The sequence below is a fragment of the Enterococcus sp. E4-150 genome, assembly GCF_035726465.1.
Classification (GTDB): Bacteria; Bacillota; Bacilli; order Lactobacillales; family Enterococcaceae; genus Enterococcus_B; species Enterococcus_B faecium.
Map to the genome: position 1 here is coordinate 115,343 of NZ_JAPRGK010000007.1, position 49,878 is coordinate 165,220.

Here is a 49,878-nt window from a genome sequence, read left to right on the forward strand (position 1 = left end):
GATCTGATTGATCCCGCCTTGTCCCCTTGCTTCTGGATAAGAAGCAACATAGCCAATGCCGGCCATTAGGTACTCTTGTCCGTAAAAATTCACTGGAAAAGGGGTCGCCATGACTTGACTTGTTAGCCGATCCTCCTCATCAAAAAATCCGTAATTCCAAGAATTCTCCGCAAGTGTACGAAAACGTTCTCGCCTTTCAGGTGTATCTGCCCCATTAAATGCATAAGTGGCTAAATCAAACATTTCCTCAATCGAAGATACACCTAGCTCTCTTACTTTGTTTGTCATTTTGCTGCCCCTTCCTACAAAAAAGCTAGTGAGGATTCACAGGAAAGATCTATCTTCCTATGAAAAATTCCTTCTAGCTTACTTCATTTTTCAATAACTAAATAGTACCATGTTTCATTGATTTAATACGTTGCTTCGATCATATCTAGCATTTTTTTGAAACGTCTCCGTTTAAAATACATCAAGATTGTTCCTAAAAGCATATCATTCAACTTTTGAAGCATGCCATAAGACTCCATTTTTTCTGTGTAATGAACCTCACAGGTCGAATCGTCCAATGGTTTGATTTGATAATGAACGACGAATTCATTCTTCGTTGTCGATGTACGAAACTTATAAGACTGGTTTTCAATGACTTCTTCGATTTTTATGCGAGCCCGGTTATTTTGCGAGAATTGTTTGACGTACTCCAAATTTTTCAGCTGTTTTCTAGTTACTGATTTGCCGGTCGCTTTACGTACATCGAAAAGGACAGAGTCCATAACTTTATCGTAAAAAAACGATGCTGGAATATTTAATTTTTTCGTGATTTCCATTAGTTATTTTTCTCCTTTGCTTCTTCTCTTTTTTTTCCCTTCACGAAGAAATAGATTCCTAATCCTGTTAGAAAAAGACCTGTGACCATACTATACAAATCATACCTTTGCGAATGTGGATTCAAACTATACAACACGATCAAAGAACCAATACTACATAAAAATAAACCGTTTTTTATCATCTCAACCATCCTATCTTTTTAAACCATTTTCTAAACAGCTGTTGATTGAAAATAAAGGACTGTTCCCCAAGGCTGTGCTTTGATCAGTTCCTTTGCTTTTTTAGCCGCAACTTCCGGATCTTCTGCACTTGTTTCAAAGAACAGCTTGATTCCTTGTTTTTCTTTAAATGTAAAAGTCATTCCTTCTTCATTGTATCCTTCTAACAATTCTTTGATTTCATCTTGTTGCATTGCACTGGCAATTGTAATCATTTCAGTTCCTCCTCGAAAATTCATTATGAGGAACGAAACTTAAAGCGTTCCGCTCCTCACGTTCATCTTATTGTTGTTCTCCTGCGGCAGGGTCCATTTTGTTTGCAGAGATGACAAATGGTGCCCAAATCAAGAAAGTCACGACCATACATACTAATGTTACGATCGGTGCCCGCCAATCCGCACCTGTTGCTAAGAATGACAATAAGAACGGCGGTACTACCCATGTGACTTGCTGCGATACCGGAGCGACTAGGCCAAGATAAGTAGCTGTCCATCCAATTGCTGTTGCTACTACTGGAGCAATCAAGAATGGGATAAACATGATTGCATTCAATACGATTGGCAGACCAAACATCACTGGTTCGTTGATATTGAAGATACCAGGCCCAATGGATAATTTAGCTACTGTTAGATAATCTGCACGTTTAGAGAAAATCAAGATAGCTATCAGTAAGACGATCGTTCCGCCTGATCCGCCAAACCATGCAAAAGCATCGAACGATCCGCGGACCCACATATAAGCTTTTCCATCTTCGATTGCATCTAACACGGCTGGTGTACCAGTTTTTCCGTTATAACCTTTTTGGAAAATATCAATATTGATTAGTTGTGCTTGTCCCCAGATTCCCTCTAGCACTGGTGCCAATACATTTGGTCCATGAATACCAAAGAACCAGAATACTTGAACAAATACTGTGACGATCAATACTGCTCCCAACCCTTGAGATAATCCTAGGAATGGTTCTGCAATATATTTTTGCACCAAATCAATGATCAGTTGCCCATCAGCTACACGACCTACGATATAATTGATAATAGCAATGACGTATAAAGCGATCGTCGCTGGTAAAATGGCTGCAAATGCTTTAGATACTGCTGGTGGTACTGAATCAGGCATTTTGATCGTAATGTTGGCAAGCATCAATTTACAAAAAATAATGACTGAAATAGCTCCCATGATCATAACTGTAAAATAAGCGTTTCCATTCAAATGATCTAGTTTTAGCCAACCCCATAATCCAACTGACAGTGTGCCATCTGCAATCGTTGCACCAATCTCAGAACTATTAATTGCATCTGCGACATTTGAAGGAACATTCACATCTAATGCTGCTGATAATGCTGGACCAAAGGAAATACCTTGAATCAAGGTAGCTAAACCAACGATCCCCCCAGCTAGATCATTTACTCCATAAGCTCGGGCAAGATTATACCCCCAAGAAAAGGCAAAGATCAATCCGGCGATTGCTAGTGTACCGTTCCAGACAAAACCATTGATTCCGATGATGACATTCAATACGGCAAAGATTCCTTTGTCTGCTGCTAAACTGTCAGCATAGGTACTGTTAAACTGTTGCGGTAAATCACGAATAATTGCATTGATCATTACAGCGACTGATCCCGCCATTGTTGCGGGCAGTGTGCCGATAAAAGCATCACGCAAAGCAACTAAATGTTTTTGCGCTCCGATTTTTGCGGCAACCGGTAGGATGTATTTCTCCATCCAACTTGATAGTCCGTTCATTTTTTACTTCCTCCTATAAGTTTTTTATATAAAGAGAGTTCTCCTTATAACAAAATAAAAAATCCGTTCAAAAATTTTTCTTCTTCCGTTCAAAAAAGAAGTTGTATTTATTCGCTGTATACGCGACGATAAAGTTCGATGATTTCTTTTGCTAAATCAGTAAATGCAATAGATGTCATTAAGTGATCTTGACTGTGAACAGTCAATAATGTCACTTGCATATGATTTCCTTGTGCTTCTTGTGTCAACATGTCTGTTTGTGCATGATGCGCTTGTATAAGTGATTCTTCTGCATCAGCGATTTTCCTATCCGCTAACTCAAAATCACCGATTTTAGCAGCCGCAATCGCTTCCATTGCATCGCTCTTTGCATTACCGCCAAACATGATTAACCCCATGATGGCTTCTAGATTTTGTTGATCTTCCACGTTGTTATACCCCCAACTGCATACTTGATTTATTTCATTAGATTTTCTGCTTGTGCAAGAACTTTTTCTCCGTTCATCATGCCATAGTCTTGCATATTGATGACATCTAATGGAATACCTTTAGGCGCAAGTTTTTGTTCAAATTGAGCTTTCATGAAACGTACTTGAGGACCTAATAATAATACATCGACATTCTTAGATTCTAAATTATTATCTGCATCTGAGGCAGAGACCGCAAAAATATCGGCTTCCATCCCTTTTTCTTCTGCTGCTTTTTGCATTTTTGTGACCAATAAACTCGTACTCATCCCTGCTGAACAAACTAACATGATTGTTTTTTTTGCCATTTTTAACACTCCTTTTATTTTTTTACACTTTTATATAACGCAAGAAGCATGCCAATAAAAAAAAGAGCTGAAATAGCGTTTTCATGCTTTTTAGCTCTTTTTTATAGTGCGCACACATATGTTTAGTGTGTAAACAGTATGATTAGTGTGTTCATTTTTTTATTTTATTTTCAAGAAACATTTGTGTAAGAAATGCGATATCATCTTCTGGAATTTTTACCTGATATTTTCGTTCTAGTGCCATCAAGTTTGCCCGAACGATATCCATTTCCAAACGATAAATTTTTGAGAAAATAGACAGTTTCTCAAATTGCCGATGGCTTTCTTGTTTGATCAATCCGTCTAACATGAAGGCTAAATGGATAACGATTCCAGTATCTACTCCAGGTTCCACGATAATCGACAAATCGGTCTGGATCTGCTGAACTGTCTTTTGCAATGAACGGATCAGTTCATCAATAGAAAAGACATCGCTTAATGATCCAGAAAGTGAATCGACAATTTTAGCTGTCGGGATCTCATCATCAGCTATACGCTTTAAAATATTTAGTTTTTCATCATCAAAAACGTCATAGGCTGAAAAAAATGGGATATTTTGATAATCAACATCAACTGTTCCCGCAATTGCTTTGATCTCATATTCTTCCAATAAGGCATCGATGTGTTTTTTGAATGATTCACGTTCTAAAAACTGCATCTGGATCAGTTCTACCTTATTTTGATTAATCACTGGCATAATACGCTGATATAATTTGGCAGCTACTCCCTCACCAGTAAAGCATGTCACGATTACGGCTTTTTTACGCTGTAAAGTTTCAAATTTTTCCGCTTTGAACTGATCACGTACGATCGATTCAAAGGAAAGCTGGATATTTTGATAAATGTCTTCTAAGCTTCTTCCAACACTTGCCATCCGTATCGCTTCTATTACAATCATGGTACTTGTCATCGTGATAGCTTTCGTCCGAATGCCAGTCTCTTCATAAATCAAATCACTGAAGGTGTTTAATGATCCCATATCTGTTAACAAGAGTAGACCATTCGTCAAATGCTCTTGATAGTTTTTGACATATTGTAACACTTCTTCATACATTGTTTGAACTTCCATAACCAGTGGCATATTAAAAGCTTTCCCTACTTTTGTTCCTAATAGTTCTTGTGCCATCTCCAACATGCTTGAAGCAGTCTGTCTGCCGTGCATCAATACGAGAACATCTACTTTGTTTTCTTTAACAGGCTCACTTTCTCCTAGATTGATAGAAAGAAACATACTAATAAAGCCGATTTCATCAAAAGGAATCTCAACTTGTTCTTCTTCTTCAATGATTGTCGAAAGATCAATTGCTACCTGGAATTCCCTCTTAAAATTTTTCCGTACGTTATTCAAATCTGGGTGGACGATCATATGACCTTCTCTCACACGATCCAATGTACTTTGCAGATGCAAAGCAAAAGCAAAACGAGCTTTTTCATTATAAATACGGTCTAACCGTTTTTCAGCCACATCATACAATTGATTGGTTAACCGCCAGATTTCATCTGGCAAAAGATCTTTGGGAATCGAACTTTTAGTCAATTCTTTGACATATGTCTGGAAATAAGCATCCACATCTTTTGAAATGAGGGTCTCTAGATCAATGTTCTCCACACCGGTTTCGGAAAGAGAAGTGACTTTTTCCTCAATATCGTTATAGACCTGCATGTTTCGTTCTGGATCTTGTGACCAGACAACATCAGCAAATCCTGGTTCAAATGTCAAATACTGACTTTTGCTGTCCATGAATCGGTCGAGACGTTCCGGTATTTCCTTGATTTTCAGTAATCCTTTTTGTACTTGAAGGGAAAGTTCTTCTTTTCGAATGATTAGCTTTTTCTCATGATGAGTACGGTAATGTAAAAAAGATTTTGCACAGACTAGTTTCAAGTCTCGTTTCACTTGACCGATATTTCCTTCCGCATCATAAAGCATGAAGGCAAGAATCGCTTCTTTTTCGATATCGATACGTTGATTCAAACGATTCGCTTCTTGTTTGATAAAAAGAGAGATGATTTCATAACGCTCATCCAGTGAACGTGAAGAAAGATTCGGCAAGGTGATTGCCATAGGAATCCGTCGATTGAACGTAGATAAGAAACTTTCTGAAGATTCAGTCGTCGCCCCAATGATCTGAACAGATGCTTCATGTACTTGTGCACTTTCTCCAAGCGGACGGTAAATACCTTTATCAATGAAAGTAAACAGCATTTCCTGCCCTTCCGGCGGTAAACGGTGGATCTCATCTAAAAACAATATACCGCCGTCTGCTTTGGCTATTAGACCGGGACTATCTTGAGCTGCTCCTGTGTAAGCCCCTTTTTTGATCCCAAAGATGTGTCCAAAGAGCAGTTGCGGATTTTGAGCATAATCCGCACAATTGAAAGAAACAAATGGCGCATCTGCAGAAAGCATCTCTGAATCGATTGCAAAATGATACATACATTCAGCAAACATCGACTTCCCTGTACCAGTTTCTCCAAAAATAATCGTATGCAACCCCCGCGGTGGATAAAGAATCGCAGCTTTTGCCTGCTGTATGCTGACTTTTAAAGAATCATTTTCTCCAACGAGTGTTTCAAAAGTCACTTGCGTAGAAGAGTCGACATGCACTTCATCAGATTTTGACTTTTCCGTTGGCAAAGAGTAAACGACTGGTCGGCCAGCGGTTTTTACAATATGATGGGCCTTGTATAGTTCACTTAAATATCGGCTTGCATTGCTTCGATCGATAGTTAAGCGCTCAGCTACATCACTTGCTGTCAATCCTTGTTGGTTTTCTGTCAATAGCTGCAAGATCTCTTCTTGACGTTCTTTCACATAACCCCTCCTCTGGCAACCAATTTTGTTCCCGTTTTCATAATCATAGCATAAAAAGGCGCTTATTTGCGCCTTGCTCCTTTATTTCTCTCTTTTTTTGATTTATTTTTAACTTTTTTTCTTATTTTTTCTTTGTTATATTCTGGGTTCTGCTCCTTTCCATAAAAAGTTTTCGCATACTTTTTATTTACTGCAGGAGCTGCATCTTCTTTGGTTGGCTGCTCAGTTTGCAGCTTACCTCCGTATAAAAAAATCTCTTCAAGTGTTATATTTGATGGACGTAAAAGCCGTTTTAAATCTCTTAGATTATTATCTTGTACGAGTGTAATTACTATTCCTTCATTACCCATTCGACCAGTTCTTCCCGAACGATGCAAATAAGCTTCTTCACTTAACGGAACTTCTGCATTCACTACATAAGGAAGACCTGTAATATCTAAACCTCTAGCCGCCACATCTGTGGTCAAAAGTGCTCTGACCATTTTCTTTTTGAATTGTTCTAGCGCTGCTTTTCGGAGTAGCTTGTTCTGATCAGAGGCCAGACTTCCTACCGGTACACCTCTATACAGCAATTTTTCTTCCATTACGCCTAATTCAGTCAGTTGATTAAAGAAAATCAGACCATGAAAATCTTCTATATGCGTGAGACGTCTCAAGTAGTCATCTTTCTTTCGTATCGGTACACGTAAAAAGTAATGTCTCAGTCCTTTTCGAGAATCGTCCTCTGCTGTCACGTCAATTGTCTCAAACGTTTTCCCAGTGATTTTTTCAATGCTTTCAAGGGAACGATCTGCTGTCGCTGAAAAAAAAGCTAGCTGATACTCTGTTGGAGCTTGATGAAGAATTTGATCAATGATTTGGCTGTTCCCAGCGTCAAATAGCTGGTCTGCTTCATCAAATACCATTGTTTTCACTTGATGTGCTTTTATTTTTTTTGCTTTCATCAATTCCAATATTCTTCCTGGTGTACCAATCAAGATTTCTGGTTTTTTCTTCAACCCCTCAATCTGACGTTTGACGTTGGCTCCGCCCACCAAAGATTGGACTTTCAACTCTTTGTCTTTTCCCCATTCACGTGCAACATCTGCTACTTGAATAGCTAGTTCTTGAGAAGAAGCAAAAATGACCAACGCACTTGCTTCACCTGGTTCCACGTTTAGTAGTAGAGGCCAAAGATAAGCCAGTGTTTTACCTGAACCTGTAGGAGAAACCGCTACTATACTTTGTTTATTACTTAGTGGCTGAAAAACTGCTCGTTGAATAAGAGAAGGTGAGATAAACCCTTTATCCTCATATTTTTTCTGCCAATTTTCGGGAAATACTTGTACAAATTCGTTCATTAAAAATCTTCCTCATTATCTGCATCGAATTTGATGCCGCCATTTTTTCTTAAATCATAAATCACTTGGTTCACATTTCTAGCTAGCTCGATCCACTCTTCATACAACAATCCCCAAGCTGGATCTTTCGGATGAGCCATGACATTGGCAAAATCCTCTGCTTCATCTGCCATTGGATTTTCTGCAGCTGTTACCGCCAAATCAATGATTTCTTTATGCGCGCGATCATGAAATTGTGCTTGTTCAATTGCATTGACTCCATTCATCACTAGCGTTCCTGAGTCAAAATAAATCTCTGACGGTAAATAAGAATCACCGATTTTACCTGGCTGGATCGATACATCAAAATTCTCATAACGTAAGATCCCCCATCCAAGACCATCTACACCAGTAGAAATCTTTCTTGGGAAATAATGGACTTCTTTTGGCATTCCAAACCAAGCAACAGCTGCATATACAAGGTAAACACCTAAATCCATCAATGCACCACCTGAGAAATGAGTCGAGAAGATATTCGGTTCTTCTCCATCTAATACTTGGTCATAGCGCGAAGAATATTTCATATAGCTGAAATTTGCACCGATTATCTCGTCTTTTAATGGTAAGTAATCGGCAATCTTTTTAAAACCTGATTCATGGATATTTCTTGCTGCTTCAAAAAAATACACATTGTGTTCATTTGCCAAATGGATGATTTCATCCATTTCTTTTGGCGTCGAAAAAGCTGGCTTTTCAACTATCACATTTTTTCCTGCCAAAATTGCTTGCTTAGCTTGACTAAAGTGAAGACTATTCGGAGAAGCAATATAAATGGTGTCCATATGAGTAATATTGAAAAAAGTCTTCAAATCTGTTGCGAATTCGATATCCCCTTCATAATGAGAACCAAATTCCTGTGCTTTTTCCAAATGTCTAGAATATACCGCTGTCAATTCATATTTTTTTGTGCTTAAAGCTGCTTGGACAAATTGATGAGTAATCCAATTTGTTCCGATAATACCTAAGTTGATCATTATTTTACCTTCTTTCTATTGTATAGGATCTTCAAAAGGGATATCTACATCAAATGGAATGGCCTGCTTGACAGTTACCTCATCTGCCGATACTTGACAATTATAGGCGAGGATTTGAACTCCGCTTTGCTGCGCATGTCGAACCATATCAGCTAGTGCTGGTTGCATTTCTTCATGGATCGTTGCCAGATGAAGATGTTCGAATTGAGCAATAAACAAGACATAAGCGGCATAACCATCTTGTGCGGCATACGTTAATTCTCCTATATGTTTCAATCCTCTGAGTGTGGGCGCATCAGGAAAAGCACCAATCGCTTTATTTTCAAGTGTCATACCTTTGACTTCAACAAATGCTTTTTGTCCGACCACCGTCTCTAAATAAATATCAAATTTGGAGTGAAGATAAGTTACTTCACGCTTGTATACCGTAAATGGACCAGTTAATCCTGGTAAAAGGATCGTGCCGTCTAAAATACCATCAATTGCCAGCCGATTAGGCAATTGACTATCGATATTAAACCAGTCACCCTTCTTTTTTACAGCAATCAGATCATAGGCGGTTTTCCGTTTAGGTCCAGGAGCAAATACAATAGCCACTTCAGCGCCTGGTATCAGGACCTCTTTTCCTCTACCTGTATTTTTGACATGCGCAATAATTATTTCTCCGTCTTTTTTCATACAATGTGCTATAAACCGATTCGGGCGGTCAATAAAAAAAGCTATTTCCACTTGCTGATACTTCAAATTATGTCACCTTTCTTCCTACTATGTATCCTATCATAATTTGTAGAAAAACAGTAAAAAAACCAGTCGAAAGTCTTAGAGAAATTTTAGCTTTTATTCGGTACAATGAAATAAAGAAGAAAGAATATGTCTATGCGATTATTTTCTCATAAAGGAGTGATTTGGTGATAAAAAAAATGATCTATTTTCTTGGTTCACTCATTACCGTTCTCTCAAGTTTTATTTACTTGAAAAAGAAAAAACAAGCGGAAAAGTCAGAAGGACTCTCAAAGTATCAAGGTACATGGTTCTTTAGTGATAGCCAGCAAAAACAACAATTACAGATTACATCTGATTACACGTTTTTGATCAACGGTCAGTCTCTTGGCACATCTGTGGTAGAAATAGATGAATATCGTTTAGTCGTACGTGATCAGTATGGTTTTTATCTTATCTTTTCTTATCCCGAACAAACTCTTTATGACGAATCTGCAGACACTTCATATAAGTTGTTATCTGAAAAATAGATCCCTCCCAATGTATATATATATCCTTTATAAACGAAAGAATGAGTCTTCTCTATCATCTTTCGTTTTTTGTTGTAAAAACGTCTAAAAATCCTTTGTTTTTTATTTAGAAAAATAGTCAATTAACGTTTTTTTTGTTACACTTACTAATGATGGTTTTTTACCATGAAAGGATGATCGAATATGACACCAAATCGAGAAGATTATTTGAAAATCATTTTAGAACTAGGTGGAGATACAACGAAAGTCAACAATAAACAAATCGTATCTAGTCTAGATGTCTCAGCTGCATCTGTCAGTGAAATGATTTCTAAACTTGTGAAAGAAGAGCTTGTAGAACATTCCCCTTATCAAGGTGTACAATTGACTGCAAGCGGACTGCAAAAAGCTAGCAGTCTGATTCGCAAACATCGCTTATGGGAAGTTTTTTTAGTTGAACATTTAGACTATAGCTGGAATGAAGTCCATGATGATGCCGAAGTATTGGAACATGTGACTTCGGAACATCTTGCAGATCATTTAGAAAACTATTTGAATCATCCTGAACATTGTCCTCATGGAGGATCGATTCCTAAAAAAGAGGAAGTTGTCCATGAAGAACGCCGACAAACCTTGGAGTCCTATCCTGTCGGTACAAAAGTGCGTATCGCACGAGTGCTTGATGAAAAAGAATTGTTGGATTACTTAGTCACTATTGACCTGAATATCAACGAAGAATATGAGATCGTTGACATCGCAGCTTATGAAGGACCGATCACTATCCAAAATGATAGAAAGAAAATCCCCGTCAGCTTCAAGGCGGCCAGCACGATTTTTGTCGATAAAATATAAAGGAGTGTATCCACATGTCTAATGAAAAAAATGTATTGTTTACGATATTCGGCGGTACAGGTGACCTAGCCCAGCGTAAATTGTACCCGTCTTTGTTCCGCCTTTACAGAAAAGGAAATTTAGGCGAGCATTTTGCTGTAATCGGAACCGCTCGCCGTCCCTGGAGCGATGAGCACTACCGTGAAGTTGTCAAAGAAACAATCCGTGCATTGAATCCTTCAGATGAAGAAGCAACTACCTTTGCAAGCCATTTTTACTATCAATCCCATGATGTAAATGATTCAACGCATTATCAGACATTAAAAGAATTGTCTGACCGATTAGATGGACACTATCAATTAAACGGTAATCGTGTCTATTATTTGGCTATGGCACCTCAATTTTTTGGAACGATCGTTTCTCATTTGAAATCACAAAATATTATGACAAAAAATGGCTTCAATCGTTTGATCATAGAAAAACCGTTCGGTTCTGATTACCAGTCTGCTTTTGAATTGAACCAGCAAATCAGAGAAGTATTCCCAGAACAAGATATTTTTAGGATTGATCATTATTTAGGAAAAGAAATGATCCAAAACATCTCAGCTATCCGTTTTGCCAATAATATTTTTGAGGCTCAATGGAACAATCGCTATATCGACAATATCCAAATTACTTTTGGCGAAAACCTCGGTGTAGAAGATCGCGGGGGCTACTACGATCATAGTGGCGCACTTAAAGACATGGTGCAAAATCATATTTTACAGGTTGTAGCATTACTTGCAATGGAACCGCCAGTAGCATTTTCCGAAAAAGAAATCCGTACAGAAAAGATCAAAGCATTGAAAGCTATCCGCATTTATAACGAAGAAGAAGTGTTAGAAAACTTCGTTCGCGGGCAATATGCTCAAGGTGAATTGGATGGTGTACAATTCAAGGGCTATCGCGAAGAAGACAAAGTGGATGCTCAATCAGAGACTGAAACATTCGTCGCAGGCAAATTCACTATCGATAACTTCCGTTGGTCAGGTGTTCCTTTCTATGTACGTACAGGCAAACGTTTGACTGAAAAAGGGACTCGGATCAACATCGTATTCAAACAAGTTCCTGTTAATGTATTCAAAACATCTGTCGATGAACCATGTGACGATACGACACTTCCACCTAATGTTCTAACGATCTATATTCAGCCAACTGAAGGATTTTCTTTATCCTTGAATGGGAAAGAAGTAGGGCAAGGATTTGAAACGGAACCAATTAAATTGGAATTTAGAAATAGTGCAGAAATGGTTGAAAATAGCCCAGAAGCTTACGAAAAATTACTATTAGATGCGTTGAATGGTGATGGAACGAACTTCTCTCATTGGGAAGAAGTCGCTCAATCTTGGCATATCGTGGATGTCATTCGAAAAGCTTGGGACCAAACACAACCGGATTTTCCCAACTACAAAGCTGGATCAATGGGACCTAAAGCAGCTTTCGAACTACTTGAAAAAGACGGATTCGAATGGATCTGGCAACCAGATAACTGGTATCGTGAACGTGGAAAATTAAACGATTGACAACAAAGGGGGTGTGACAAAGAACATGTCACACCCCCTTTTCCCTTTTACTTTTCTTCGAATCCTTCAGCTACAGCTTCAGGATAGAAGTCTTCAACGATTTTTGCACAACGACCGCATAGATGAGGAAGTTTTTCATCTACTCCTACATCTTTACGAACTTGGCGACAGCGATCGCAAGTTTCCCCGTCTGCTTTTTCCACTGTAATAGCAACATCATCAAATACCATAGCGTTATCTGGCACTTGTTCATCTGCTGCCATAACTTCAAAGTAGTCTGGTGAAACGATCAATAATTGTGCAATATCTGCATCCAAAGCTTTTAACATTTCACGAACTTGTTGTTTTGGATAAACAGTTAGTTTTGCTTCCAAAGATTTACCAATCAATTTGCTGTTTCTTGCTTCTTCCAATGCTTTTAAGACATTATCACGGAAGTCCATGAAAGCAGTCCAGGTATCCATCAATTCTTCTTGGTTTGCAAACTCTTCATAACCAGGAAACTCGCTTAACTGAACGTACTCCTCTTCTTCTTTCAGGAATGACCAGATTTCTTCTGCTGTATGCGGAATGATAGGAGTCAATAATTTTGTCAAAGCTACAGCTGTTTGATAGAAAACAGTTTGCATGCAACGACGTTGATAATCATCTTCTGCTTCAATATAAACTACATCTTTAGCAAAATCCAGGTAGAATGACGATAGATCAACCGTCAAGAAGTTCATAACTGTACGGTAAATATGCATGAAGTTATATTTGTCGTACCCTTCTTCTCGGATTTCTTTGATTACTTGGTTCAATCGAACGGTCATATATTTGTCTACAGAACGTAAATCATTGTACGAAACAGTATCTTTTTTAGGATCGAAATCTTCTGTATTCGCTAATAAGAAACGCATCGTATTTCTGATTTTACGATATACTTCTGCCACTTGACTTAAGATATCCATAGAAACACGAACATCTGCTTCATAATCTACACTAGATACCCATAAGCGAAGGATATCTGCACCAAATTGTTTGATCACTTTTTCTGGTGCAATGATGTTTCCTAAAGATTTACTCATCTTACGGCCTTCACCATCTAAAGCAAATCCTTGAGAAATAACTGATTTGTATGGTGCTACACCATTGATAGCCACACTAGTCGTGATACTTGAGTTGAACCAGCCACGATATTGGTCTGATCCTTCTAAATACATATCTGCTGGGAATGATAATTCTGGTCGCTGACGTAAAACAGCTTCATGAGAAGAACCAGAATCAAACCAGACATCCATGATATCTTTTTCTTTTGTAAATTCGCCATTAGGAGAACCTGGGTGGGTAAATCCTTCAGGAAGAAGTTCTTTCGCTTCTTTTTCAAACCAGATAATTGATCCATGTTCAGCAAATAATTTTGCCACATGTTCGATTGTTTCTGGTGTGATGATTGCTTCTCCATTTTCAGCATAGAAAATCGGAAGTGGTACTCCCCATGCACGCTGACGGGAAATTACCCAATCGCCGCGGTCACGGATCATATTATACAAACGTGTTTTACCCCAAGGGATAACCCACTCTACTTTTTCTACTTCATCCAAAATATTCTGACGGAATTTATCGATAGATGCAAACCATTGTGGAGTTGCCCGATAGATCACAGGCTTTTTCGTCCGCCAATCGTGAGGATAACTATGAGTAAAGAAATCTAGCTTCAGCAAAGCTCCTTTTTCTTTTAATAGATCAGTGATCATAGGATTTGCTTTGTCATAAAAGATTCCTTCAAATCCAGGTGCTTCTTCTGTAAACAATCCTTTTGAGTCTACAGGTGACACTACAGATAGTTTATATTTGCTACCAGCGATATAGTCATCTTCCCCATGTCCTGGAGCAGTATGGACTAATCCAGTACCAGCGTCTAAAGTAACATGATCGCCTAAAATCACAAGTGATTCACGTTCATAGAATGGATGACTTGCAGTCATATATTCCATTTCTTGTCCAGCAAATTCTTTTAGAACTGTTACATTTTCCCAACCGATTTCTGATTGGACTGTTTCTAGCAAATCTTTCGCTACGACAAACTTACGGCCATCGGCTTCCACCAATACATACGTAAATTTTGGATTTACAGCAATACCTTGGTTTGCTGGCAATGTCCATGGTGTTGTCGTCCAAATGACAAAAGCTGTATCTTCATCAAGAATATCTTTGCCGTCTTTGACATTGAAAGCTACAAAAATAGATGGAGATTTTACATCTTTATATTCAATTTCAGCTTCCGCTAAAGAAGACTCACTTGACGGAGACCAGTAAATTGGTTTCAATCCTTTGTAAATATAGCCTTTTTCAGCCATTTTACCAAATACGCGTACTTGTGCAGCTTCATAAGAAGGATCTAATGTAACATAAGGATGTTCCCAATCTCCTGCAACTCCTAGGCGTTTGAAATCTGCTCGTTGCTTATCTACTTGGGAAAGTGCATATTCACGACATTTTTCCAAGTATTCTGCCATGGACATTTCTTTACGTTTCACGCCTTTATTAGCCAATACTTGTTCAATCGGCAATCCATGTGTATCCCATCCTGGAACATATGGTGCACGATAGCCAGACATTGATTTTGAACGAATGATAATGTCTTTACTGATTTTATTCAATGAATGTCCTAAATGGATATTACCATTGGCATATGGAGGTCCATCATGAAGAACAAAGCTAGGTTTTCCTTCGTTCAACTCTTGTCTTTTTTGGTAGATTCGATTTTCTTCCCATTCTTTTTGCCACTCGCCTTCTCGGTTTGGCAAATTACCACGCATAGGGAATTTTGTTTTTCCTAATTGCAAGGTTTCTTTCATTTTCATTCAACCATACACTCCTTTGTTTGTTTTCCGGACACAAAAAAGCATGTTCAGCCGCAAGGGACGAACATGCCGTGGTACCACCCAAATTTAGTTGCATCTATCTAGTGCAAACTCTCTGTGACCAATAACGAGGTCAGCCGCTGCTTCTTACTCTAATTTCGGAAAAGCAGGTCTCAAGTAGAGGATCTTTCACCATGCAGTGTCTTACCGAACTTCCACTCTCATCGGCTCGCTTTAAGAATAACAAAGTGCTTTTCTGTTCTACTCGTTTTCATTTTCACCAGGCACGATCGAGATATCAATAGCCTGTGTATCAAATGCCGTCATAGGTGCTTCTATGACTCCTGTGTCTGAGTTTACATCAGTATCATTTTCATTGTCAAGCTGTTTTGCTAAAACTTCTTTGATCACTTCATGGCTGTCAGTCACGTAGCTGGAGAATGGTTGTAAAATTTCATCCCATTCCGGACTTTTCACTTGTTCTAATTGAGACTCAAGCATCAAGCTGATACGTTGATGGAATACTCGTGTTTTTTTCTTAAGATCTTCAGTTTCTGTCGCAAGCTGTCTTGCTTTTTCTGTTGCATCTGTCAAGATTTTTCTTGCTTTTTCTTCTGCATCAGTTGTTAATTGATGTGCACGTTTTTCAGCGTTCGCAACTAACTCATCTGCTTTGTTTTGTGCAGAAGTAACGATCACTTCGGATTCCTTGCTTGCACTTGTTTTTACTTTATCAGCCGTATCTTGAGCTACGATGATTGATTGGTTCAAAGCATCTTTTAATTCATTGAAGTACTCAAGTTTTTCTTCAGAATGTTTGACTGCTTTTTCTAATTCTCGATTTCTTTGAGTCAATTCCTCATAGTCACGAACAACTAAATCTAAGAAATCATCTACTTCGTCTTGATTATATCCCCGCATTTTTGTCGGGAATGTCTTATTTTGGATATCTAATGGAGTTAAAGCCATGAGTAAACCACCTTTTTATTTTATTTACGTAATACACCGAACAGTACCCTGTACTTTTCTTTTTTCGTCTTCCCCTCAAGTTCTTGGATCTGGACTCTGCCATAACCTCTGACTGAAATAATATCTAATAGTTCAAGTACAAAATCAGGTCTTGTATTTTCTGTCCAGTTCACTTTTACTTTACCAGCTTCGATCAGCTGCTTGGACCGCTGTCTGGAAATATTATAAATCTCAGAGATCACACTGTCTAGTCGCATGGAACTAACTGTTCCTCTTTCTTGTGTCCAGCTATCTTTCGGCATAATCATTTCTGTGTATTTGATTGGTTCCAAGCGTACAGCAACCTTTCCAATCTTTGTTACTTGTGCAGCAACAAAATGATCCACCTCATTTGCAATAAATACTTGCCAGCGATCACCGTCCGAGATGATATCGCCAAAGTAAGAGCGTTTGATCCCCGTTCCCACTAAAGTTCCAAGGATTTTCCCATGACTTAGGCTGGCAAATTTGCTAGGATAATGGATTTCATACAATGCTGTTTCAAAATCTTCCTCTACAGGTTCGTAATAATCGGGGAAAATCAAACATCTTTTTCTTTCTGCCTGTTCATATCCGCCATAAAACATGAAACGCAAATCACTGCTTTGTCGAATCAGTGTTTCTAAAATATAGGATTGTCTTGGGTCAAGAAATTCGGTCAGATAGGGTGCATATTGTCCTTGAACTTGTTCAATCCAATCGCCTACCGAATCGATAAATGTACGTTCATCTGCCCGAAAGTGCTGGTATACATTTGCATCCAAAATTTTCCCCTCCTATCTATTCTGAGAATAAAGATTTTGTTGCTTCAATCAATAAACTAAATGGACAGTTATCCATATAACGATCTGTGCTAAACCTTGTACGGCTAAGTTCAAAATCAGGATTGCCCCTAAAATTGTGAAATCCAAGGGTCCAATCCTCAAAGGCAGACGATCGAACAAACTGATATACGGTTCGCAGATCTTAGCTAATAATCGTCCTAACCCTGATTGATACCCGCCTGGAAACCAAGAGAGCAATGCATATACCATCAAGATAATGCTATAGAAATAGGCTGCCCGTTGAAGTAAATGAAGTAATAGTGCAATAGTATAAATCGTAGTTCCTCCTCTTACAGATCAAACAAATTCGCATCTGCAAAAGATTGAGCGGTTGAACTGTCAATCTCCATCCCAGTCGGTGTACAAAGAAAAATCTCATCTCCAACACGTTTGATATCTCCATCTAGTGCATAAACTGTTCCTGTTAGAAAATCAACGATTCTTCTCGCTTGTTTTTCTTCTACTAAATGAAAATTCACTAAGGTTGCTTCTCCAGCAATGATTCGTTTAGCAATCGCCATAGCTTCAGAATAAGCTCTTGGTTCCATTACAGTGATTTTTCCAGCAAGATTTGCTTTAGGTTGTGTAGAGGTTCTTGAAGCTGTTCTTTCTTTCGCTACAGTTTTTGTAGGTGATTGATGTAGTTCAATTACTTTTTTCTTTTCAGCCGGCTGAATACTTTCATGCGTTACAGGACGTGAAGTCGCCGTTTTTTGTTTTTCATGAGTATTCGCAGCAGATACAGAATGAGTTGATTGATTCTGTGTTGTATTTTTTTTAGTTGGCTGTACAGCCTTTTTTGTTGTTTCAGGATAATCTTGGTATTCGTACTCTTCCTCATCAGCTAATCCGAAAAAATTAGCAATTGCTCCTCTGTTTAAAAGCGGCATTTTTGTTCCTCCTTTATTCGTCTTTGAATAGCGCTGTTCCTACACGGATAAATGTTGCACCTTCTTCAATCGCAATTTGAAAGTCTTGACTCATCCCCATACTTAATTCACTACATGGTGCATGGGCATAACCTTTTGCTTGAACAAGATCACGCAATTCTTTCAGCGTACCAAACACTTTATGGATTTGCTCATCAGAAGCTTCTTTAGGCGCCATAGTCATTAACCCAACAACCTTGATTTTTGTGCAGGCAGCTAAAGATTCCACAAACGGTAAAAGCTCATCTGGTGAAATTCCATGTTTTGATTCCTCACCAGAAACATTTACTTCAATAAAACAGGATAATTCTTTCTCTAACCGCTTCTGGATTTCTTCTGCTAATCTTAAACTGTCCAACGCATGAAAGTAATCAATTTCATTTACAATCAATTTTACCTTTCTGCGCTGTAAATTACCAATTAAATGCCACTTTATTTCAGGAAAATCAAATAAATCTTGTTTCTTTTGTAATAGTTTATCTACTCGGTTTTCTGCACAATTCATAACGCCAGCTCTAACCAATTCTTCAGCTTGAGCGGATTCAACAGATTTTGTTACAGCTACTAATGTAACTTCTTTCGGATCACGATGAACAAGAGCACACGAATCCTGAATTTCTTGCTTGATTTTCTGCAAGTTGTCAGCAATCATGTGCTCTTCCTCTCCTTTATTTTTTACGACGGAAAAACGGTGGCGTATTTAATTCATCATCGCCATGAGATTTTGTTTCTTCGCGGTTGAATGTATCAAATTCTTTTTTTTCGATATTGTCAAAATTGGAATCATCAACTCTAGGACGAACATTTTGTTCACGTCTGATATCCCAATCGCCAAAACTGTTTTCTTCTTCTGAAGAAGTTGGTTTAGCTTGATCCATATCTAATACAGTCTTTTGAGCAGGTGATTGCATTTGTGCTTGTCTAGCTGGTCGGCTAGACTTGCGTTCCTTTTTTGATTCATCGATACCTGTTGCGATGACCGTCACACGGATTTCATCGCCCATTTCTTCATTGATAGATGTACCTAGAATGATATTTACATCGCCAGTTGCTGCATTTGCTACGATATCTGAAGCATCTTGTGCTTCGAACAATGTCATATCCAAACCGCCTGTGATGTTAAGAAGTACTTGTTCAGCTCCATCAATAGATGTTTCAAGCAATGGAGAGGAGATTGCTTTTTTCGTTGCTTCTACTACGCGATCTTCTCCACTAGCCACACCGATCCCCATCAATGCTGTACCTTGGTTTTCCATCACTGTTTTCACGTCAGCAAAGTCAAGGTTAACGTAACCTGGCGCTGTGATCAAATCAGAGATACCTTGTACACCTTGTCGTAAAACATTATCTGCTTCACGGAAAGCTTCAAGCATCGGTGTCTTTTTATCTACAACTTCTAATAAACGGTTATTTGAGATAATTAATAATGTATCCACATTTTCTTTCAAACGAGCGATACCTTCTGCAGCAAAACGGCCACGTTTCGGTCCTTCAAAAGTGAATGGACGTGTCACGACACCAACAGTCAATGCGCCCAATTCTTTCGCGATACCTGCAACGATTGGTGCAGCACCTGTACCGGTTCCTCCACCCATTCCTGCAGTGATGAAAATCATATCTGCACCGTCTAAAGCTTCGCGTAAGGATTGTTCACTTTCTTCTGCCGCTTTTTGTCCAACTTCTGGCTGAGAACCAGCACCTAAACCACGAGTATATTTGGGGCCTAATTGGATAACTGTTTCAGCTTTTGAATTTTTTAATGCTTGCACGTCTGTGTTGGCTGTAATGAATTCAACACCTTTAACGTTTTCTTCAATCATTCGGTTTACAGCATTTCCACCGCCACCACCGACTCCGATGACTTTGATTACTGCGCCGTCATTGATATTATTATCAATTGAGAATTCCATATCTTATTCCTCCCAGGATGAATTAATCAAAAATATTTGTAAAGAAACCCTTGATTTTATTTTTTACATTTTCTCCGGACTCTTTTGGTTCCGGCTCATCGTAGATTGTTTCTTCAGGTGCTTCATAGCTCTCATATGTGTTTGTTGTTTCTTGTTCAACTACCATTTGACGAGCTGCTGAGGTTTCACCCGTAACAGCAATTTTTGCCAATTGATACACTTCACTCAAGTTTGCTGAATAATCCACGATACTTATTACATTTGTAAATACCGGGTTTCTCAGCCCCATGTGATTTGGAACATACAATTTTACATTTACGCCGAAGATTTCTTGTGCCAAGTCCACAACACCAGGAAGACTAGCAGCTCCGCCTGTCAATACGACGCCACCTGGCAACTCTAATGCTTCGATTTGGTCCAATGCATCTTTTGCTTTGTTGAAAATCTGTTCCATTCGAGCTGAAATAATTTCTGACAAGTAGCGTTCATCGACTTTCACTGGTTCTGACTGACCAATCACATCTACTGGAAATTCTTCATCTGGTGATGTCCGTTCTGGGTATGCATCACCGTAGTTTATTTTCAACGCTTCTGCATTGTTAAATGACGTATTTAATACAATAGAGATATCTTTAGTGACAAATTCGCCACCTTCTTGGTCAAGATTGGTAAACTTCAATTGCTTATCATGCATAACAGCCGTTGTTGTTTGGCCGCCACCCATATCAATGACGATCGTACCAAAATCTTTTTCTCCGTCAGAAAGAATTGATTCAGTCAGCGCTAAAGGAGTAATCACCATTTCGTTGACGATTAATCCGGCATTTTCCACGCATTTACGTATGTTATGGATGATCGTTTTAGGTCCTGTAAACAACAGACCGTACATTTCTAATCTTACGCCGATCATTCCACGAGGATCTTTGATTCCCTCGAACCCATCGACAGTAAAATCTTGTGGCAATATTGACACGATTTGACGTTCAGGAGGTATTGAACGAACAAGGGCAGCTGAAGCCACATTTCTGACATCTTCATCGGTGATTTCCTTTGAATCTCCGTTAACTGCAATCATTCCCTGGCAATTTTCTACTTCAAGCATGTTTGCTGGCAAACCGACACTTACGCCTTTGATCTGGATACCTGCTTTTTCTTCTGCTTGTCGTACTGCTCGTTGTATCGCTTGAACCGTTTTATCGATATCAACGATAATGCCTCGGTTAATCCCTTCTGATTTTGCGTTTCCTACTCCAATAATATTCATTTGGCTGTCGATATATTCAGCCACGACAACTTTAACAGATGTCGTTCCAATATCAAGGCCTACATACATTCCTGTTTTTGCCATGAATGGGATTCCCTCCTACTTACTATTCCATATACAAGCGAACAACTAGCGTCCGTTTTAAAATATACTTATTAATAGATATATTCACTGCTTCCAATTCTACCATAAATTACTGGTTTTTAGAAAGTACATTCTTACTTTTTAAAGTTGTTTTATCAATTTTCATTTAAACTTGACGGAGTTGTACTTGGATTATCTTCTATTTGACTTGTTTCACTTGAATCATTTGAATCAGATGATCCGTTTGTGCTAGACGATCCAGGTGTTTGTGCTGCTTGCGTTTCTGCCTCTTCACTTGATTCGTTTGTTTGATCCGCATTTTCTTCACTTTCAGTTGTTTCTTCCGATTGGCCCGATTCTTCCGTTTCTTGAGTGCTACCGTAAGGATGCGAGAAGATACCAACTTCCATGTCGATCACACCTTTTTCATCCATATCTTTGGCTACTTGCGAATAATATTTCATTTGGTTCGCAAGATTATTGATATTTACAATAACTTGATTGCCGTCATTCATATTCAATTGGATCAGATTTTTATTGCTTGCTCTTGGCGTGTACTTGATTTCAGAAATTGCTTTTTGTAATTCTGATGATAACTGATTGTATTGCTTTGTTAATTCTTTGATTTTTGCAGAGTCTTTGAACTCTTCCAAGATAGGGAGATTTTTTGTAGGATTTGCTACTTTTTCATCTAATACTGTTCCATTTTCAATCACTGGGTAGTATTGATTGTTTTTTGCGATCAAAGCAATCTCTTTATATTCTGTTACATCCAAATCGAATTCATTCATCCCTTTGAAATGTATATTTGCTGTTTCGATTCTTGGCTGTGCTTTTTTAAGGCGATCGATATAAGTAGATCGATGAAAATACTGTCCCCAAACATTTTCTCCTAATGACAATTTTGTATCAGAGATGATTTCTTGGCTGTTGACTGTCTTATTGCCTGATACTGCAACTGCTTGTAATTTGCTATAAGGAGAAACATAATAGATCAAAAAAATCAGCGGTATACCCAATACAGTGATGATCAAAGCTAACCGACGAAATAGTACTTTGTGCCGTTGACTTTTTAAATTGGGCAGCCGGTTCAAAAAAGAACCGTTATATGGCCCACCGTTTTTCTTTTGCTTGATCTCTTCAAAAAATTCGATTTTTTTCTCGGACTGGCTTTCTTCTTGCTGTTCCTCTTGAACCGTTTTTTCTTCTTCAGAATCTGAAAGGGGTGTATCTAATGTTATGTCTTCTTTTTTTGGCTCTTGGTTTTTCATCTCTTGTTCTGCCAGATATTTTCGGTTAGCCTTTTGCCAAGGAGTCAAATTGTTTTCATCAGAAGACGGATGAGACAATTTTTTTGGTTCTTTTTTCTTACTCACTAAGACCACCGCCTTTATTTTTTGATTATTTGTTTTACTAAGTCATAAAGACGTTTTGAAGCATCAGGGATTCCTTGTTCTTTAGAAGCTCGGCACATTTGCTTTTGCAATTCTTCATCACCCATGATTTCGTTGATTGTCTGACTTAGTGATTCACCTGTTAGTTCATTATCTGCAATCATTTTTGCTGCTCCTGCGTGAACAAGACTCATTGCATTTTTAGTTTGATGATCATTCGTAACATATGGGCTGGGAACCAACACTGCCGGTAACCCCAGAGCTGTGAATTCTGCGATCGAAGTTGCACCAGCACGCCCCACCAGCAGATCACTGGAAGCCATGACCTCTGCCATATTTTTGATATAAGGCTGGACACTAATATTTTGTATTTCAGGATTTATTTTATTTAGGATCTCTTCATAATATCTATCTCCTGAAGCATACAAAACTTGGTAAGAAGAAGGAATATATTCACTTAAAAAAACTGATACTGCTTGATTGATTTTAAGTGCTCCTTGACTACCGCCAAAAATCAAGACTGTTTTCTTTTCTGGATCCAAACCAAATGTTTTCAAAATATCTGATTTTTTAGTATCTGCTACTTCTTGTGCTCGAGGATTACCTACAAGAACTGCTTTGTTTTCAGGAAAAAAGGAAGCCGCATCTTTAAATGAAAGAGCGATCCGATCCACATATCGGCTTAAAAATTTATTGGTAACACCTGGTACACTGTTTTGTTCATGGATAATTGTTGGAATACCCATTTTGGCTGCAGCGTACACTACCGCTCCGGAAACATATCCTCCAGTACCGATAACGATATCTGGTTGAAAATCACTGAGGATTTTTTTTGCTTGACGGATACTCTTAAGAAACAATCGGACCGTCTTGATGTTATGCATGGAAATTTTTCGTTTAAATCCTTGAATCTCCAAGGTATGGAAAGGCATTCCTGTATCAGGGACGATTTTGTTTTCTAGACCTCGTTTTGCTCCCACATACATGAATTCACCATTCGGTTCTTGAGTCTTTACATAATTGACAAAGGCAAGAGCTGGATAAATATGTCCCCCTGTTCCTCCGCCTGTAACCAAAATTTTCATTTTTTATCGCTCGCTTCTACTTTTTCTATTTTAATCGGTTCACAGCTTCCATGAATCTGTTTCCTCTAGTTTCAAAATTTGGGTATTGATCCCAGCTGGCATTCGCTGGTGATAATAAAACTACATCACCATCTGTACTGTTTTCTAATGCTAAAGGAACTGCTTGTTCTACAGAATCGGCTGTTACTATTGTCTCGATCCCTGCTTTTTTTCCAGCATCCATCAACTTTTCTTTTGTTTGGCCAAATACGACCATTGCTTTGATTCCTTTTAATGAAGGAATTAATTCATCAAATGTATTTCCTCTGTCTAATCCGCCAGCCAATAACACGACCTTAGACGTTTCAAATCCACTTAGAGCCATTTTAGTCGCTAAAATATTGGTTGCTTTTGAATCATTATAAAATTTTCTGCCTTGGATTTCTCCTACATATTGCGTACGATGTGGTACGCCATGGAATAAATTCAACGTTTCTCGTATAGCTTCATTTGATATACCATACAATTTTGCTACAGAAATAGCAGCTAGTGCATTTTCTACATTATGCTTACCTGGTACGCCAAGTTCAGATATTTCCATTATTTTTTCTTTTTTATAGTATATTGAGTAATCGTCAGCATACACACCGCCTTCCAACACTTCTTTTGTCGAGAAAGGCAGTACACGTGCTTTTGTTCTTTGCGCTAATTCTTGTAGTTCTGACTGATTCCAGTTAAGGATCAGATAATCTTTTTCTGTCATGTTTTTTTGAAGGTTCCATTTAGCTTTGACATATTCTTTTCTTGTACCATGATAATCAATATGTGCTTCATAGATATTGGTAATCACCGCTATATGAGGGCGGAAATCTGTGATTCCCATGAGTTGGAAGCTAGACAATTCCATCACAATTTTATCTTCTGATTTTGCTTCTTGCGCTACACCACTTGCTGGATACCCAATATTACCCGCTAAACGTGCAATTCCTTGATCTGCTCCTGCATTCAGTAGTAGTCCTGTCATCGTTGTTGTCGTTGTTTTTCCGTTCGTTCCTGTAATCCCAATAATTGGGCATTCCGCTACTTCGTAAGCTAGCTCAACTTCCGTAATTACCGGAATACCCATTTCTTGGGCTTTTGCTACTAAAGGATGACTGTAGGGAATCCCTGGATTTTTGACCATCAATGAAAATTCTTCATCCAACAATTCGATTGGATGACTACCTGTTATTACTTTTATCCCTAAAGAAAGCAGCTCTTGTGCTTCCGGATTTTCGTCAAAAGGTTTTCCATCATTAACGGTGACAAGTGCGCCCAATTCATGTAATAATTTGGCCGCACTTACTCCGCTTTTTGCGAGTCCTAAGACAAGCACTTTCTTATTTTCATATGTTGATATTTTTTTCATTTCCCGTCATCTCCTACCAAACGATCCATAATGTGATCAACGAAGTCACAATGCTGATCAACCAAAAAACTGTATCAATCTTCCACTCCGACCATCCGCACATTTCAAAGTGATGATGAATTGGAGACATTTTAAAAATTCGTTTTCCTGTAAGCTTAAAGGAAGTAACTTGAAGCATCACACTTGCTGTTTCCATAACATAGATCAAACCAATCAAAAGCAATGTCCATTCTTGGTTTAGCATTATAGAAATTGCCGCTAAAAGTCCGCCCAACGCTAATGAACCGACATCTCCCATAAAAATCTTGGCAGGTTTTCTGTTGTAGACGAAGAAACCCAGTAAACCTCCTAAAACACTTAAGCAAATGATTAATACATCATACTGATGCTGATGCCAAGCAATTAGACCGTAAGCTGCAAAAGAGATACTTCCTAAGCCAGCAACTAATCCATCGATGCCATCTGTCAGATTTACTGCATTTGAAAATCCAACAAGCCAGAAGAGAGCGAAAATACCATAAATGATTCCTAAAGGTAGATCTAGTCCGAAGAAATTCAATACACCTGGATAACCTTCAGAACGGTAAACAAGATAAAAGATGATTCCCCCTAGAATCTGTCCAATCAATTTCTGCTTCGAGTTCAGTCCCATGTTTCTTTTCTTGAATATTTTTATAAAATCATCAAGAAAGCCGATTACTCCGTATAATGCTAATACAAAAAGCAAGATGAAAAGAGTAGGAGTTAGCTGTTTTTGCCAAGCTCCAACCCAAATTCCTGTCAAAATAGAGCCGATCAGAAACACTAAGCCGCCCATTGTAGGAGTTCCGGCTTTGCTATTGTGCCACTTTGGTCCCTCCTCACGAATCGCCTGACCTTGCTTTTTCATTTGAAAGTAACCAATAAATAGCGGCATTGCGGCAATTGTCATTGCACAACTGCTGACAATGGGAATCAATGCTTGTGTCCATTCCATGCTCTTTTCTCTCCTATTTCTCTTCTTATTCTTCTAAAGTAAAACTAAGTTTGTCTTCAGTGATTTTTTCATATGGAGCAAGTTCTTGTTTGACACAATAACCATCTCCATCAAAACTAACTTCAATACCGAGGATTTTCCCCAGCTTCATGATATCTGCTTTTGACCATCCTGTTACGTCAGGCATCAGCTTATCACCACCAGTGTATAGGATCAGTTTTTCTCCAGAGATCAACTGATCACCGTTGGCAGTAGATTGTTTTTGTACTTTTTTACCATTACCGATCACTACAGGTTGCAGTCCACTTTTTTGAGCATCAGCTGCTGCAACGTCCGCTTCAAGATTACGATAATCGGCTACGGATACTTTTTCTGTTTTTGTTTCTGTATCTGAATCTTCTTCAGTTTCTTTAAAATCCATTGCCCGTTTCATCAATGGATTTGCGATTTTAGCCAAGGCCATTCGATCATATGTCTTAGGGTGTTTCATTGTTAGATACAAGACATAGTCTGGATCTTCAGAAGGAACCATCTCCACAATCGAATACAGGTAGGCTGTATCACCTGTTTGATATCCCCCTGTATCAGAAGCGATTTGGGCTGTTCCGGTTTTTGCCGATACATTGTATCCAGGTACACTATATACACCATAAGCACTACCGTAGTTTTCGCTTTCGACAACATCTCTCATATATTCACGGACTTTTTCTGTTGTTTCTTTTGAAAAAGGTTGCCCTAGAACTTCTGTTTGAGTTGTTCGCTCTTCTCCAGTTTGGGGATCCACCACTTTGCTGATATATCGAGGTTGAATCATTGTACCGTTATTCGCAATAGAAGTGAAAGCTTTCATCATTTGGAAATTCGTCACACCTACCGCTTGTCCATAAGCACTCATTGCTCGGTCGACAATATTCGATGTAGGTAAAGCACCGTTTACTTCATCATCTAATCCAGAATGAGTACTTTGTCCAAATCCCAGTTTTTGTAAATAGTTATACCATCGTCCGCCTAATCGCTGTTCCAGTATGACCATCCCGACGTTACTTGACCATGAAAGAGCTTGACGCATGGTCAGCACACCTTTTTCACCAAAGTCATGGTCATTGATCGTAGCATCTTCTACTTGGATTTTTCCAGATTGGAAGGTTTCATTCTCGTTGAATTCTCCTTCTTCGATAGCAGCTGCAGTAGTGAAAACTTTCATGGTTGATCCTGGTTCATAACTATCTTGTACCAAGAAATTACGCCAGATAGCATCTTTTCCAGTCAATCCTTCCATTGTTTCAGGATTGAAAGTAGGTCGTTGTCCCATTGCCAAGATTTCTCCGGTTTTTGCTTTCATCAGGACTGCTGTCAATTCTTCTGGCTGATATTCTTCATTTACTTGATCCATCAGTGTTTCTAAATAACTTTGTAGTCTGCTGTCTAAAGTCGTGTAGATATCTTGTCCGTTGACAGCTTTTTCTTCTTCTGCCACTGTACCTGGCAGAGGATTTTGAAAATTATCTTTTTGATAAATAATCTTACCATCTTTACCGCTCAAGATATCATTGTAAGCAGACTCCAAACCTAGTTTACCAACTAAGCCATTCTCATCTTTGTCTGGAACTGCGTATCCAATAAAATGAGAAGAAAAGACGCCATTTGGATACATCCGAGCCTGATGGTCGACAAAGTAAAGACCAGCGACACCTTCTTTTTTCATGTCCGCTTCGATGTTTTGCTTGGTTTCTTGGGAGATATTTTTCCCATAGCTACCAAATTCAACTTGATACAGCTCTTTTTTTGCGCCGTCTTCTAAAATATTCAGTGCATCTTTTTTGTCTATAGAAAGATTCTTATGCAGGATTTCTGCTATTTTATCAAAATTCTTTTCTTCAACATACAGTTTTTTATCCCCAGAGGTATATGTTTTTGAGAGTATCGCTTTAATTGAATAAGAGGAGGCATCTTCTGCGAGCGCCACACCGTTACGATCATAAATCGTTCCTCTTTTTGCTTTTACTACTTCACTTCCTTGGTACAACTGTTTTGTTTTTTCAGCTAATGAGGTACCAGCAACATGACCTCCAATAACGATATACGAGAAACGGACGGCAAATAAAAAGAACAATCCAATACTCGTAGCAAATAAAATGATACCTACTTTTTTGCGATTGTTCATCGGATTTAGATTTTTCTTTTCCATAAACCGCCGAATTTTATTTTTAAGACTCATTTACTTCACTTTCCTTAAATTGTCGTCATTAATAGACAATCCTTTTTCTTCTGCGATTTGTTTAATCCGTTCAGTACGAGAAAGTTCGTTTTTTTCTTGTTCTAAACTCGTTTTTTCTTGCTTTTTATCATTGATTTCTGTTTGTATTGACGTGATTTCTTTTTCAGCTCCGCTGATATTTGTGCGCAACATGACTGTTAAAACACACAAAGCAACAATAGCAATCGCCACGCTTGCCACAGCAATTTTTTCCAAAGCAGAAATCTGCTTTAATCGTTTTGCCGATGATTGTGGAAGAATGATTTCTTGATTCGAAGAAGAATCAGGCATTTGTTGTTCCGGCTGATCCACCAATTCAGGTAAATCATATTCGTAATCTTGCATTTTCTTTAATTCTGCCATCATTCTACTCCTCTTTCATTCTTATTTTTTCTGCAATACGTAACTTTGCACTGCGTGATCGATTGTTTTCTGCTAGCTCTTCCTCTGAAGGAAGGATTGGTTTACGAGTAATGACTTTCAGTTCTGGTTGGAATTCGGCAGGTATGACAGGAAGTCCCGGTGGTAGATCTTGTACCGTACTATATTCTTTAAACATACTTTTGACAATTCTGTCTTCCAATGAATGGAATGTGATTACGCTGATTCTTCCATTGACTTTCAATAACCGGATTGCCTGTTCTAAAGAGGCCTCTTCGGCACCGAGTTCGTCATTTACTGCAATCCGCACAGCTTGAAAAATTCTTTTTGCAGGATGCCCGCCTTTTCTTCTTGCGGGAGCTGGGATGACTTGTTTAATGATTTCGACAAGCTCACCAGTTGTTTGGATTGGTTTTGTTTTTCGTACTCGTTCGATTTCACGAGCAATTTGTTTGGAAAATTTCTCCTCGCCATAGCGGAAGAAAATCTTTACTAATTCATGGTAGGAATATTCATTAATTACGTGATAAGCGGATAAAGGAGCTGACTGATCCATGCGCATATCCAACGGTGCATCTTGATGATAACTAAATCCACGTTCTGCTTCATCTAGCTGAGGAGAGGAAACCCCTAGATCATACAAAATGCCGTCTACCTTATCTACATGCTCACTCAAGCGTTCTTCTAATTCTCTGAAATTCGCTTTGATAAATGTGACCATACCTTGTTCGACATAAGTAGCTAAACGCAGCTTGGCGTGATCGATTGCTTTTTGATCTTGGTCAAACGCATACAGATGCCCTTTAGAACTTAGTTGGCTTAATAAATATTCACTATGTCCGGCACCGCCGAGTGTACAGTCTACATAAACGCCATCCGGTTTGATGTTCAATCCATCTACCGTTTCTTTCAACATGACTGTATAGTGTTGAAATGTTTCAGTCATTAGTCAGCCTCTTCCTATTCTTATAGTCCGAAATCAATCATATTTTCAGCAATTTCGTCAAAATTCTCTTCTGCTTCTGCAGAAAAATCTTGCCATCGTGTCTCATCCCAAATTTCAATTCGGTTAGATACACCGATGACTACGCAACCTTTTGCCAAAGCTGCATAATTTCTTAACGTGCTGGGTATATTGATTCGTCCTTGTTTATCAAGTTCGCATTCAGTGGCAGCCGAATAGAAGAATCGCACAAAAGTACGTGCGTCTTTTTTAGCCAACGGCATTTCGTTCAGTTTAGCTTCCAGATTTTCCCATTCGCTCATCGGATAGCCGAAAAGACAGCCATCCAATCCGCGTGTCAGAACAAACTTTTCACCAAGTTCTTCACGAAGTTTTGAGGGCACGATTAAACGTCCTTTTGCATCAATATTATGTTGGAATTCACCCATCAACATTGAAAGCCCCCCATTCCTCCACTAACTAAAATTAGTCTACCACAATCCCCCACTTTCTACCACCTTTTCTGGGAAATCCGGGAACAACTTTTTTATTCATAAACATTTTTTTAAAAATCAAGCTGCAAAAAGCCTTTTAAAAGACTTTTTACAGCTTTTCTATTTTTCTCATAGGTAAGAAAGTATGTTCACAATGATCAAGACAGCGTACAAGACGATTGTCAACAGAAAAACCAAACGCCAAGTCATCTTGAAATAACGCGGATAAATAATTTCTTCATAATAATATGCTTGGAAAACAGCAATACAAATTCCCATTAGCAAAACAGAAATAAAGAAAAACGGCAAGATAGAAATTGTCCCTGTATTTCTAGACAATGCATGCATACCGCCCCACAAAAAAGGAATCGCCAAATCAGGGGCTTTTATTTTAAAACGACGATTTAACGAAAATAATTTTACAAGAAATTGGCAACCAAACAAAACGATTACCGGGTAAATATACCAAAACAAGATAAGTGGTGTGAATGTGCCCATGAACGTAAACTCCTTTTTTATCGTTGCTTCAAGTATACTGTATATACTTTACACAACTGTTTCATTTTATTTAAATTTATGCAGTTATATTCTATATCTTACAAACACATTCCATGTATTCCAATTCCCTATCCGTTATAATAAAAGAAACAGGCAACAGGAGGAAAATCATGATCAAATATTTTACATTAGATAATGAGAAACTGCGTAATACCGGAAAGGAAACTGACCAAACGATCTGGTATTGTGTAGAACGTCCTAATCAAGAAGAGATTCATCAGCTGACACATCAATTTGAAATTCCGTCAGATTACATCACTTCCATATTGGACGATGCAGAAAATTCCCGTACAGAAGAATTTAATCAATCAAAGTTGACAAAGCCAGCGTTATTATTGTTACAATATCCTTTTGCTAAAACAAGTCCTAGCGGTTATTTTCAAGTGGATACATACCCGCTCTCTATTATTTTGACGCCCAAAAAGAAGCTTATCACAATTACGAATCATGAACCACTGTTTTTAAAGAAAGTCTTTAGCCAGACCTTTCCAAAAAGTGATATTTCGCCTAATCTCAATATCTTCTTTCAATTCATTTGGCAGGTCACACTCTCTTACAACAGTTATTTAGCTACGCTTCAATCTCAATGCGATACTTTGGAAGCCAAACTTCAAGTATCCACTGAAAACAAACAACTTTATCAAATCATGGATATCCAAAAAAGCCTCGTTTATTTCAGAGAAGCGACTTCTGCTAATTTAGATGCATTGAAAGAACTAGCGCAAAATAAACTTTTCCAAGAAAATCATGCTTTGAAAAATCATTTACGTGATGTATTGGTGGAAACAGAGCAGGCAATGACTACTTCTCGTATTCAATTAAAACTAGTAGAACAAATGAATCAGACTTTTTCAGCAATCGTATCGAATAATCTGAATAATATTATGAAAATTTTAACTTCTTTAACGATTATTTTAACTATACCGACAATCGTCGGCAGTATCTATGGAATGAACATTAAGTTACCTATTGCTGAAAGGGATGATGCCTTTATATGGCTAGTTCTATTAACATTATTTATTTGTATCGTAACTACCTATTATTTAAAAAAAGGGAAGTTTTTATAAAAAAGCCCTCTTGTGGAAATGGCAAAAAGATTGTACACTTGAATCAACTAATTAATGACGAGGTTGAAAACAATGCGTGAAAAAAAACAAACAAGTACTTTTGCTAAAGTAACAAAATTTGTCATTTGGACAATGCTGATTTTAACGATTGGATCTGTTGTATTGACTGCTATAATGAGTGTCCTGTAAAAATAAAATATAGCTATCGGCTACTGAAAAGGACCTGAACCACTGCGAGGTGGCTCAGGTCCTTTTTGCGAGTTTCAATAGTTCTTTTGCATGTTCGAGTGTGAGTTTTGTAATCTCACTTCCAGCCAGCATACGTGCAATTTCTTCTTCTCTTTCTTTTGTTTTCAACTCTGAAACAGAAGTTTGCGTACGTCCATCAATCACTGCTTTCACAATATAATATTGATAGTCGGCGACTGCAGCAACTTGAGGCAGATGAGTGATGCACAAAACTTGAGAGTATTTCGATATTTGAGAAATTTTATCTGCGATGGCTTGTGCAACTCTTCCGCTCACACCTGTATCCACTTCATCAAAAATAATACTTGTCACACCTTGCTCAGAAGAAAAAATAGTTTTCAAAGCAAGCAACATCCGAGACAGTTCGCCACCAGAAGCGACTTTCACCAAAGGCTTCAGTGGCTCTCCTGGATTGGTCGTAATGTAAAATTCGATTTGGTCAAATCCATTATGATTCAATTGTCTATTTTCTTCTTTTAAGAAACGTACCTCAAACTCAGTGTTTTCCATATACAGACTTTTCAATTCATGCAGAATGGATTTTTCCAATTCTTTTGCGATTTTTTTACGCGCTTCATGAAGATCTGCGGCTTGTTGCTGAAGTAGAAGCTCTTTTTGCTCTAGTTCCTCTTTCATTTTGTCCAATTGACCTTCTGAAAAATCAGAAGAAGCTAGCTCTTCGGTGATTTCGTCATAGTAAGCCAATATTAACTCAATGGATTCGCCGTATTTACGTTTCAACTGTCGGATTAATTCTAAACGTTGCGTCACTTCTTCTAAACGACTCTCATCTAACTCCAATAAATCAATCTGACGACTCATATCGCCGATTGCATCTTGCAGCAAATAGTAAGCACTTTGGATATTTTCATAAATTGCTTCATACTTCACATCTAGATGGGCGATCCCTTGCAGTTCTGAAACGGCCAAGCCAACACCATCTACACTGTTTTGTTCATTATTCGTCAGTGCTCCGTAACCTGCAGCTAATCCATCAGCAATTTTTTGATAATTGCTAAGTTTTTCTCTTTCTTCTTTTAATTTCTCTTCTTCTCCGACTTGCAAATCAGCAGCAGCTATTTCTTCTTGCTGGAAATGGAGCATATCTATTCTCTGAACATAGGATTTTTCATTTTGCTGCACTTTTCGTACCCTTTTTTCCAGCTCACGATAAGAGATATATTCTTGCTGATAACTCTTTTTCTTCTGTTGGAAAGCTACATCTCCAAAACGATCCAATAAAGCAAGATGTGATTCAGGCTGGAGCAGTTCCTGATGTTCGTTTTGTCCTTGGATATCTACTAAATAACTGCCGATTCTTCTTAAATTAGCTAATGTGATGATATGACCATTCACTCGACAAACATTTTTTCCAGTTAAGGACATATCCCGTCGAACAATCAGATTGTCCTCATCTGTTTCGATCCCTAATTCAACCATCAGTTCAGAGAATCCTTCTTGTTTTGGTAGTTCAAACAACCCTTCAAGCACGCATTTTTCTGCTCCTTGACGTATATAATCGCTTGAACCTCTTCCTCCTGCTAACAGACCTAAAGCATCGATAATAATGGATTTACCCGCACCAGTCTCTCCGGTCAGCGCGGTCATTCCTTCGTGAAAAGAAAGCCGCAATTCCGGAATAATCGCAAAGTTAGTAATACTGATTTCTTGTAGCATCACATTCGCTCCTCAACTTAAAGGTAATGCAGGAAGTCTTTCTTCAATAAAACTGCCTGGTCTTCAGTTCGTGTAATCATCAAAACATTATCGTCATCATTGATAATCGAAAATAATTCTTTCTTGTAACGTTTATCAATCAAATTTGCTGCTGCCGAAGCATTTCCCGGCAATGTTTTTAAAATAACAAATTTTTCCATTTGGTCAACTGCCACGAAAGCGTCTTTTAATAGTTTTTCCAATTTAGTATTTACATCTTCGTTTGTTTCAGCTGGTATGCTATAACGGTAGCCTCCATCTGAAGCCGGTACCTTGATCAGTTTCAGTTCCTTTATATCTCTGGAAATCGTAGCTTGAGTAACAGATATTCCTTTGCTTTTCAGGATTTCAACAAATTCTTCCTGCTTTCGGATATCTTGCTCACTCAACAATCGAGTAATCAAACGATGCCGATCTTTTTTTCTCATTACGTCTTCGCTCCTTAGCATATTCTTCTTAATCAATGATAGCTTATTTCCTTGGTATAATAAAGAAGAATCCGCATACTTCTCACTTGATTTTCACAGTTACAATTTATTTATGGTCAAACTGTTCGTGTGCATTTGAAACCACTTCTGCCATATTAATAGCTGAATTGATTGTTCCGCTTTCGGGTACTTTCCTCAAGTGAGCCAAGAACTCGATATTTCCTTCTCCCCCCGTGATCGGAGAATAACTTAATTCCAGCACATCATATCCACCTTGTGCCGCAAATGACAAAATGTCTTCTAAAACTTTTTGATGGGTCTGAGGGTCACGAACAATTCCGTTTTTCCCTACAGCTTCTCTGCCTGCTTCGAATTGGGGTTTGATTAAGGCAATCACTTCTCCCTCTTCTTTTAAAATAGCATGTAATGGAGGCAGCATCAGTTTTAGTGAAATAAAAGAAACATCGATAACAGCAACTTCTGGAATTCCTAAGGTAAAGTCTTCGGGTTTTGCATAACGAAAATTCACTCTTTCCATTACGACGACTCTAGGATCTTGTCTTATTTTCCAAGCTAGCTGATTGTAGCCAACGTCTAAAGCATAACTCATTTTTGCGCCATTTTGCAAAGCTGCATCAGTAAATCCGCCAGTGGAAGCACCAATATCTAACAATGTTTTTCCTTCAACAGATAGATCAAATGCTTTGAGTGCTTTTTCTAATTTTAATCCACCCCGAGAAACATAAGGAAGTTTTTTACCTTTGACTCTTAATTCACTACTCACTGGAATTTTTTCTCCCGGTTTATCAAACCGCTCGTTTTTTTCGTTGTAAATCAAACCAGCCATCACTGAACGTTTGGCTTGTTCTCTTGTTTCAAATAATCCTTGTTTGACCGCTAATACATCTACGCGTTCTTTTTCCATTCTTTCCCTCATTTCTCCACATCAAATTGCTTGATCATCTGGCGCATCAGCCCGCCATTAAAAGAAAAAACGTCCTCTTCTAATTTGTCTATGATCTTGTTGGCGGATAACAGTTCAATCTCCAACGCCTCACGTGTCTTTTCTAGGCCTAATAAACGCGGGTAAGTATTTTTTTCCATACGTTCATCTTTACCAGCTGTTTTCCCTAATGTTTTCGTTGTACCAATCACATCGAGTAGATCATCTCTTATCTGAAAAGCCAAACCTAAATGTTCGGCTAATCGTTGAAGTAGCAATATGATTTCTTCAGGTTGCTTCGCTAATATGCCACCAGCCAGCAAGGCATAACGAATCAAATGCCCTGTCTTTCTTTCATGAATAAATGCTAATTCTTCTAAAGAAAGCTTTTTCGATTCGCCTTCGATATCTGCAGCTTGTCCAGCAACCATACCTTGTGATCCCGCACAAACAGCTAATTGCTGAAGCAGCAGAAGCTTAGGAGAATTACCTAAGTGTGCCATACTGATTAGCTGGAATGCTCCTGTAAGCAAACCATCTCCGGCCAATATAGCTAATGCTTCGCCGAATACTTTATGATTGGTAGGTTTTCCTCTACGAAGATCATCATTGTCCATCGCAGGCAAATCATCGTGGATCAAGGAATACGTATGCACCATTTCTAAAGCAGCTGCTACTTGATAGACGGGAACATCAATAGGCTCATCAAAGGAAGCAACGGCCGTTAAAAGTAATAAGGGACGTATTCTTTTCCCGCCTGCTTTCACTGAATAACTCATCGCATCATAGAGTCCTCTATCCGTTGTATGCTCATCTAAAAAAGACAAGATTTCTTTTTCTACAGCAGGTAGATGAATAGCTGAAAAGTCAGTTAATCTCATCTCAGCTTTCCTCGTTTCCGTCAAAATCAACTTCTTCATTTGATTCTGTCATCATTTTCGTCAAGGTCTCTTCTGCTTTAGCTAATGTATCTTGGCAATGTTTGCTTAATTCCATTCCTCGTTTAAACGAATCTAGAGCTGATTCTAATGGAACGTCTCCTTGTTCTAACTGCATGACAATTTTTTCTAATTCTTGCAGTGACTCTTCAAAAGTTGGATTTTCCATATTTTTATTCTCCTTTGTCTATCTCTTGTACTTGTCCTTTAACGATTCCATCTTGATAATGGATCGTCAGCAAATCCCCTTGATGAATCTCGGAGACACTTTTTACTACTTGATCATTTAACGTCGTATAGCTGTAGCCTCTTCCCATGATTTTCAATGGACTCAACAAATCAAGAGATTGAACAGCTTGAGCAAAACGCTGCTGCTGTTGTTTCATATATTGTTGGATTTTCTCTTCTAAGCGTTTTTCTAGATAAGCAGTTTCTTGGCGAGCTGCTTTAACTCGATAAAGCGGAGCCACTTGTTCCAATTGGTGGCTTAATGCGATCGTTTGTTTTTCTTTCGCATGATAAATTTGCTGTGTAGCTTGATATAATCGCTGTTTCAACTGGTCTAATTTGATGGTCTGACCTTCATACAATCTTTCAGGCTGCCGAAATACATAGGAACGTCGAGCACGCTCGAACCGTTCTTGTTTGCGCTGGATCTGGCGTACAAACGCCTGCTGCAATCTAGCTTGCCGTTCTTGAATGCGCATCAACTCTTCTGACAAAACAGGAACAGCTAATTCTGCAGCTGCTGTTGGAGTGGCAGCCCGAACATCTGCTACTAAATCAGCGATCGTGGTATCTGTTTCATGTCCTACAGATGAAATCACCGGCGTATTAGCTTGATAAATCGCCCGAGCAACCCGCTCTTCATTAAACGGCCATAAATCCTCAATCGAACCACCCCCACGACCGATGATCATTGTATCGAAATTGCCCATCTCTTCTACTCTCTGGATATTCCTGACAACATTGTCCGCTGCTTGGTTTCCTTGTACAACTGTTGGGAACAAAACCAATTGGACAATTGGATATCTTCTTTTCACCGTCGTGATGATATCGCGGATAACCGCTCCGCTTGGACTGGTAAGGACCGCGATTCGCTTTGGGAAACGTGGCAGCATTTTTTTAGGCCCTTGAAAAAGGCCTTCCTTCATCAGCTTTTCTTTTCGTTCTTCCAATTCTTGATATAAAGCACCTATTCCATCAGGCTCCATGTGCTCTACATAGATTTGATAAGAACCTCCCGCTTCATATAATGAAATACGCCCAACAACAAGGACTTTCATTCCCTCTTTTGGCTGGAATCGTAATTTTTGGAATGCTCCTTTGAACATAATAGCAGATATTTTTGCATGGTCATCTTTTAAGCTGAAATATTGATGGGCATTGGCACGTAAACGGAAATTCGATATTTCGCCTGTTAAATATACGCGTTCTAAATAAGGATCGGCATCAAATTTACGTTTCAAATACCTCGTTAATGTAGTGACAGTTAAATATTCTTGTGCCATCTATTCACCTGCTCCAAAAGCTTCGGCAGATTTTACGGTTTGATACATCAGCATCGTGATAGTCATTGGCCCTACACCCTTTGGCACAGGAGTGATCCAGCCTGCAATAGGCTCCACTTCATCAAATTTCACATCACCGATCAGCTTACCGTTAGCATCACGGTTCATCCCTACATCGATCACTACAGCACCTGGTTTTACGAATTCTTTTGTGACAAAATGTCCACGTCCTATTGCTACGACTAAAATATCTGCTTCTTGTGCCAGTTCAGCCAGATTTTCGGTTTTAGAGTGAGCCACAGTAACAGTTGCATCTGCCATCAAGAGTAGCTGAGCCATCGGTTTACCGACGATATTGCTTCGTCCGATAACTACTGCTCGTTTACCCGCAGGATCGATAGAATAAGCTTCAAACATTTTCATGATGCCGTATGGAGTACAAGGGATCTTGTCCGGTTTACCCGCAAGGAGTCTGCCTAAATTCATCGGATGAAAGCCGTCTACGTCTTTTTCAGGGCGGATAGCTAACAGGATCTTTTCTTCATCTATATGCTTTGGCAATGGTAATTGGACCAATATACCATGAAAACTAGGATCTTGATTGTATTTTTCAATTTCTGCAAGTAGTTCGTCTTCAGAAATCGTCTCAGGATAACGCTCTACCAATGAATGGATTCCGATTTCTTTTGCTACACGTTCTTTATTTCTTACATAGATTTGGCTGGCTGGATTTTCCCCTACCAATAAAACGACTAATCCGGGATGGATACCATTATCTTTCAATTTTTGGATTTTTACAGCAATCTCTGCCTGCATTTTTTCAGCTAATTCTTTTCCGTTAATCAATTCTGCCATCTAACCACTCCCAGATATTTTTTGTGTTTTCATTCTACCATAGAATTTTCCCGATTTATAACAGGTTTATGATGATTCATAGAAAAAAGCTAGGACTTACGCCCCAGCTTCTAATTCTTTCAATACATTGGATAAAACACCGTTGACGAATTTACGTGAACGGTCATCACTAAATGTTTTTGCCAACTCGATTGCTTCATTTAAAGCAACAGCCGCTGGTACATCTGTCACATAAGTCATTTCAAAAATCGCGATACGCAAGATCACCAAATCCATTTTTGAGATCCGATTGATGTGCCAATTGTTTTTCAAATGTTTTTCAATCACTTTATCCAATTCATCTTTTTTTGCACAGACACCGCCAACTAGCGTATCAAGATAAACAGGAACAAACTCTGATTCATCTTCGTTGATCATGTCGCGGTGGTCTAATTCGATTGCGTTGAAAATCGCATCTTCTTTTGTTAGGTCTGCATTGAAGTCTAATGGAAATAAAGCCTGCAATGCCATTTCCCGAATCTCGTGTCTTGATAATTCTTTATTCATTCTCTTCCTCTTCGTCTTCAAAAAGTTCTTCGATTGTTGGTTGTTCTAATTTTTCAGGAACAACAGCTACTACATGGATATTGACTTCAGATAAATCGATATCCGTCATGAAAAGGACTTGTTGGCTGACCCGTTCCTGCATTTCCATTGCTACTTTAGGAACTGAAACACCATATTCTAGATAACAGTAAAGATCTACTTTCAAGCCATCTTCCTCGTTTGCTAAGTAAACACCTTTTCCGTGAGCTGCACGTCCTAATAATTCAGTGACATTGCTGGCAAAAGTTCCGCGCATTCCGTATACGCCTTCTACTTTAGAAGCTGCAATCCCGATAATTACTTCGATGACTTCAGGAGCGATCACGATCTCTCCTAAATCTTGGTTTGCGTTTAAAATCAAATTTTTTTCATCTGCCATTTATTTATTCCTCCCTTTGCCTAAGCACGAGATACATCCGAATTCCCTATGATGCGGCTATAGTGATCACGTGGTAAGAAAACTGCCGCCGATCAGCTGCAAACTGCTATGAATTGGAGAAAACACCCAACTTTATTATCTCTTACAGCTTAAAAGTTCTTCTATAGTGTATCATTAAATCGAGTGATTTTCTATAACAAAGTCTGTGAACACTGATTTTTACGCTTACTTCTTCTATTGATGAAACTATAAGATGATCAATTCTTTTGGTGAACGAGTCAACACACGATTTCCATCTTCTGTGATCAACAAGTCATCCTCAATACGTACTCCACCGATTTCTGGTAAGTAGATCCCTGGTTCATCAGTGATCACATTTCCTGGTACAAATTGCTTTTCTGCACGAGAAGAAACGTTTGGTCCTTCGTGGATCTCTAAACCGATCCCATGTCCTGTAGAATGTCCAAATGCTTCCCCGTAACCATGTTTTGAAATATAATCTCTAGCAACTGCATCTAATTGGACACCAGTCATTCCTGGTTTTGCAGCATCAATAACTGCTAATTGAGCATCTAAGACTATTTGATAAATTTCTTTTAATTTTTCCCCAGGATCACCAATAGCGAATGTACGTGTCATATCGGAAACGTACCCTTCGTAATAGCAGCCAAAGTCCAATGTGATCAAGTCGCCTTGTTCGATGATTTTTTTGCTTGCTACACCATGCGGCATAGCCGAACGCAATCCGCTAGCAACGATCGTATCAAAAGAAACACCTGAAGCGCCAAGAGAACGCATATAAAAGTCTAGTTGATTTGCGACTTCAATCTCAGTCATGCCCGGTTGGATCATTTTCAGGATGTGATCATATGCCATATCCGCAATATGACATGCTTTTTCGATAATAGCGATTTCTTCTTCATCTTTCACTTCTCTGAGTTCTTCGATCATCTGTGAAACAGGTACTAATTCCGCATCGATGATTTCTTCTAAAACCGAATATTCTAAAAATGAGACTGTTGTTTCCTCAAAAGCTAATGAGTGCAGTTCTTCTTTGCGTACTAAGTTTGCTACCTCATCAAAAATAGGTCCGACATTTTTAATAATTTCAAACCCTTGAGCCTGCGCTGCCGCCTGCTCGGTATAACGAAAATCAGTAATAAAAAATGCTTTTTCCAAAGTAATAACAGCTAATCCTGTCGTACCTGTAAAGTTCGTTAAGTAACGAAGATTGTACGGACTGGTAACCAAAAATGAATCCAAATTTTCTTCTTGCATTTTTTTGCGCAATTTTTCTACACGTAGCATCATAATGAAACTCCCTCTTTCTTTGCACGCTTTTTTCCATTATAGCAAACTTTTCTTCGTACACGACAGTTAAATAAAAATTTCCGGAAAACTTCTTTTTATTTTAAATAAATAAAGCCAAAAAGGAGTCACAGTCTCGCTGCAACTCCTTTTAGTTTACTATTTTGTAAAAACTTATGATCGTTTTCCAAAGAAAAATGAGACAACTGCTACCAAAATCACTGCGCCTAAAATAGATGGAATAAGTGCCATACCTGCAGCTTTTGGTCCCCATTCGCCGAAAATCGCTTGTCCAATACTTGAACCGACTAGTCCAGCAATGATATTCGTTACACAGCCCATCGAATTTCCTTTACTGGTGATCGCACCTGCAATTGCTCCGATCACGGCTCCAACAATCAATGTCCATAACCAACTCATAATATAACCTCCTTCTTTGCTAATCAATTTTAGCATATGGGATTTAAAGGGGACAAATAATTGGTTTTGCTATTTCATATTTTCTTCTGCAAAGTAAAAAAATAAAGAAAACCTCCTCTTAGAAGTTTTCTTTATTTTTTACTTGCGTTTAAACATACTACGAATACCACGTTTCACTACATCAAAGAAACTCAATGATTGTACCATTCTATCTTCATCTACATATTCTCTGATCGCACGAAGCACTTTTTTAGGTTCTTTGGAAGAAAATGTGTATGTACCATTTTTTTTCGTTTGAATGGCATATCGAGGAATCCATTTTCCCTTTAGCATGACTGATGCTAGTACATAATCCACTTCTTCCCATGGAATTTGGATATATTTGCGTCTATCTCGCGCATGGTAAAACTCAAAACCATTATCACCTATCATGATTTGCCCGTAATCTGTCAGACCCGTAAACGAAGTAGCATCAATTACCAAGTCTACTTTTGTATTGATTGATTGAACCATTTTCTCCCTCCAGATATTTGTTTATGAACAGTATACTATATAAAAAAAGCTCGGGACAACGCCCGAGCTATATTTTTATGGATTATAAAAGTCCGATGACGTGTCCAACAACACCGACTACGAATAAACCAAGGATGATAACGATTGGAGAAACCTTTTTCTTAAGCAACCACATACATAACAATGTTAATCCTAATGCAGCTAAACCAGGAATCAATTGGTCTAAGTTGTCTTGTAATGTTGTTACCTTTTCAGGAGAAAGGGCTAAGCCATTATTAACTTGTTCAAATGCACTCTTGATTCCTTCACCACCTGAAGGCAATTTATCCCATTCGATGTAAGCACCTTTATCTAATTTTACAGTTGATACAACTGGTAAGAATTTGATTGATACCCATCTTTGTACAAGGGCAGCTAATACGAACATCCCTAAAATTGAAGCACCTTTTGTTACGTCTTGTAACAATCCGCCAGAAAGGTCATCAGTAATTTTAGAACCAGCTTTGTAGCCAAATTCTTGTGTATACCACATGAATGCCCAACGAATAATGTTCCAACCTAAGAAGAAGATGATTGGTCCAAGGATATTTCCTCCCATAGCTAATGAAGCACCTAGTGCACCTAGCATTGGACGTACTGTAAACCAGAACACTGGATCACCAACACCAGCTAAAGGACCCATCATACCTACTTTAACCCCTTGAATCGCTACATCATCAACAGGCGCGCCATTCGCACGTTCTTCTTCCAGTGCCAATGTAACCCCTAAAATTGGAGAAGCAATGTATGGGTGTGTATTAAAGAATTCCAAGTGACGTTTTAATGCTGCAGAACGTTCTTCTTTTGTTTTGTATAATTTTTTGATTGCTGGAATCATAGAAAATGCCCAGCCACCGTTTTGCATACGTTCGTAGTTCCATGAACCTTGAATGAAGGTAGAGCGCCACGCAACAGCTAAACGATCTTTTTTTGATAATTTGATTTTTTCTTCTGCCATTTTATTTTCCTCCTTCAAGATTAATAGTCATTCAAAATGTCGCCTAAAGGGTCACCAGAGTTGCTTCCGCCTCCATTATTTGATGAACCACCCATTTTAGAAAGGTTCAAGTAAATAAGAGCTAATGCAACACCTAAAGCACCTAGAGCAATCAATGTTAATTGAGAAATTGCAGCTACAACGAAACCAATAACGAAGAATGGCCATACTTCTTTTGTAGCCATCATGTTGATTACCAAAGCGTAACCTACAGCTACGACCATTCCCCCACCGATAGCCATACCATCTGTTAACCATGCTGGCATTGATTCAAGGAATGATTGCACAGTTTGTGCTGGGATAAATAGCAACGCTGCTGCTGGGACCGCGATACGAACCCCTTGTAAACATACAGCAATGATGTGCCACATTTCAACCTTACGGATGTTTCCTTCTTCAGCAGCCGCATCCATCAAATGAACGATTGGAACAGCGATTGTACGTACGATCATTGTTAAGAACAACCCTGCAACAGCCAAAGGAACGGCAATCGCGATCGCAGAAGGAACACCTTTAACACCTTGTCCACCTAAAACTAAAATAATTGCTGATGCTACTGATGCTAATGCAGCATCTGGTGCTACAGCGGCACCGATATTTGCCCAACCTAAAGCGATCATCTGAAGCGTACCGCCAAGTACGATACCAGCTTCGAGGTTACCGGTAACTAAACCGATCAATGTACATGCCACTAGTGGTTGATGAAATTGAAATTCATCAAGAATACCTTCCATACCAGCTAGAAAGGCAACTAATACGACTAAAATTATTGAAATAATAGACATGATAAGCCTCCTATAAATTTTAATATTATTTATTACGCTTTTGCTAATTCAGCTTTTGCTTTTTTCAAAATATCATCCATGTTATCGCGTGAATCATTAGGTACTTTACGTACATCGAATTTCACACCTTTTTGTTCAAGCTTCTCAAACGCTTCAACGTCTTCTTGTCCCATAGACAATACTTTACTTACAACGACTTTACCAACCGAATGCGCCATTGACCCAACATTTAATTCTTTGATGTCTACGCCACCTTCAACAGCTGTCAATACGTCTTCAGGATTTTCAAATAAAAGCAATGCTTTGGTATTTCCAAAACGAGGGTCTTTTGCTACTTCGATCATTTTGCTAATAGGAATAACATTTGCTTTTACACCTGGAGGAGCAGCTTGTTCGATTAGTCTCTTACGCAGATCATCCTTTGATACTGCATCTGAAACAACGATAATACGGTTTGGTTGCACTGCTTTTGTCCAAGCTGTCGCAACTTGTCCATGTAACAGACGTGAGTCAACACGTGCTAATACATATTTGATTTTCCCGTCTCCGACCACAGTTCCTTCTGGAAGTGCTCCTTTAGGTTGTGCGTCTTCAACTGCTGCTTTCGGTGCTTCTGCCGGTTCTAATTCTTCCGGTTTTACTTTTACACCGTCTTTTGCTGTTTCAATGATGTGTGCTGCAATTTCATGAGCAGATTCCATTGAAAAGCGTGATGCGTAGGCTTCAATCAACATTGGTAAATTCAAACCGCTGACGATTGCCCATTTATCTTTGTGCTCTTCGAATAATGTGTTTGATTGATTGAACGGTGTTCCGCCCCATAAATCAACTAAGAATAACACTTCGTCTTGATTATCAAAAGAAGCAACCGCTTCTTCCAATTTGGCTCTCAAGTCATCTGGACCTTCACTTGGTTTCAAAATCACGGCTTTGACGTTTTCTTGTTCGCCAAAGATCATTGAACCGGATTGTAAGATTCCTTCAGCAAATTGTCCATGACTTGCTAGGATAATCCCTACCATATTTATACCTCCTATTTACTTTTGTTGTAACAAATTCAAAAATATTAATAATTGCTAACCATTACAACAGAATTATTTGACCTTTTCCAACAACCATTCTTGCTACACCTTTTTGATTTTCGCTAGTAGTTCCATCAAAAGGATTTTCCTGTCAGCAGGTACTTTTCGAATCTCTAACTCCACTTCTTGACTGTTCAAGTAACGAAAGGAATCAATATCTTGTTGATTTACTGAAACAAAATTGGTAATCATTGATTTGCCTTCAGTAAAACTCATACCGCCGATATTCAACGACTTCAACTGTACACCGCAGCGGACAACCGCTTCAACATCTTGGGGATTGGTGAATAAAAGCATCACTTTTGCTCGTGATAATAATCCACTATGATAGATTTGAATCATTTTCTGCACGGTTATTACATTTGCTGTGATCCCCGGCGGTGCAGCTTCTTTTAGTAGAAACTTTCTCAATTTATCTTGAGCGACTACATCGCTGATCACAATGATACGTTCAACACCTGTTTGCTTCGACCAAACTGTTGCGACTTGCCCGTGGATTAAACGATCATCTATACGTGCCAATCGAATATCCATCTGCAAAACTCCTTCTTCCTCACTACTTCACAGAAACCCCTATCATTTCTGTGTGAACAACCACCTCCTAGCACACACTACTATAAGCAAAAAGCGTGCCAACTTTTTTACGATACACTAATTGAATTTAAAGGATTCTTAACCAATACACAAAAACGATACACTATAAAAGTGTATCGTTTTTGTGTATTCATGGCACAGTGTATTCTTTTTTATCTAACTGATTATGGACTAGACGTAGCAGATAATACATTTCTTCTATCGGCACTTTTACTTTTATCTGATCTTCCAACAGAACAACTGAGGCTGCCAATTGGCTATAAAGAGGATCATTCGTTGTATTTGTCAATTCGTTTTCTTCCACAGTCAATAGTTCATTCCGAATAATACGTTCGATCATTCCTGCTGTGTGCATCACTAGGTTGATTTTGAATCCATATTCTTCATCGCCGATTCCCGTCGTCTGAGAGATTTGTGTAGAAAATTGCCACATTGGATCGATTAACTTACTACCATTAATAAAGATGAAGTTATCAGAGATAAACTCAACACACGTATTTTTAGCTGACTCTTCATCTAGGGAGATGAATTCAGTTTCCTCCAATTCTGATTCCATCAGCAACTGATCCAAAATGACTTCGATATTTTGATCAATAAAACGTTCTAAAGGAATAAATGGGGCTTGGATATTCAAATCAGTAATCCCAGTAGTAGCTATGATCTGATATTCTTTTTGGATAACTGGCAGTTCTTCTTTCACTTCCACAATCGACAAAGCTAGAACTTCTAATTCTGTTTCTTGACGCTTGTTTACCGCTCGTTCGATCAATTCTTTGATTCTTTGTGCTGTACCTTCGCCAGATGCGCAGATAGCCAAAACAGCTTTTTTCTTATGAATAGGTTTTGCTTCCTGAACAGATTCTACAGAAGATATTTCTGCGTAACCTCGAAAATTTTTCAATGATTCATGCAACATATCTAGATCTGTCCCTAATACTGAGACCTTTCGTACAGTTTCCAAAACTAGAGAAGTTGTTACCATATCAACAGTACGTACTGGAATTCCAGTGTCTCTTTGAATTTGCGAATTAAACGACGCAAGGGACCCCATATCTACTAAGAGTATGACCCCGCTTCCTTCATCTACTTCTTGTACATTGCGTTCAATTCGGTCCAATGCTGTTTTCGGATCCATATCCAAAGGCATGTCTACTGCTCGTACGTTCTCTGCATCTAACAACTGTTGGACAACTTGGACCATACTGCTTGCTGTGCTGTTTCCGTGAGCTGCAACGACTACACCGATTCTGCCGCTTGCTTGATTTGCCCGTAACGAGACGAGTAGAACGGTCAAGTAATAGTCTTCACTTTCTGGAATCTCCACTTGAAAATACGTTTCGATATAACTACGCACTTCTTTCGCAACAGCATATTCATCTGGAAAATCAAAAGCCATCTCACGGATGTTATCATTCGTATGCCGTTCTTCTCCTAAGTTGATTTTTTTCAAAAAAGAACTGATATGCAAGCTCATAGCATAAATAAAGTTTTGCTGAAACTCATATGGTAAAGATCTTTTGACCATTACATAAATCTGATTGGTCACTTCTATGATTTTCGGATCTACAAATTCTGCTAATTTGCTGTCTGCATTAAAAGAAAAACCATGGTCTTTATAGAAAGACTTCAGATGGATGTTGATATCTGTAGAAATGAAATGATTGATTGCTTCTTGATCCAAACCATCCGACTTCAGTAAAGCTGCTTTATCTCCGATGATATCATATAGATTATAAGGTAACTCATAGGAGTCTGATTGGATTTTCATGATCGTATCATTTGGTGCTACAGTTATCTTTGGCTCCAATATTTTAGAAAGCTCTGCCATTGCACTGCGGTTGCTTGCTAATTGAATCAATCCGCTACGAATCCCTTCTGTCAAATCATCGATTGTGATCGAGATTTCGGGTGATTGCATATGATTTAGAAATCCTCGTGCACATACTAACTGGATATTTGACTTCAATTGTCCTATATTTCCATAGGTCACACTGCCGATCAATGCTTTTGCTACATCTTCTGTCAAAGAAATCTTTCGCTGCGTGCGGTTTGCTTCGTGGGCAATCATGATTTTTACTAAATCGACTTTCTCATTTGCAGGACGTTTTTCAAAAGCCGGAAGTTTGATATTGATCGGGATACGCCGAACAAAAGTTTCTAATAGAGAAGAACCTGGGTCTTCTGTGGTCGCACCTACGATCCGTACATTTGCTTCATGGGATTTCGTTGTTTCCCCAAGACGACTGTAAGTTCCGTGATCCATAAAGTAAAAGATCATTTCTTGACCTTCAGGCGGCAACCGGTGAATCTCATCCAAAAACAGCATACCGCCATCCGCTTGGTCGATAATCCCCATTTTTTCTTCATCTGCGCCTGTAAAAGCACCTTTTGCGTACCCAAATAAATGACTCATCAAAAGCTCAGGATTATTGGCATAATCAGCACAATTGAAAACAATCAGTTCCGTTTCCTCATCTATTACATGATGCGCTTTTGCAAAATGATACATCGCGTGTGCAAAATAAGTCTTTCCTGATCCGGTAGGTCCTGTAATCAAACAATTTAATCCTCTTGGCGGATACAAAATCGCAGCTTTTGCCTGTTCCACTGAATTTTTCATGCTGCCGTTAGCTCCAATGATTTTTGCAAAGATATCCTTAGTATCTATTTGGAGTGTATTTTTTTCTTCAGAGACCGGCGTTTCTTTGTAACTGACTACATGTTTTGTAACTGGCTTTACGTGCGTAACGAGTGTTTGATATATGTAACGTACTGGTCGTCCGTCTGTCTTTATCAGTTTCCCTTCGCGCACTAGCTGATTCAGATCTTTACTGCTATTTGTTCGCTGAATCCCTAACACTTCAGCAATTTCCTGTGTTGTTACTCCTTGATCATATTCTGCCTTTGTTAAATGAGCGGTTTTTTCTTTGACATACATATAAATTCGGTCAATGCGTTTTGCCAATGGTATCGCTCCTTTTCTATAGACTGTTGTACTTAGGCTTCAAAACATAATACTATGTATTTATTTCTGTTTCGTCAACTATTTACCTGATTTTGTTTTGTTGATAACACGCGGATAGATAGAAATGTTCAATTTAAAAGAACGAAAAATCCCGATACGATTTTTATAATGGAAACAAGAAAAAGAACACTGTTTACCATATAATTATTTCACTGATAGCAAACAATATAGCTTCCATCAATTGAAAACGATAGTTATCAAAACATTCTGATTCCAAATTGGCAAAAAAATATTAAGTGTAAAAAGACAAAGTAAACTTCGTAGCCTCCACTACAACTTTTATTTTTATAAACAAAAAAAGGCTGTGACAAAAGTCTTGTCACAACCTCTTTAATCACAAGATTCAATTAAGCTTCTTGAGCTACTGGATAAACAAACACTTCAAATATACCTTTTTCTGGTATATTCTGAACAATGCTGACAGCTTGAGATCACTAGATTTCTAATATTATCTATAATGTGCAATTTCCTGTTATTTCTCAAAAGTATGGTCAAAGTATGGTCATTTTTTATGTCAAATTTTCATAACTTCTTTTATATAATATTTTCCTCTGATATGATAAGAATGTGAATATTATATAGAAGGAAGGTTCATGTATATGGGGTTATTCGGTAATAAAGAAAAAAAACTAGCTAAGAAAAAAGAAAAAGAAATAAAGAAGGCTGAACAAGCAAAAATTTTTAACTATTTTAAAGATAATAGTAACTTGATCATTGAAGATTTCTACTTTGATGATATCCATAATAAAGCTTTTATAAAGAAGTCTATATTAAAAAATAGAGAGCAGTGTGTATTCAACTATAATGACTTAATCAGTTATACACCGATTTTTGAAGGATCAAAAATAAAAAAACATCATGGAATAACTAGAGCAGTTGTTGGTGGTGTACTAGCAGGTCCTATTGGAGCTTTAGTTGGCGCCGGTACTGGTGGCAAAGAATTTGAATCTGTAAAACAATTAGGTGTTATGGTTCATCTTGCTGATAACTCATCAGTTAAATATTTAATCATTAACAGCGAAACTAAACTAGATTCTATTGTAGGAAGAGCCTCTATGGATATATATAATAAACTTGTTGCGAAATTAGAATGGATAGTAAAAGAAAAAGAAGGAGTTCCGACTAACACCTCAGAAAGTCAAGCAGATGAAATAAGAAAATATAAAGAACTATTGGATGATGGAATCATTACAGAGGAAGAATTTAATAAAAAGAAACAAGAATTATTAGAAGTATAATATCAGTCAAAAAGATGAGCATTTAATTTAGCTCATCTTTTTTATTTACAAAACAAACGTTTGTTCGTATACTCTTTTTGAGGTGAACATTATGTTGATGGAAGGAAAAACACAATTATGGTTTAAATTTGACCCTTCGAATAGATTTATCAAAGATTTTTATAAAGTATGGGATTCAGAAGTTTTCTTCTTAGCAATCGAAGATAGCTTATTAATCAATCTCTACTATTCCAATAAAAACTACTTTAAAATCCCTGCTGCGAAAACTAGAATGAAGAAAGATGTGTATTTTTTGTTTGATATCGTGACTGACGTGCCAGACGCACGGAGCGATCATCGACGTTATGATTATATAAAGTATACTTTCGTTGATCCAGAAAGGTATATAGATTAAAATAAGTTACCTAAAAAGGACAAATACAAATTTTATTATCTTATTCATAGTAAGAAGATAATTTTAAGATTGCGAAATACGA

At 38.3% G+C, this 49,878-nt stretch carries 52 protein-coding genes (1 of these 52 running past the window's edge); 7 read left to right on the forward strand and 45 right to left on the reverse strand.

Annotation, left to right across the window (positions count from 1 at the left end; all coding sequences use genetic code 11):
• The 11 genes from OZ002_RS07880 to sfsA form a co-directional block, all read right to left on the reverse strand.
• A protein-coding gene (locus tag OZ002_RS07880; protein WP_002286589.1) for a GNAT family N-acetyltransferase crosses the window boundary here: on the reverse strand, positions 1–288 show its 5' portion. The gene continues 894 nt to the left of window position 1, outside the view; the window shows 288 of its 1,182 coding nt (coding positions 1–288); its start codon is at positions 286–288; the stop codon falls past the left edge of the window.
• Between the two features lie 122 nt (positions 289–410).
• The gene (locus OZ002_RS07885; protein ID WP_002286592.1) at positions 411–824 is read right to left on the reverse strand and encodes a DUF3284 domain-containing protein; all 414 of its coding nucleotides are present in this window, start codon (positions 822–824) and stop codon (positions 411–413) included.
• Entirely contained in the window at positions 824–1,006 is a 183-nt protein-coding gene (locus tag OZ002_RS07890; RefSeq protein ID WP_156249174.1) for a DUF3188 domain-containing protein, read from the reverse strand. Before OZ002_RS07890 ends, OZ002_RS07885 begins: the two co-directional genes overlap by 1 nt.
• Before the next feature lie 30 nt (positions 1,007–1,036).
• Entirely contained in the window at positions 1,037–1,258 is a 222-nt protein-coding gene (locus OZ002_RS07895) for a hypothetical protein (RefSeq protein ID WP_002286598.1), read from the reverse strand.
• A gap of 67 nt (positions 1,259–1,325) precedes the next feature.
• On the reverse strand, positions 1,326–2,786 hold the full coding sequence (locus OZ002_RS07900; RefSeq protein WP_002286601.1) for a PTS sugar transporter subunit IIC: 1,461 nt from the start codon (positions 2,784–2,786) through the stop codon (positions 1,326–1,328).
• Between the two features lie 107 nt (positions 2,787–2,893).
• Complete coding sequence (locus OZ002_RS07905; RefSeq protein WP_002286604.1) at positions 2,894–3,214, reverse strand: PTS lactose/cellobiose transporter subunit IIA; 321 nt, start codon at positions 3,212–3,214, stop codon at positions 2,894–2,896.
• A gap of 29 nt (positions 3,215–3,243) precedes the next feature.
• Complete coding sequence (locus OZ002_RS07910; protein WP_002286606.1) at positions 3,244–3,561, reverse strand: PTS sugar transporter subunit IIB; 318 nt, start codon at positions 3,559–3,561, stop codon at positions 3,244–3,246.
• Positions 3,562–3,712: 151 nt separating this feature from the next.
• The gene (locus tag OZ002_RS07915) at positions 3,713–6,415 is read right to left on the reverse strand and encodes a sigma 54-interacting transcriptional regulator (protein WP_123849746.1); all 2,703 of its coding nucleotides are present in this window, start codon (positions 6,413–6,415) and stop codon (positions 3,713–3,715) included.
• A 62-nt stretch (positions 6,416–6,477) separates the two neighbouring features.
• A complete protein-coding gene (locus OZ002_RS07920; RefSeq protein ID WP_123849745.1) occupies positions 6,478–7,755 on the reverse strand; it encodes a DEAD/DEAH box helicase in 1,278 nt (425 codons plus the stop codon).
• On the reverse strand, positions 7,755–8,768 hold the full coding sequence (locus OZ002_RS07925; RefSeq protein WP_002286612.1) for a Gfo/Idh/MocA family protein: 1,014 nt from the start codon (positions 8,766–8,768) through the stop codon (positions 7,755–7,757). Before OZ002_RS07925 ends, OZ002_RS07920 begins: the two co-directional genes overlap by 1 nt.
• Positions 8,769–8,783: 15 nt before the next feature.
• Positions 8,784–9,512: a DNA/RNA nuclease SfsA gene (sfsA, locus tag OZ002_RS07930; protein WP_002286614.1), complete on the reverse strand. Its 729-nt coding sequence runs from the start codon at positions 9,510–9,512 to the stop codon at positions 8,784–8,786.
• Between the two features lie 164 nt (positions 9,513–9,676).
• Here sfsA and OZ002_RS07935 point away from each other — a divergent pair, with 164 nt between their 5' ends.
• From OZ002_RS07935 to zwf, 3 genes are all read left to right on the forward strand, one after another.
• On the forward strand, positions 9,677–10,018 hold the full coding sequence (locus tag OZ002_RS07935) for a DUF4828 domain-containing protein (RefSeq protein ID WP_002294538.1): 342 nt from the start codon (positions 9,677–9,679) through the stop codon (positions 10,016–10,018).
• A gap of 183 nt (positions 10,019–10,201) precedes the next feature.
• Positions 10,202–10,849, forward strand: coding sequence for a metal-dependent transcriptional regulator (locus OZ002_RS07940; protein WP_002286616.1), 648 nt, complete (start codon positions 10,202–10,204; stop codon positions 10,847–10,849).
• A 14-nt stretch (positions 10,850–10,863) separates the two neighbouring features.
• On the forward strand, positions 10,864–12,390 hold the full coding sequence (gene zwf / locus OZ002_RS07945; RefSeq protein ID WP_002286618.1) for a glucose-6-phosphate dehydrogenase: 1,527 nt from the start codon (positions 10,864–10,866) through the stop codon (positions 12,388–12,390).
• A gap of 47 nt (positions 12,391–12,437) precedes the next feature.
• Here zwf and ileS read toward each other — a convergent pair whose 3' ends face one another.
• The 17 genes from ileS to OZ002_RS08030 form a co-directional block, all read right to left on the reverse strand.
• Positions 12,438–15,236 carry an isoleucine--tRNA ligase gene (gene ileS / locus OZ002_RS07950; RefSeq protein ID WP_002286621.1) on the reverse strand — a complete coding sequence of 933 codons (2,799 nt, stop codon included), beginning with the start codon at positions 15,234–15,236 and terminating at the stop codon, positions 12,438–12,440.
• 261 nt (positions 15,237–15,497) lie between these two features.
• Positions 15,498–16,205, reverse strand: a complete 708-nt coding sequence (locus tag OZ002_RS07955) for a DivIVA domain-containing protein (RefSeq protein ID WP_002286622.1) — start codon at positions 16,203–16,205, stop codon at positions 15,498–15,500.
• 20 nt (positions 16,206–16,225) lie between these two features.
• Positions 16,226–17,008 (reverse strand): YlmH family RNA-binding protein, encoded by a 783-nt coding sequence (locus tag OZ002_RS07960; protein WP_002286624.1) that lies wholly within the window; start codon positions 17,006–17,008, stop codon positions 16,226–16,228.
• Between the two features lie 48 nt (positions 17,009–17,056).
• Entirely contained in the window at positions 17,057–17,335 is a 279-nt protein-coding gene (locus OZ002_RS07965) for a YggT family protein (protein ID WP_033582058.1), read from the reverse strand.
• 23 nt (positions 17,336–17,358) lie between these two features.
• The gene (locus tag OZ002_RS07970) at positions 17,359–17,958 is read right to left on the reverse strand and encodes a cell division protein SepF (protein ID WP_002286627.1); all 600 of its coding nucleotides are present in this window, start codon (positions 17,956–17,958) and stop codon (positions 17,359–17,361) included.
• Between the two features lie 13 nt (positions 17,959–17,971).
• Complete coding sequence (locus OZ002_RS07975; protein ID WP_002324421.1) at positions 17,972–18,649, reverse strand: YggS family pyridoxal phosphate-dependent enzyme; 678 nt, start codon at positions 18,647–18,649, stop codon at positions 17,972–17,974.
• A 16-nt stretch (positions 18,650–18,665) separates the two neighbouring features.
• Positions 18,666–19,907 (reverse strand): cell division protein FtsZ, encoded by a 1,242-nt coding sequence (gene ftsZ, locus OZ002_RS07980; RefSeq protein ID WP_002286629.1) that lies wholly within the window; start codon positions 19,905–19,907, stop codon positions 18,666–18,668.
• 22 nt (positions 19,908–19,929) lie between these two features.
• The gene (ftsA, locus tag OZ002_RS07985) at positions 19,930–21,255 is read right to left on the reverse strand and encodes a cell division protein FtsA (RefSeq protein ID WP_002286631.1); all 1,326 of its coding nucleotides are present in this window, start codon (positions 21,253–21,255) and stop codon (positions 19,930–19,932) included.
• A gap of 155 nt (positions 21,256–21,410) precedes the next feature.
• Entirely contained in the window at positions 21,411–22,631 is a 1,221-nt protein-coding gene (locus OZ002_RS07990) for a cell division protein FtsQ/DivIB (protein WP_002332072.1), read from the reverse strand.
• Between the two features lie 14 nt (positions 22,632–22,645).
• Positions 22,646–23,734, reverse strand: coding sequence for an undecaprenyldiphospho-muramoylpentapeptide beta-N-acetylglucosaminyltransferase (murG, locus tag OZ002_RS07995; RefSeq protein WP_325083070.1), 1,089 nt, complete (start codon positions 23,732–23,734; stop codon positions 22,646–22,648).
• Between the two features lie 25 nt (positions 23,735–23,759).
• Positions 23,760–25,121 (reverse strand): UDP-N-acetylmuramoyl-L-alanine--D-glutamate ligase, encoded by a 1,362-nt coding sequence (murD, locus tag OZ002_RS08000; protein WP_002332073.1) that lies wholly within the window; start codon positions 25,119–25,121, stop codon positions 23,760–23,762.
• Positions 25,122–25,134: 13 nt separating this feature from the next.
• On the reverse strand, positions 25,135–26,097 hold the full coding sequence (mraY, locus tag OZ002_RS08005; RefSeq protein ID WP_002286639.1) for a phospho-N-acetylmuramoyl-pentapeptide-transferase: 963 nt from the start codon (positions 26,095–26,097) through the stop codon (positions 25,135–25,137).
• Positions 26,098–26,122: 25 nt separating this feature from the next.
• Entirely contained in the window at positions 26,123–28,315 is a 2,193-nt protein-coding gene (locus tag OZ002_RS08010) for a penicillin-binding transpeptidase domain-containing protein (protein ID WP_156249175.1), read from the reverse strand.
• Positions 28,316–28,717, reverse strand: a complete 402-nt coding sequence (gene ftsL, locus OZ002_RS08015) for a cell division protein FtsL (protein WP_049142259.1) — start codon at positions 28,715–28,717, stop codon at positions 28,316–28,318. It lies immediately after the preceding gene.
• Positions 28,718–28,721: 4 nt separating this feature from the next.
• A complete protein-coding gene (rsmH, locus tag OZ002_RS08020) occupies positions 28,722–29,681 on the reverse strand; it encodes a 16S rRNA (cytosine(1402)-N(4))-methyltransferase RsmH (protein ID WP_123840257.1) in 960 nt (319 codons plus the stop codon).
• A 20-nt stretch (positions 29,682–29,701) separates the two neighbouring features.
• Complete coding sequence (gene mraZ, locus OZ002_RS08025; RefSeq protein ID WP_123840256.1) at positions 29,702–30,133, reverse strand: division/cell wall cluster transcriptional repressor MraZ; 432 nt, start codon at positions 30,131–30,133, stop codon at positions 29,702–29,704.
• Positions 30,134–30,301: 168 nt separating this feature from the next.
• A complete protein-coding gene (locus OZ002_RS08030) occupies positions 30,302–30,670 on the reverse strand; it encodes a DUF3397 domain-containing protein (protein ID WP_002286647.1) in 369 nt (122 codons plus the stop codon).
• Between the two features lie 170 nt (positions 30,671–30,840).
• Here OZ002_RS08030 and OZ002_RS08035 point away from each other — a divergent pair, with 170 nt between their 5' ends.
• Together OZ002_RS08035 and OZ002_RS08040 are read left to right on the forward strand one after the other, a co-directional pair.
• Entirely contained in the window at positions 30,841–31,797 is a 957-nt protein-coding gene (locus tag OZ002_RS08035) for a magnesium transporter CorA family protein (RefSeq protein ID WP_002286649.1), read from the forward strand.
• A 72-nt stretch (positions 31,798–31,869) separates the two neighbouring features.
• Positions 31,870–31,986 (forward strand): DUF4044 domain-containing protein, encoded by a 117-nt coding sequence (locus OZ002_RS08040; protein ID WP_002332075.1) that lies wholly within the window; start codon positions 31,870–31,872, stop codon positions 31,984–31,986.
• Between the two features lie 54 nt (positions 31,987–32,040).
• Here OZ002_RS08040 and recN read toward each other — a convergent pair whose 3' ends face one another.
• The 17 genes from recN to OZ002_RS08125 form a co-directional block, all read right to left on the reverse strand.
• Positions 32,041–33,723, reverse strand: a complete 1,683-nt coding sequence (gene recN / locus OZ002_RS08045) for a DNA repair protein RecN (protein WP_325083072.1) — start codon at positions 33,721–33,723, stop codon at positions 32,041–32,043.
• A gap of 17 nt (positions 33,724–33,740) precedes the next feature.
• The gene (locus OZ002_RS08050; protein ID WP_002286653.1) at positions 33,741–34,190 is read right to left on the reverse strand and encodes an arginine repressor; all 450 of its coding nucleotides are present in this window, start codon (positions 34,188–34,190) and stop codon (positions 33,741–33,743) included.
• Positions 34,191–34,296: 106 nt separating this feature from the next.
• Entirely contained in the window at positions 34,297–35,115 is an 819-nt protein-coding gene (locus tag OZ002_RS08055) for a TlyA family RNA methyltransferase (protein WP_002286655.1), read from the reverse strand.
• 8 nt (positions 35,116–35,123) lie between these two features.
• Entirely contained in the window at positions 35,124–36,014 is an 891-nt protein-coding gene (locus OZ002_RS08060) for a polyprenyl synthetase family protein (protein ID WP_002332076.1), read from the reverse strand.
• A gap of 1 nt (position 36,015) precedes the next feature.
• The gene (locus OZ002_RS08065) at positions 36,016–36,240 is read right to left on the reverse strand and encodes an exodeoxyribonuclease VII small subunit (protein WP_002286657.1); all 225 of its coding nucleotides are present in this window, start codon (positions 36,238–36,240) and stop codon (positions 36,016–36,018) included.
• Between the two features lie 4 nt (positions 36,241–36,244).
• Entirely contained in the window at positions 36,245–37,582 is a 1,338-nt protein-coding gene (gene xseA / locus OZ002_RS08070) for an exodeoxyribonuclease VII large subunit (protein WP_002301369.1), read from the reverse strand.
• Positions 37,583–38,437 (reverse strand): bifunctional methylenetetrahydrofolate dehydrogenase/methenyltetrahydrofolate cyclohydrolase, encoded by an 855-nt coding sequence (locus OZ002_RS08075; protein ID WP_049142242.1) that lies wholly within the window; start codon positions 38,435–38,437, stop codon positions 37,583–37,585. It lies immediately after the preceding gene.
• Between the two features lie 96 nt (positions 38,438–38,533).
• On the reverse strand, positions 38,534–38,983 hold the full coding sequence (nusB, locus tag OZ002_RS08080; protein WP_002286662.1) for a transcription antitermination factor NusB: 450 nt from the start codon (positions 38,981–38,983) through the stop codon (positions 38,534–38,536).
• Entirely contained in the window at positions 38,976–39,401 is a 426-nt protein-coding gene (locus tag OZ002_RS08085; protein ID WP_002286664.1) for an Asp23/Gls24 family envelope stress response protein, read from the reverse strand. The genes nusB and OZ002_RS08085 overlap by 8 nt, the downstream gene beginning before the upstream one ends.
• Before the next feature lie 246 nt (positions 39,402–39,647).
• Positions 39,648–40,712 carry a M24 family metallopeptidase gene (locus OZ002_RS08090; protein ID WP_002391738.1) on the reverse strand — a complete coding sequence of 355 codons (1,065 nt, stop codon included), beginning with the start codon at positions 40,710–40,712 and terminating at the stop codon, positions 39,648–39,650.
• Between the two features lie 171 nt (positions 40,713–40,883).
• Positions 40,884–41,129 carry a GlsB/YeaQ/YmgE family stress response membrane protein gene (locus OZ002_RS08095; RefSeq protein ID WP_002286666.1) on the reverse strand — a complete coding sequence of 82 codons (246 nt, stop codon included), beginning with the start codon at positions 41,127–41,129 and terminating at the stop codon, positions 40,884–40,886.
• Between the two features lie 138 nt (positions 41,130–41,267).
• On the reverse strand, positions 41,268–41,642 hold the full coding sequence (locus OZ002_RS08100) for a DUF956 family protein (RefSeq protein WP_002286668.1): 375 nt from the start codon (positions 41,640–41,642) through the stop codon (positions 41,268–41,270).
• Positions 41,643–41,724: 82 nt separating this feature from the next.
• A complete protein-coding gene (locus OZ002_RS08105; protein WP_002286670.1) occupies positions 41,725–42,639 on the reverse strand; it encodes a PTS system mannose/fructose/sorbose family transporter subunit IID in 915 nt (304 codons plus the stop codon).
• Between the two features lie 20 nt (positions 42,640–42,659).
• Entirely contained in the window at positions 42,660–43,463 is an 804-nt protein-coding gene (locus OZ002_RS08110; RefSeq protein ID WP_002294546.1) for a PTS mannose/fructose/sorbose transporter subunit IIC, read from the reverse strand.
• Between the two features lie 32 nt (positions 43,464–43,495).
• Entirely contained in the window at positions 43,496–44,485 is a 990-nt protein-coding gene (locus OZ002_RS08115) for a mannose/fructose/sorbose PTS transporter subunit IIB (RefSeq protein WP_002289456.1), read from the reverse strand.
• A 102-nt stretch (positions 44,486–44,587) separates the two neighbouring features.
• Positions 44,588–45,079: a mannose/fructose/sorbose PTS transporter subunit IIB gene (locus OZ002_RS08120; RefSeq protein WP_002289455.1), complete on the reverse strand. Its 492-nt coding sequence runs from the start codon at positions 45,077–45,079 to the stop codon at positions 44,588–44,590.
• A 190-nt stretch (positions 45,080–45,269) separates the two neighbouring features.
• Positions 45,270–48,077 (reverse strand): sigma 54-interacting transcriptional regulator, encoded by a 2,808-nt coding sequence (locus tag OZ002_RS08125; protein WP_179188970.1) that lies wholly within the window; start codon positions 48,075–48,077, stop codon positions 45,270–45,272.
• 680 nt (positions 48,078–48,757) lie between these two features.
• On the opposite strand from OZ002_RS08125, the gene OZ002_RS08130 reads away from it, so the two are divergent.
• A complete protein-coding gene (locus tag OZ002_RS08130; protein ID WP_002332079.1) occupies positions 48,758–49,402 on the forward strand; it encodes an SHOCT domain-containing protein in 645 nt (214 codons plus the stop codon).
• Positions 49,403–49,493: 91 nt separating this feature from the next.
• Positions 49,494–49,796 (forward strand): DUF5960 family protein, encoded by a 303-nt coding sequence (locus OZ002_RS08135; RefSeq protein WP_002332080.1) that lies wholly within the window; start codon positions 49,494–49,496, stop codon positions 49,794–49,796.
• Positions 49,797–49,878: the final 82 nt, after the last annotated feature.

What these genes read in the sequence shown, in the direction of transcription:
- OZ002_RS07900 (WP_002286601.1), bottom strand. Translation starts at nt 2,786, where the DNA reads ATGAACGGACTATCAAGTTGGATGGAGAAATACATCCTACCGGTTGCC.
- OZ002_RS08040 (WP_002332075.1), top strand. Translation starts at nt 31,870, where the DNA reads ATGCGTGAAAAAAAACAAACAAGTACTTTTGCTAAAGTAACAAAATTT.
- OZ002_RS08120 (WP_002289455.1), bottom strand. Translation starts at nt 45,079, where the DNA reads ATGGATATTCGATTGGCACGTATAGATGATCGTTTAATCCACGGGCAA.
- OZ002_RS08100 (WP_002286668.1), bottom strand. Translation starts at nt 41,642, where the DNA reads ATGGTTCAATCAATCAATACAAAAGTAGACTTGGTAATTGATGCTACT.
- zwf (WP_002286618.1), top strand. Translation starts at nt 10,864, where the DNA reads ATGTCTAATGAAAAAAATGTATTGTTTACGATATTCGGCGGTACAGGT.
- OZ002_RS07885 (WP_002286592.1), bottom strand. Translation starts at nt 824, where the DNA reads ATGGAAATCACGAAAAAATTAAATATTCCAGCATCGTTTTTTTACGAT.
- OZ002_RS07890 (WP_156249174.1), bottom strand. Translation starts at nt 1,006, where the DNA reads ATGATAAAAAACGGTTTATTTTTATGTAGTATTGGTTCTTTGATCGTG.
- OZ002_RS07975 (WP_002324421.1), bottom strand. Translation starts at nt 18,649, where the DNA reads ATGATTGCTGACAACTTGCAGAAAATCAAGCAAGAAATTCAGGATTCG.
- OZ002_RS08060 (WP_002332076.1), bottom strand. Translation starts at nt 36,014, where the DNA reads ATGAGATTAACTGACTTTTCAGCTATTCATCTACCTGCTGTAGAAAAA.
- OZ002_RS08050 (WP_002286653.1), bottom strand. Translation starts at nt 34,190, where the DNA reads ATGAGAAAAAAAGATCGGCATCGTTTGATTACTCGATTGTTGAGTGAG.
- OZ002_RS08125 (WP_179188970.1), bottom strand. Translation starts at nt 48,077, where the DNA reads ATGTATGTCAAAGAAAAAACCGCTCATTTAACAAAGGCAGAATATGAT.
- OZ002_RS08055 (WP_002286655.1), bottom strand. Translation starts at nt 35,115, where the DNA reads ATGGAAAAAGAACGCGTAGATGTATTAGCGGTCAAACAAGGATTATTT.
- OZ002_RS08095 (WP_002286666.1), bottom strand. Translation starts at nt 41,129, where the DNA reads ATGAGTTGGTTATGGACATTGATTGTTGGAGCCGTGATCGGAGCAATT.
- rsmH (WP_123840257.1), bottom strand. Translation starts at nt 29,681, where the DNA reads ATGACTGAAACATTTCAACACTATACAGTCATGTTGAAAGAAACGGTA.
- OZ002_RS08065 (WP_002286657.1), bottom strand. Translation starts at nt 36,240, where the DNA reads ATGGAAAATCCAACTTTTGAAGAGTCACTGCAAGAATTAGAAAAAATT.
- OZ002_RS07925 (WP_002286612.1), bottom strand. Translation starts at nt 8,768, where the DNA reads ATGATCAACTTAGGTATTATCGGAACAAATTGGATTACTCATCAATTT.
- recN (WP_325083072.1), bottom strand. Translation starts at nt 33,723, where the DNA reads ATGCTACAAGAAATCAGTATTACTAACTTTGCGATTATTCCGGAATTG.
- murG (WP_325083070.1), bottom strand. Translation starts at nt 23,734, where the DNA reads ATGAAAATTTTGGTTACAGGCGGAGGAACAGGGGGACATATTTATCCA.
- OZ002_RS07895 (WP_002286598.1), bottom strand. Translation starts at nt 1,258, where the DNA reads ATGATTACAATTGCCAGTGCAATGCAACAAGATGAAATCAAAGAATTG.
- OZ002_RS08085 (WP_002286664.1), bottom strand. Translation starts at nt 39,401, where the DNA reads ATGGCAGATGAAAAAAATTTGATTTTAAACGCAAACCAAGATTTAGGA.
- OZ002_RS07970 (WP_002286627.1), bottom strand. Translation starts at nt 17,958, where the DNA reads ATGCCGCTTTTAAACAGAGGAGCAATTGCTAATTTTTTCGGATTAGCT.
- OZ002_RS08075 (WP_049142242.1), bottom strand. Translation starts at nt 38,437, where the DNA reads ATGGCAGAATTGATTAACGGAAAAGAATTAGCTGAAAAAATGCAGGCA.
- OZ002_RS08090 (WP_002391738.1), bottom strand. Translation starts at nt 40,712, where the DNA reads ATGATGCTACGTGTAGAAAAATTGCGCAAAAAAATGCAAGAAGAAAAT.
- OZ002_RS07955 (WP_002286622.1), bottom strand. Translation starts at nt 16,205, where the DNA reads ATGGCTTTAACTCCATTAGATATCCAAAATAAGACATTCCCGACAAAA.
- ftsL (WP_049142259.1), bottom strand. Translation starts at nt 28,717, where the DNA reads ATGGCAGAATTAAAGAAAATGCAAGATTACGAATATGATTTACCTGAA.
- OZ002_RS08115 (WP_002289456.1), bottom strand. Translation starts at nt 44,485, where the DNA reads ATGGTAGGGATTATCCTAGCAAGTCATGGACAATTTGCTGAAGGAATC.
- OZ002_RS08030 (WP_002286647.1), bottom strand. Translation starts at nt 30,670, where the DNA reads ATGGGCACATTCACACCACTTATCTTGTTTTGGTATATTTACCCGGTA.
- OZ002_RS08110 (WP_002294546.1), bottom strand. Translation starts at nt 43,463, where the DNA reads ATGTCTATTATTTCAATAATTTTAGTCGTATTAGTTGCCTTTCTAGCT.
- OZ002_RS08010 (WP_156249175.1), bottom strand. Translation starts at nt 28,315, where the DNA reads ATGAGTCTTAAAAATAAAATTCGGCGGTTTATGGAAAAGAAAAATCTA.
- mraZ (WP_123840256.1), bottom strand. Translation starts at nt 30,133, where the DNA reads ATGTTGATGGGTGAATTCCAACATAATATTGATGCAAAAGGACGTTTA.
- OZ002_RS07940 (WP_002286616.1), top strand. Translation starts at nt 10,202, where the DNA reads ATGACACCAAATCGAGAAGATTATTTGAAAATCATTTTAGAACTAGGT.
- mraY (WP_002286639.1), bottom strand. Translation starts at nt 26,097, where the DNA reads ATGGAATGGACACAAGCATTGATTCCCATTGTCAGCAGTTGTGCAATG.
- OZ002_RS07910 (WP_002286606.1), bottom strand. Translation starts at nt 3,561, where the DNA reads ATGGCAAAAAAAACAATCATGTTAGTTTGTTCAGCAGGGATGAGTACG.
- ileS (WP_002286621.1), bottom strand. Translation starts at nt 15,236, where the DNA reads ATGAAAATGAAAGAAACCTTGCAATTAGGAAAAACAAAATTCCCTATG.
- OZ002_RS08135 (WP_002332080.1), top strand. Translation starts at nt 49,494, where the DNA reads ATGTTGATGGAAGGAAAAACACAATTATGGTTTAAATTTGACCCTTCG.
- OZ002_RS08035 (WP_002286649.1), top strand. Translation starts at nt 30,841, where the DNA reads ATGATCAAATATTTTACATTAGATAATGAGAAACTGCGTAATACCGGA.
- murD (WP_002332073.1), bottom strand. Translation starts at nt 25,121, where the DNA reads ATGAAAAAAATATCAACATATGAAAATAAGAAAGTGCTTGTCTTAGGA.
- nusB (WP_002286662.1), bottom strand. Translation starts at nt 38,983, where the DNA reads ATGAATAAAGAATTATCAAGACACGAGATTCGGGAAATGGCATTGCAG.
- OZ002_RS08130 (WP_002332079.1), top strand. Translation starts at nt 48,758, where the DNA reads ATGTATATGGGGTTATTCGGTAATAAAGAAAAAAAACTAGCTAAGAAA.
- xseA (WP_002301369.1), bottom strand. Translation starts at nt 37,582, where the DNA reads ATGGCACAAGAATATTTAACTGTCACTACATTAACGAGGTATTTGAAA.
- ftsZ (WP_002286629.1), bottom strand. Translation starts at nt 19,907, where the DNA reads ATGGAATTCTCAATTGATAATAATATCAATGACGGCGCAGTAATCAAA.
- OZ002_RS07920 (WP_123849745.1), bottom strand. Translation starts at nt 7,755, where the DNA reads ATGAACGAATTTGTACAAGTATTTCCCGAAAATTGGCAGAAAAAATAT.
- ftsA (WP_002286631.1), bottom strand. Translation starts at nt 21,255, where the DNA reads ATGGCAAAAACAGGAATGTATGTAGGCCTTGATATTGGAACGACATCT.
- OZ002_RS08105 (WP_002286670.1), bottom strand. Translation starts at nt 42,639, where the DNA reads ATGGCAGAAGAAAAAATCAAATTATCAAAAAAAGATCGTTTAGCTGTT.